47 protein-coding genes (1 of these 47 running past the window's edge) are annotated in these 57671 nt (G+C 64.8%); 26 read left to right on the forward strand and 21 right to left on the reverse strand.

Annotated features, from left to right (window positions below; all coding sequences use genetic code 11):
* Positions 1 to 703: 703 nt before the first annotated feature.
* The 6 genes from KQ307_RS08655 to KQ307_RS08680 all read right to left on the reverse strand — a co-directional run bounded on the left by KQ307_RS08655 (position 704) and on the right by KQ307_RS08680 (position 10995).
* Positions 704 to 5584, reverse strand: a complete 4881-nt coding sequence (locus KQ307_RS08655) for a calcium-binding protein (protein WP_259727701.1) — start codon at positions 5582 to 5584, stop codon at positions 704 to 706.
* Between the two features lie 339 nt (positions 5585 to 5923).
* Positions 5924 to 6673 (reverse strand): sterol desaturase family protein, encoded by a 750-nt coding sequence (locus tag KQ307_RS08660; RefSeq protein ID WP_259727702.1) that lies wholly within the window; start codon positions 6671 to 6673, stop codon positions 5924 to 5926.
* A gap of 154 nt (positions 6674 to 6827) precedes the next feature.
* Positions 6828 to 8057: a glycosyltransferase family 4 protein gene (locus KQ307_RS08665; RefSeq protein WP_259727703.1), complete on the reverse strand. Its 1230-nt coding sequence runs from the start codon at positions 8055 to 8057 to the stop codon at positions 6828 to 6830.
* A gap of 79 nt (positions 8058 to 8136) precedes the next feature.
* The gene (gene dnaB, locus KQ307_RS08670; RefSeq protein WP_259701837.1) at positions 8137 to 9579 is read right to left on the reverse strand and encodes a replicative DNA helicase; all 1443 of its coding nucleotides are present in this window, start codon (positions 9577 to 9579) and stop codon (positions 8137 to 8139) included.
* A 100-nt stretch (positions 9580 to 9679) separates the two neighbouring features.
* Positions 9680 to 10138 (reverse strand): 50S ribosomal protein L9, encoded by a 459-nt coding sequence (rplI, locus tag KQ307_RS08675; protein WP_259701838.1) that lies wholly within the window; start codon positions 10136 to 10138, stop codon positions 9680 to 9682.
* Between the two features lie 65 nt (positions 10139 to 10203).
* Positions 10204 to 10995, reverse strand: a complete 792-nt coding sequence (locus tag KQ307_RS08680) for a fatty acid desaturase (protein ID WP_259727739.1) — start codon at positions 10993 to 10995, stop codon at positions 10204 to 10206.
* A gap of 145 nt (positions 10996 to 11140) precedes the next feature.
* On the opposite strand from KQ307_RS08680, the gene KQ307_RS08685 reads away from it, so the two are divergent.
* Positions 11141 to 11908, forward strand: coding sequence for a hypothetical protein (locus KQ307_RS08685; protein WP_259727704.1), 768 nt, complete (start codon positions 11141 to 11143; stop codon positions 11906 to 11908).
* On the opposite strand, the gene KQ307_RS08690 is transcribed toward KQ307_RS08685, so the two are convergent.
* Positions 11872 to 12870: an acyl-CoA desaturase gene (locus KQ307_RS08690; protein WP_399234705.1), complete on the reverse strand. Its 999-nt coding sequence runs from the start codon at positions 12868 to 12870 to the stop codon at positions 11872 to 11874. The genes KQ307_RS08685 and KQ307_RS08690 overlap by 37 nt on opposite strands.
* A gap of 200 nt (positions 12871 to 13070) precedes the next feature.
* On the opposite strand from KQ307_RS08690, the gene KQ307_RS08695 reads away from it, so the two are divergent.
* The 4 genes from KQ307_RS08695 (at position 13071) to KQ307_RS14900 (ending at position 18475) form a co-directional block, all read left to right on the forward strand.
* On the forward strand, positions 13071 to 14363 hold the full coding sequence (locus tag KQ307_RS08695) for a methionine gamma-lyase family protein (protein WP_259727705.1): 1293 nt from the start codon (positions 13071 to 13073) through the stop codon (positions 14361 to 14363).
* A 66-nt stretch (positions 14364 to 14429) separates the two neighbouring features.
* Complete coding sequence (gene gcvH / locus KQ307_RS08700) at positions 14430 to 14819, forward strand: glycine cleavage system protein GcvH (RefSeq protein ID WP_259727706.1); 390 nt, start codon at positions 14430 to 14432, stop codon at positions 14817 to 14819.
* A gap of 254 nt (positions 14820 to 15073) precedes the next feature.
* Complete coding sequence (gcvP, locus tag KQ307_RS08705; protein WP_399234741.1) at positions 15074 to 17989, forward strand: aminomethyl-transferring glycine dehydrogenase; 2916 nt, start codon at positions 15074 to 15076, stop codon at positions 17987 to 17989.
* A gap of 156 nt (positions 17990 to 18145) precedes the next feature.
* The gene (locus KQ307_RS14900) at positions 18146 to 18475 is read left to right on the forward strand and encodes a hypothetical protein (RefSeq protein WP_399234744.1); all 330 of its coding nucleotides are present in this window, start codon (positions 18146 to 18148) and stop codon (positions 18473 to 18475) included.
* Here KQ307_RS14900 and KQ307_RS08715 read toward each other — a convergent pair.
* The 3 genes from KQ307_RS08715 to KQ307_RS08725 all read right to left on the reverse strand — a co-directional run bounded on the left by KQ307_RS08715 (position 18463) and on the right by KQ307_RS08725 (position 20636).
* On the reverse strand, positions 18463 to 18720 hold the full coding sequence (locus KQ307_RS08715; protein ID WP_259727743.1) for a hypothetical protein: 258 nt from the start codon (positions 18718 to 18720) through the stop codon (positions 18463 to 18465). The two genes, KQ307_RS14900 and KQ307_RS08715, sit on opposite strands and share 13 nt — an antisense overlap.
* Positions 18721 to 18843: 123 nt before the next feature.
* Entirely contained in the window at positions 18844 to 19575 is a 732-nt protein-coding gene (locus tag KQ307_RS08720) for a pirin-like bicupin family protein (protein WP_259727708.1), read from the reverse strand.
* Entirely contained in the window at positions 19572 to 20636 is a 1065-nt protein-coding gene (locus tag KQ307_RS08725) for an alkene reductase (protein WP_259727709.1), read from the reverse strand. The genes KQ307_RS08720 and KQ307_RS08725 overlap by 4 nt, the downstream gene beginning before the upstream one ends.
* Before the next feature lie 92 nt (positions 20637 to 20728).
* Here KQ307_RS08725 and KQ307_RS08730 point away from each other — a divergent pair, with 92 nt between their 5' ends.
* Positions 20729 to 21679 (forward strand): ion channel, encoded by a 951-nt coding sequence (locus KQ307_RS08730; protein ID WP_259701845.1) that lies wholly within the window; start codon positions 20729 to 20731, stop codon positions 21677 to 21679.
* Here KQ307_RS08730 and KQ307_RS14810 read toward each other — a convergent pair.
* Positions 21642 to 22355, reverse strand: coding sequence for a rubrerythrin family protein (locus KQ307_RS14810; protein WP_311133730.1), 714 nt, complete (start codon positions 22353 to 22355; stop codon positions 21642 to 21644). The genes KQ307_RS08730 and KQ307_RS14810 overlap by 38 nt on opposite strands.
* Positions 22356 to 22480: 125 nt before the next feature.
* Between KQ307_RS14810 and KQ307_RS08745 the strand changes: the two genes are divergently transcribed.
* Positions 22481 to 23176, forward strand: coding sequence for a hypothetical protein (locus KQ307_RS08745; RefSeq protein ID WP_259727710.1), 696 nt, complete (start codon positions 22481 to 22483; stop codon positions 23174 to 23176).
* 21 nt (positions 23177 to 23197) lie between these two features.
* Here KQ307_RS08745 and KQ307_RS08750 read toward each other — a convergent pair whose 3' ends face one another.
* The gene (locus KQ307_RS08750) at positions 23198 to 25048 is read right to left on the reverse strand and encodes a diflavin flavoprotein (RefSeq protein WP_259701847.1); all 1851 of its coding nucleotides are present in this window, start codon (positions 25046 to 25048) and stop codon (positions 23198 to 23200) included.
* The gene (locus KQ307_RS08755) at positions 25048 to 26796 is read right to left on the reverse strand and encodes a diflavin flavoprotein (RefSeq protein WP_259727711.1); all 1749 of its coding nucleotides are present in this window, start codon (positions 26794 to 26796) and stop codon (positions 25048 to 25050) included. The genes KQ307_RS08750 and KQ307_RS08755 overlap by 1 nt, the downstream gene beginning before the upstream one ends.
* A gap of 305 nt (positions 26797 to 27101) precedes the next feature.
* Between KQ307_RS08755 and KQ307_RS08760 the strand changes: the two genes are divergently transcribed.
* Together KQ307_RS08760 and KQ307_RS08765 are read left to right on the forward strand one after the other, a co-directional pair.
* Positions 27102 to 28100, forward strand: a complete 999-nt coding sequence (locus KQ307_RS08760) for a sodium-dependent bicarbonate transport family permease (RefSeq protein WP_259727740.1) — start codon at positions 27102 to 27104, stop codon at positions 28098 to 28100.
* Positions 28101 to 28135: 35 nt separating this feature from the next.
* On the forward strand, positions 28136 to 28450 hold the full coding sequence (locus KQ307_RS08765; RefSeq protein WP_259701849.1) for a P-II family nitrogen regulator: 315 nt from the start codon (positions 28136 to 28138) through the stop codon (positions 28448 to 28450).
* A 122-nt stretch (positions 28451 to 28572) separates the two neighbouring features.
* On the opposite strand, the gene KQ307_RS08770 is transcribed toward KQ307_RS08765, so the two are convergent.
* A complete protein-coding gene (locus KQ307_RS08770) occupies positions 28573 to 29460 on the reverse strand; it encodes a DUF6671 family protein (RefSeq protein WP_259727712.1) in 888 nt (295 codons plus the stop codon).
* A 222-nt stretch (positions 29461 to 29682) separates the two neighbouring features.
* On the opposite strand from KQ307_RS08770, the gene KQ307_RS08775 reads away from it, so the two are divergent.
* From KQ307_RS08775 to KQ307_RS08800, 6 genes are all read left to right on the forward strand, one after another.
* Complete coding sequence (locus tag KQ307_RS08775; protein WP_259727713.1) at positions 29683 to 30258, forward strand: Crp/Fnr family transcriptional regulator; 576 nt, start codon at positions 29683 to 29685, stop codon at positions 30256 to 30258.
* A 36-nt stretch (positions 30259 to 30294) separates the two neighbouring features.
* Complete coding sequence (locus KQ307_RS08780; RefSeq protein WP_259701852.1) at positions 30295 to 30807, forward strand: phosphate-starvation-inducible PsiE family protein; 513 nt, start codon at positions 30295 to 30297, stop codon at positions 30805 to 30807.
* A 271-nt stretch (positions 30808 to 31078) separates the two neighbouring features.
* A complete protein-coding gene (locus KQ307_RS08785; protein WP_259727714.1) occupies positions 31079 to 32413 on the forward strand; it encodes a CmpA/NrtA family ABC transporter substrate-binding protein in 1335 nt (444 codons plus the stop codon).
* Positions 32414 to 32571: 158 nt separating this feature from the next.
* Positions 32572 to 33405, forward strand: a complete 834-nt coding sequence (ntrB, locus tag KQ307_RS08790) for a nitrate ABC transporter permease (protein ID WP_259727715.1) — start codon at positions 32572 to 32574, stop codon at positions 33403 to 33405.
* Between the two features lie 67 nt (positions 33406 to 33472).
* Positions 33473 to 35476 carry a nitrate ABC transporter ATP-binding protein gene (locus KQ307_RS08795; protein ID WP_259727716.1) on the forward strand — a complete coding sequence of 668 codons (2004 nt, stop codon included), beginning with the start codon at positions 33473 to 33475 and terminating at the stop codon, positions 35474 to 35476.
* Positions 35477 to 35530: 54 nt separating this feature from the next.
* Complete coding sequence (locus tag KQ307_RS08800; protein ID WP_259727717.1) at positions 35531 to 36370, forward strand: nitrate ABC transporter ATP-binding protein; 840 nt, start codon at positions 35531 to 35533, stop codon at positions 36368 to 36370.
* On the opposite strand, the gene KQ307_RS08805 is transcribed toward KQ307_RS08800, so the two are convergent.
* From KQ307_RS08805 to KQ307_RS08835, 7 genes are all read right to left on the reverse strand, one after another.
* A complete protein-coding gene (locus tag KQ307_RS08805) occupies positions 36337 to 37485 on the reverse strand; it encodes a cation:proton antiporter (RefSeq protein WP_259727718.1) in 1149 nt (382 codons plus the stop codon). The two genes, KQ307_RS08800 and KQ307_RS08805, sit on opposite strands and share 34 nt — an antisense overlap.
* Before the next feature lie 227 nt (positions 37486 to 37712).
* Entirely contained in the window at positions 37713 to 38117 is a 405-nt protein-coding gene (locus KQ307_RS08810) for an Hsp20/alpha crystallin family protein (protein ID WP_259727719.1), read from the reverse strand.
* Positions 38118 to 38326: 209 nt separating this feature from the next.
* Positions 38327 to 38812: an MEKHLA domain-containing protein gene (locus tag KQ307_RS08815; protein ID WP_259727720.1), complete on the reverse strand. Its 486-nt coding sequence runs from the start codon at positions 38810 to 38812 to the stop codon at positions 38327 to 38329.
* A 4-nt stretch (positions 38813 to 38816) separates the two neighbouring features.
* Entirely contained in the window at positions 38817 to 39692 is an 876-nt protein-coding gene (locus KQ307_RS08820; RefSeq protein WP_259701860.1) for an SWIM zinc finger family protein, read from the reverse strand.
* Entirely contained in the window at positions 39689 to 41083 is a 1395-nt protein-coding gene (locus tag KQ307_RS08825) for a (Fe-S)-binding protein (RefSeq protein WP_259701907.1), read from the reverse strand. The genes KQ307_RS08820 and KQ307_RS08825 overlap by 4 nt, the downstream gene beginning before the upstream one ends.
* A 35-nt stretch (positions 41084 to 41118) precedes the next feature.
* A complete protein-coding gene (locus KQ307_RS08830; RefSeq protein ID WP_259727721.1) occupies positions 41119 to 43179 on the reverse strand; it encodes an acyltransferase family protein in 2061 nt (686 codons plus the stop codon).
* A 41-nt stretch (positions 43180 to 43220) separates the two neighbouring features.
* Positions 43221 to 44666, reverse strand: coding sequence for an NADP-dependent isocitrate dehydrogenase (locus KQ307_RS08835; RefSeq protein WP_259727722.1), 1446 nt, complete (start codon positions 44664 to 44666; stop codon positions 43221 to 43223).
* 178 nt (positions 44667 to 44844) lie between these two features.
* On the opposite strand from KQ307_RS08835, the gene KQ307_RS08840 reads away from it, so the two are divergent.
* From KQ307_RS08840 to KQ307_RS08890, 11 genes are all read left to right on the forward strand, one after another.
* Positions 44845 to 45276, forward strand: coding sequence for a hypothetical protein (locus tag KQ307_RS08840; protein ID WP_259701863.1), 432 nt, complete (start codon positions 44845 to 44847; stop codon positions 45274 to 45276).
* A 75-nt stretch (positions 45277 to 45351) separates the two neighbouring features.
* Positions 45352 to 46065: a heme oxygenase (biliverdin-producing) gene (locus tag KQ307_RS08845; RefSeq protein WP_259701864.1), complete on the forward strand. Its 714-nt coding sequence runs from the start codon at positions 45352 to 45354 to the stop codon at positions 46063 to 46065.
* 2 nt (positions 46066 to 46067) lie between these two features.
* Entirely contained in the window at positions 46068 to 47111 is a 1044-nt protein-coding gene (locus tag KQ307_RS08850) for a glycosyltransferase (RefSeq protein WP_259727723.1), read from the forward strand.
* 81 nt (positions 47112 to 47192) lie between these two features.
* Complete coding sequence (locus tag KQ307_RS08855; protein ID WP_259701866.1) at positions 47193 to 49019, forward strand: ABC transporter ATP-binding protein; 1827 nt, start codon at positions 47193 to 47195, stop codon at positions 49017 to 49019.
* A 226-nt stretch (positions 49020 to 49245) separates the two neighbouring features.
* Entirely contained in the window at positions 49246 to 50199 is a 954-nt protein-coding gene (locus tag KQ307_RS08860; protein ID WP_259727724.1) for a glycosyltransferase, read from the forward strand.
* Positions 50196 to 51503 (forward strand): O-antigen ligase, encoded by a 1308-nt coding sequence (locus KQ307_RS08865; RefSeq protein ID WP_259727725.1) that lies wholly within the window; start codon positions 50196 to 50198, stop codon positions 51501 to 51503. The genes KQ307_RS08860 and KQ307_RS08865 overlap by 4 nt, the downstream gene beginning before the upstream one ends.
* Positions 51504 to 51528: 25 nt before the next feature.
* Entirely contained in the window at positions 51529 to 52545 is a 1017-nt protein-coding gene (locus tag KQ307_RS08870; RefSeq protein WP_259727726.1) for a hypothetical protein, read from the forward strand.
* Positions 52542 to 53708 (forward strand): glycosyltransferase, encoded by a 1167-nt coding sequence (locus KQ307_RS08875; RefSeq protein ID WP_259727727.1) that lies wholly within the window; start codon positions 52542 to 52544, stop codon positions 53706 to 53708. The genes KQ307_RS08870 and KQ307_RS08875 overlap by 4 nt, the downstream gene beginning before the upstream one ends.
* Positions 53701 to 54996, forward strand: coding sequence for a glycosyltransferase (locus KQ307_RS08880; protein WP_259727728.1), 1296 nt, complete (start codon positions 53701 to 53703; stop codon positions 54994 to 54996). The genes KQ307_RS08875 and KQ307_RS08880 overlap by 8 nt, the downstream gene beginning before the upstream one ends.
* On the forward strand, positions 54989 to 56179 hold the full coding sequence (locus tag KQ307_RS08885; RefSeq protein ID WP_259727729.1) for a glycosyltransferase: 1191 nt from the start codon (positions 54989 to 54991) through the stop codon (positions 56177 to 56179). Before KQ307_RS08880 ends, KQ307_RS08885 begins: the two co-directional genes overlap by 8 nt.
* A gap of 195 nt (positions 56180 to 56374) precedes the next feature.
* Positions 56375 to 57671: the 5' portion of a UvrD-helicase domain-containing protein gene (locus tag KQ307_RS08890; protein ID WP_259727730.1), read on the forward strand. 1076 nt of this gene lie beyond the right edge of the window; 1297 of the gene's 2373 nt are visible here — the first part of the coding sequence; its start codon is at positions 56375 to 56377; its stop codon lies off the right edge, out of view.

Here is a 57671-nt window from a genome sequence, read left to right on the forward strand (position 1 = left end):
CGCCGGCCTCCTGATCATTCGACAGGGAGATAAACGACTCGACTTAAAGTAATTGATGCCAGTCGTCAGGAGCATCTGCACGTGCAGAGGATTTCCTTGCGGCTTCTCAATATTGCCTCAAAAGTGGCAATATTTCGAGGTTCCCTGAAATGTCCAGCAATGCAGACCGCTCTGGTGCTGATTGATCGGATCAACAACATCGCCAAACCCGCCGTAAAGATCACCACCTCAACATTCCGAGGTGACGCGACGTTGGTAGCTGGAGACCGCCAACAGGGGACTGAGATCGGCCTCCGCCTTCAACGTTTGTGCACAGAGTGGTGAAGCATCGACTGAGCCCTTTCCAAGCCAACGTCCTTGCTGGGGTGCTGCGGGGGGCACCACCACCTAAGCCACCACCTAGGCCACGATCATCGCTACACGATCATTCAGCCTGAGGATGTCTGTGCGGCGGAGCCCCTCCAGAAACGCAGCAGATGAATCGGGCAGCCTTCCCGCCTGGCCACCGGACGACGGGTTGGGATGGGCTGAACTGCATCCTGATGACCTGGAGGCCAAACTTACTTGGTGCTGAAGGAGCTGGTCTCGTTGGAACGAGCTTTAGATGGGATCCAGCATTCCCCTGGGTTTTCGGATGAAAGGGGAGGTGGCGAAATGGTGGAACATGGCAGGCACCAAGCTAGGAGAGACCTGCGGCGAAGGTTCAGGAGGCCATGATCTGGATGTTTGTGGCGGTAAGTGCTGGCAGCCCTGCCAGTTGTGCGAACGACACAGCTCCCCCAAGGCCACTGCCATCAGCATCAAAGCTGAGGATGCCAGTGGCGCCGTCGTAGACAAATACTGCCGAATCGGGCAGTGGCTGGGCAGCAAGGCGGAAGTTTGCCGCGCCTAACGGCAGGGCACCAAAGCCAGCGCTGTCCACCTGGATCTGTTCGGACGCGGCGGTGAAGTCGGTGATCAGATCAAGTCCCTGGTTCGAGGCGAAGTACTTGAACTGATCCACCCCACTGCCGCCGGTCAGGGTGTCGGCGCCACTGCCACCAACCAGAAGATCATTGTTGCCCCCGCCATCAAGTGTGTCAGCGCCGAGACCACCCAGCAGGGTGTCGTTGCCGTTACCCCCCAGAATCGAATCATTGCTGCGTCCGCCATCGAGGGTGTTGGCAGTGGTGGATCCGGTGATCACGTCACGGCCCTGGGATCCCTGTACGGCCTCGATTCCAATCAGCCTGTCCTGGTCACCAACACCGAAATCGGTGAGCCCTGTGGCCAGATTGATTGACCCTCCCACAGCCGAATAGCTGTAGTCCGCCACATCCCCGAGCCCGAGCCCGCCATTGAGCGTGTCCGCTCCGAGACCACCCAGCAAGGTATCGATGCCATCGTCGCCGAAAAGAGAATCGTTACCTGCCAGGCCACTGAGTTGGTTGGCTGTGGCAGTGCCGGAAATCGTGTCGTTACCGGCACCACCCACGGCATTCTCGAAGTTGAGGACGGTGGTGTTTCCGATGCCCGTGATCACCGCCACGGTGGTGAGCAGGTTGATGGCTCCTCCATTGGCACCACCCAGGAAACTGAAGTCAACGGTGTCGATGTCGAGGCCCCCATCGAGGCTGTTGACTTCGTTGCCACCGAGCAAGGTGTCATTGCCGCCAAGACCAAGCAGGGTGTCAGTGCCACCACGTCCATCAAGGAAGTTGGCGTCGGCGGAACCCGTGATCGAGTCGTTGCCGTTGCTTCCGATCACATTCTCAATCGATGTGAACGATTCATTGACTCCGCCGATCGAGCTGGTGCCCGTGGGAAGAGCGATGGCTCCACCGGTGGACGAGAAGCTGTAATCGATCAGATCCGAGCCAACGCCGCCATCAAAGCTGTCAATGCCTTCCCCACCGATGAGGGTGTCGTTGCCATCCCCCCCGATCAGGGTGTCGTTGCCACCGGAGCCCCGCAGATTGTCAGCAACGGCACTGCCGATGATCGAATCATCACCGCCCTGGCCATCGATGAAGTCAAGACCCGTCACCGTGATGCCGGTGAAGTTGAGGTTGTCGTTGGTGGTGGAGCCGAAGCTGGAGCCGCCGTAGATCTCCTGGCCGTTGGCCAGCACTTGTTCGATCCCGTTGCCAGCCAGGCTGAAGCTGCTGCCGATGAACCACCAGGCGCCGCTCACGATCGACACCGTGTCGGTGTTAGCACCGCCATTGAGGTTGTAGGCCTGGTCGTTCCACACCTGGATCAGGTCGTTGCCGACATCGCCGAGGATGGTGTCGGCTCCGAAGGCGAACAGGGTGTCGTTGCCGATGCCGCCATTCAGGAAATCGTTGCCGCTGGCGTTGGAGGTGTCGCTGTCCAGGATGTCGTCACCACTGGCGCCAATCAGCGTGTCGTTACCACTGTCTCCGTAGAGGGAATCGTTGAGCAGGCTGCCCAGAATCGAATCGTTGTCGTTGCCACCGAAGATCCTTGAAGCAGCCGCCAATCCCCGGATCGTGTCGTTGCCGCCTTGGCCTGCGATGAAGTCGAGACCTGTCACCGTGATGCCGGTGAAGTTGAGGTTGTCGTTGGTGGTGGCCCCAGAGGTCGCCCCGCCGTAGATCTCCTGGCCATTGGCGAAGATGGCCTCGATCCCGTTGCTCGCCAAGCTGAAGCTGGTTCCGATCAACCACGAAGTATTTGCGATCGATACCGTGTCGATGTCGGTACCACCCTGAATGTTGTAAGACTGGTCTGACCAGACCCGAATCAGATCATTGCCGGCATCGCCGCGAATCGTGTCGCCTTGGAAGGCAAACAGCGTGTCGTTGCCATTGCCGCCGATCAGGGAATCGTTGCCAGTGCAGCTGGCCTGGGTGTCGAGGATGTCGTCGCCATCTCCACCGATCAGGATGTCGTTGCCATTGTCACCGGTGAGGGTGTCGTTGAGCAGGCCGCCAAGGATCGAATCGTTGTCGTTGCCCCCACGAATCTGTGAGGCCCCCACCAGTCCCCGAATCGTGTCATTGCCGCCCTGGCCGTCGATAAAGTCAAGGCCCGTCACAGTGATGCCAGTGAAGTTGAGGTTGTCGTTGGCGAGGCTGCCATAGATTTCCTGACCATTGGCCTGGATGGCTTCGATCCCATTGCCAGCCAGGCTGAAGCTGCTGCCGATGAACCACCAGGCACCGCTGACGATCGACACCGTGTCGATGTCGGCACCTCCCTGAATGTTGTAGGCCTGATCATTCCAGACCTGGATCAGATCATTGCCCGCGTCACCACGGATCGTGTCGCCACCGAGGGCGAACAGCGTGTCGTTGCCGTTGCCGCCGATCAGGGAATCGTTGCCGCTGGAGTTGGAGCTGTCACTATCCAGGATGTCGTTGCCGTCACCACCGATTAGGATGTCATTGCCAGCATCTCCACGGATGGTGTCGTTGAGCAGGCCGCCAAGGATCGAATCGTTGTCGTTGCCCCCACGAATCTGTGAGGCCCCCACCAGTCCCCGAATCGTGTCATTGCCGCCCTGGCCGTCGATAAAGTCAAGGCCCGTCACCGTGATACCGGTGAAGTTGAGGTTGTCGTTGGTGGTGGCTCCAAATCCCGAGCCGCCGTAGATTTCCTGGCCGTTGGCCAAGATGGTTTCGATTTCGTTGCCCGCCAGACTGAAACTGCTGCCGATGAACCACCAGGCACCGCTCACGATCGACACCGTGTCGGTGTTAGTACCGCCATTGAGGGTATAGGCCTGATCATTCCAAACCTGGATCAGGTCGTTGCCGGCATCGCCAAGGATGGTGTCGGCTCCGAAGGCGAACAGGGTGTCGTTGCCGATGCCGCCATTCAGGAAATCGTTCCCAGTCGCTGCTGAGGTGTTCAGGTCAAGAATGTCGTTGCCCGAGCCTCCGATGATGGTGTCATTGCCTCCATCGCCATTGAGGGTGTCGTTGCCATTGCCACCAACGAGTGAGTCGTTATCGGCGCCACCGCGCAATTGATCGGCAATGGTGGATCCGGTGAGGCTGTCATTACCCCCTTGGCCATCAATGAAGGCCACGTTCTTGAGGGTGATCCCGGAAAGGTTGAGGCTGTCGTTGCTGATGGCACCTGACCCAACTCCACCATAAAGGCCAAAGGTGTTGCCCTCCACGATCTGAATGCGATTGGCTGAAAGACTGAAGCTTGTTCCCAGGAACCAGGCATTCGAGGCCAGCGAAACCGTGTTGGTTCCCGTACCCCCCTGAATTCCATAGAATTGATCACTCCATACCTGGATCAGGTCATTGTCAGCACCACCGTCGATGGTGTCGGCTCCGAAGGCGAACAGCGTGTCATTGCCGTTGCCCCCCATCAGGGAATCGTTGCCGGTGGCATCGGTGGTGTCGAGCCGGTCGTTGCCATCCCCCCCCAGTACCGTGTCATTGCCAGCGTTGCCGCTGATCGAGTCGTTGCCGAAGCCCCCGATCAATAAGTCGTTATCGGCTCCGCCGCGGATGAAATCGTCTCCTACGGATCCGGTGATCGTGTCGTTGCCGCCCTGGCCGTCGGTGAAGGTCACCCCGGTGAGGGTGATTCCCGTGTAGTTGATCTCATCGGCGGTGATGGCACCAAAGCTGCTGCCGGAGTAGATCCCGAAGTTGTTGCCCTGGATGATCTCAATGCCGTTGCTCACCTGGCTGAAGGTCGTTCCTGTCAACCAAAAACTGGATTGGATGGAGAGCGTGTCGATGCCGGTCCCTCCTTGGAGGGAATAGGACTGGTCACTCCAGACTTGGAGAACATCGTTATCGGCACCCCCATCAAGAGTGTCGGCTCCAAAGGCGAACAGCGTGTCATTACCGATGCCGCCGATCAGCGAATCATTGCCCTGACTGGTCGCAGAAACGTCCAGGATGTCGTCACCGTCGCTGCCGATCAGCGTGTCGTCCTCAAAATTTCCATGGAGGGTGTCGTTGCCGAGACCACCCGAGAGTGAATCATTACCGGAACCCCCGCGGATGAAGTCGGATCCGCTGGAGCCTTCCACGGTGTCATTACCGGTCTGGGCATCGATCACGCTGACGTTGCTCAGTGTGATGCCGCTGAAGCTGATGGCGTCGTTGCTGTTGGCGCCAAAGCTGCTCCCCCCATAGATCGCGAGGCCATTGCCCTGAACGATCTCGATGCCATTGTCAGCCAGATTGAAGCTGCTGCCGATCAGCCAGTAACTGCTGGTGATCGAGACCGTGTCGGTGCCGGAGCCGCCTTGCAGGTTGTAGGACTGATCGCTCCAAACCCTGATCAGGTCATCATTGGCACCACCATCGATGGTGTCTGCGCCGATGGCGAAGAGGGTATCATTGCCGGCGCCACCAACCAGATAATCGTTTCCTGCGGCCGTGGAGGTGTTGGTGTCGATCAGGTCGTTGCCATCACCACCCAGCACGGTGTCGTTGTCTCCATCCCCATTGAGGGTGTCGTTGCCACCACCGCCATCAATCAGATCGTTGCCTGCGGCGCCTGAGATCAGGTCAGCCAGGTCGGAGGGGATGCCGCCGACGATGCCATTGGTGATGTCATCGGGAGTGATGACATCGGCATTGACGGTTCCGTTGATGAAGGCCATGGTTGCAATCTCAGGCTGCTGGGAAAAAGAGTAAAATAGGTAAAGTTGCTATCGGTAGACAATCAAACGGAGCGGCTATTTAGCCTGGCAGACGAAGCCAGATCGGATTAAAATGGCTTCATCAACCTTCATGGTAATACAGCTGCATCGGCCACCATACTTTATCTAGCATGGTTTTTTGTGCACCGTCTCATCCGGGGGAATGGATTCAAGGCATGGCTTTCTTGACATTCACTCACGAAATCATTCGAAATCAATTCTTTGACGTGCCTTCCGGCCAAGGAGGGCCAGGCCGCAGGGTTGTTGCACCGTCGCCATCCGCTCCTCAGGCTGGGCCAGTCAGGGAATAACAGACTTGGCATAGGACGGATCCTGGGTGCCGCAGACCAGATCCCAGAAAGTGAAATAGAGCCCGAAATGAATGACGTGGCGGCGGTGATGCAGGGAATGGTGGGCAGGCCCGATGAACCAGCGTGCGAGCCAGTGGTGGGGGAAGCCCATGGGAAGCCTGTCAAGGCCCAGGTGGTTGACCACCGCCCACACGGTCATGGTGCAGAGCACCGCGACCAGGGTGACGGTATGCAGGGGGACCACGAACACCACTGCCACCAGGAAAAGTGCTTGCACCACGGCTTCGATCGGATCAAAAGCGAAGGAGGTCCATGGGGTGGGCTGGCGAGAGCGGTGGTGGCCTTCATGCAGCCAGCGGAACACTGCGGGGTGATGGAAGAGACGGTGGCTGGCGTAGAAGAAGCCGTCCTGAAGAATCAGCACGGCCGCGTAGCTGAGTCCCAGGTACCACCAGCCGTGCTGGTCGGGCCGCTCGTAGAGGCGGGTGAGCCCCAGGCCGCGTAATGAGAGCACGCCGGCAGTGGCCAGAGCGAACACCCCCGCCGAGATTACCGACAGCTGGATGTCGTCCCTGATGGCCCGGTTCGAGATCGGCGCGAGCGCTGGAGTGGCGGCGCAGCCGGCGGGCTGGTGCCTGGCATAGAGCAGCCAGTAAGAAGCTCCGGCCACCAGGAAATAGCGTCCGAGGATGATTCCGAAAAAAACCAGGACCCAGGTCCAGAAGGGAAGCTCGTCCATGGATGTTAGGGCTGATGGGGTGGTCTGTTCTTCGCCGCCCTTTCCCGGACCGCCCTGATCAACACCGCCATCAGCTGAATCCCAATCCTAGGGTCCCAGGCAGGAAAATCTGCAGAGCAGCGACATGGCGCCCTCAGCCTGCCGGCGCAGCTGCTCAGCTCGCGCCTGAGCGCAGCAGTTCCAGGCCCCGGGGCAGGCAGTGACGCTGCAGATCGAAGCGCTCCAGCACCGTGGCGCGGGCCTGGCGGCGCAGGCTCTCCGCCTCGGCGGGCGCCTTGAGAGCGAGGAGCACCTGAGACACCAGCTGGTCGGGATCGAAGAAATCCACCAGCCAGCCGTTCGCTCCGTGCTCCACCACCTCCAGCACCGGTGCCACGGCGGAGGCCACCACCAGGCAGCCGGCGGCCATCGCCTCAAGCAGCGACCACGACAGCACGAACGGGTAGGTGAAATACACGTGCACCGCCGAAACCTGCAGCACCTGCAGATAGGTGGTGTAGGGCACGCGGCCGAGGAAGTGGAGGCGGCTCCAGTCGAGCTGCCCATCGAGTTCGGCGCTCAGGGCCTGCCGATAGGTCTGGCCGTCGGCACGCACCCGGCCATAGCTCACCTCATCGCCTCCCACCACCACGATCTGGGCGTTGGGGCGGCCGGCCTGGATTGCCGGCAGGGCACGCATGAACCGGTGGAAGCCGCGGTAGGGCTCCAGGTTGCGCGACACATAGGTGACCACCGGATCGCCGGGGGCCAGCTCCAGCTCGCCGATGCGCAGGCGGGCCGCAGGATCGGGCCGCACGCGATCAGTGTCAACGCCCTCGTGTAGCACCTCAATCCGGGGCTGCAGGATGGCCGGATAGAGGCTGCGCTGCCAGAGGGTGGGGCTGAGACCCAGATCGGCCGCTTCGATCGCCGAGAGATGGCTGAAGTTGCGCGCGCGGATGCGGCCGATGTCGTCGGCTCGGGCGGGAAACTCGGGATCGAAGCCCACATCCGCGCCCTCCGCCCGGTAGAAAAACTCGCAGTACGACACCAGGCGCGCCGCCGGAAACACGTCACGCAGAAACAGGGTTTCTCCCCAGCCGGGATGGCCCACGATCAGGTCGGGGCAGAAGCCACCCGCCGCCAACTGCCGGGCGATCTTCGATACCACCTGGCCGCGGATCACGGCCGCCTCCACATCCTTGAGCCAGGGGTTGGTGGTGCTCACCCGCTGGCCTTCAAGGCTGTAGCCCAGCCGCCGAATCGCCGGATGGCACGGCCCCTGGCGTTTCAAGTTGGCGGCTTCGCCGATCGCCACCAGCTGATAGGCCGGATCGGCCGCCAGGGCGGCGGCGAGATGGCGGAACTGGCCGGGGAAATTCTGGTGAACGAACAGGACGCGCATCAACCGGAGGGCCCAGACCGCCGGAGGGGCCGGGGATCGCGAAGACCTCTCACTCTGGGCCAGTGTCCGGCGAAGTGGCTCAGCCGCCGGATGGGCTCGCCAGATTGCGGAAGCGGGTGAACTGGGGCTCGAACAGCAGCTTCACCGTGCCCACCGGGCCGTTGCGGTGCTTGGTGACGATCACTTCGGTGATGCCCCGGTCGGCCGTTTCCGGGTTGTAGTACTCGTCGCGGTAGATCATCAGCACCAGGTCGGCGTCCTGCTCGATCGAGCCCGATTCCCGCAGATCGCTGAGCATCGGCCGCTTGTTGGTGCGGCTCTCCACGCCGCGGCTGAGCTGGGAAAGGGCGATTACCGGCACGTTGAGTTCACGGGCCATCCCCTTGAGGCCGCGGGTGATGCGGGAGAGCTCCTGCACCCGGTTGTCGGGGGTGGTGCCCTCCATCAGCTGCAGATAATCAATCACGATCAGGCCCAGCTCCTTGCCCTGCTCGGCCATCAGCCGGCGGCAGAGCGAGCGCATCTCCAGCACGCCGGCATTGGGCTTGTCGTCGATGAACAGGGGCAGCTGGCCGAGGGTGTTGATGCCCTGGCCGAGCAGCGGCCATTCCTCCTGCTGCAGCCGGCCGGTGCGCAGCCGGCCGCTTTCGATCCCAACCTCCATCGACAGCAGCCGGTAGGTGAGCTGCGCCTTGCTCATCTCCAGGGAGAACACGCACACCGGCAACTGGTGGAGCTGGGCCACGTTCTTGGCGATGTTGAGCACGATCGAGGTTTTGCCCATCGCCGGCCGGCCCGCCACGATGATCAGGTCGCTGCGCTGCAGCCCCTGGGTGATCGCGTCGAGGTCGTAGAAGTTCACCGGGATGCCGGCCACCGAGGTGCCTAGAGACCGGCTCTCGATCTCGTTGAAGGTGCTGGTGAGGATCTCGGCGGTGGGGGTGAGCCCCACCGAGGGCTTCTCCTGGCTGATCGCGAAGATCTGCTGCTCCGCCTCATCGAGCACCTGATCCATCGGCTTGGCCTGATCGAAGCCGAGCCGGATCACCTCGTTGCCTGAGCGGATCAGCTGACGCCGCAGGTATTTGTCCATCACCAGGCGGGCCACCTGGTCGATCGAGGCGGTGCTGAGCGTGCGCTCGACCAGCTCCACCAGCCGGTTGCTGCCGCCCACCTTCTCCAGCTGGCCCGTGTCGGCCAGCCAGGCGGCCATGGCGGTGAGATCGGTGGGCTTGCCCTGGCTGTGCAGCATCAGGGCGGTGCGGTAGATCTCCCGGTGGGCGCTCAGGTAGAAGGCTTCCGGCCGCAGCAGATCGGCAATGCGGCCGAGGGCGTCGGGATCGAGCAGGATGCCGCCCAGCACGGCCTCCTCCGCCTCCAGGTTCTGGGGCGGCACCTGATCAGGCAGGGCCTCGAAGTGGGCCTCGGCCTGGTCGCGCCCCCGCCGCCGGTTGACGGGAGCCAGGGCGGGGCCAGGTTCCGAGCCGGCGCCATCTGGGGTTGGCAGGGGGAGGCTCACCATGGCGTCAGGCTAGGTCCACCGATCCAGCGGGCATGTGGTGATCCATGCCAAAGCCGGGATCAGGCGAGGATGGAGCGAACCGATCGGCCAGGCAGCTTCTTCAGTGGCTGGCCACTTCCAGGTTGATCTCGGCCACCACCTCGGGATGAAGCTTCACCTGCACTTTGTACGTGCCGGTGCGATGGATTTCGGGCACCAGGATGTCGCGGCGGTCGAGTTCCTTCTTGGTGGCCGCTTCGATCGCTTCGGCCACATCGCCGTTGGTGACGGTTCCGAACAGCACGTCGTCGCCGCCGGTCTGCTTCTTGACGGTGAAGCGGCCGATCGTGACCAGGGCCGTGCGGAAGGCTTCCGCCTCCGCCTTGAGGGCGGCCTGCTTCTCGGCCTCCTTGGCCTGACGGTGCTCCACCTGCCGCAGCACCGCCGGGGTCACCGGCACGGCCTTGCCCTGGGGCAGCAGGAAGTTGCGGGCATAACCCGGTGCCACCTCCACCAGTTCACCGTTCTTGCCGAGGCTGACAACGTCCTCGCTGAGGACGACGGAGACGCGTTTGGCCATGGGAGATGCGGAACGGTGAGAGGGGAACAGGCTCAAGCGAGCGGAGCCTGTGACGATCGATCAGCCTAGGCCACGGGTTGTTGACTCCCCGGCAAGCGCACGGCGGTGGCCAGGCCCAGGCCCTTCAGCAGCCGGATGTGCTGCCAGGTGAGATCGATCTGGCCGGGCTCAAGCCCATGGCGGGCCGAATGGGGGAAGGCGTGGTGGTTGTTGTGCCAGCCCTCGCCGAAGGTGAGGGCCGCCACCCAGGGGTTGTTGCGGGAGCAGTCGCCGCTGTCATGGCTGACCTGGCCCCAGCGGTGGGTGGCGCTGTTCACCAGCCAGGTGCACTGGTAGACCACCACCAGGCGCAGGGGGATGCCCCACAGCACCAGGGCCCAGCCCCCGGCGCCGGTGACCGTGCCGATCCCGAACAGCAGAACAGCCAGGGGGAGTTGCAGCAGCAGAAAGTTTCTGTTCAACCAGCGGTAATAGGGGTCGCGATACAGATCACCGGTGAGCCGGGGCACCGCCGCCATGGCGGGGATCTCGTGGAGCATCCAGCCCATGTGGCTCCACCAGAAGCCGCGGTGGCTGTTGTGGTGATCAACATCCGTATCGGAGAATTTGTGGTGATGGCGGTGCAGTCCGACCCAGTCGATCGGTCCGTGCTGGCAGCTGAGGGCGCCACAGGTGGCGAAGACACGCTCCAGCCAATGGGGCACCCGGAAGGAGCGATGGCTCAGCAGGCGGTGGTAGCCGATCGTGACGCCCAGGCAGGCGGTGACCCAGTAGAGCACCAGGAAACTGGCGGCGGCTGGAAGGCTCCAGAACTGGGGCAGCAGGGCGATCAGCGCCAGGGCGTGGAGGACCACCATGTAGATCGCCACATCCCGGCCGCTGCCGGACGCCGCAACCAGGGGCAGGGGCGGTGGCGCCAGCCTGGGGCGAAGGGGGGTGAGCGTCATGGGGACAGGTTCCGGAACAGTCATTTAGAATGGTATCAGTAAGAATCCGTATCGCGTGGGATATCAGGAAGAAATCGCATCGGGCCGTGAAGCGTTCGGGCACCTGATCAAGGTCTGGCACGAGCGCAACGGCTGGTCCCACCGCATTCTCCCCGGTCTGGCAACTGTGCTCGATTTTGGCCGCATCCATAACTCACAGGTGTCGATGCTGCGCAACCGCAAGCTCGCCGCTCCCGGCCCGGAGGTGTTCCTCGCCCTTGGGCGCATCAACCAGTGGCTGGCCGATCCCGACCCCACTCGCCTGGCTTCGCTTGCCGCGCAACCGGAGCTGGCGGCCGCCCTGCAGGCGGGTGATCTGCCCCTGCTCGGCAACGACGGCATCCCGCTCGGCCCTGGACCGCTGCTGGAGATCTTCGTGGGGATGCGGCCGCCCCCGGCCGCCTTCGACCTTCGCATCGGTGAGGCGGAAGCGGCTTCCCTGAGTTCTGCCCTGGCGGAGTTGCTCAGCGCTGGACGGACCTGGCGCGGCTGTCGGGAACAGATCCTGGCGGCCTATCCGGTCGAGAAAGCCCAGCGGCGGGAGCGGTTTGCCGCCGTGATGGCGGGCCAGCGTGACTACAGCTCCAGTGAACTCGATGGGGAACTGCTGGATCTGCATCGCACCGTGGTGGCTCTAGGGGTGGCCAGTGAGCCGGAACTCAGTGCTGATCAGTTCCTTGAAGCGCTGCGCAGAAAAGCCCGCCTGCAACAGCAGACGGGCAACCTCGAACTGGCGGCGGCGATCCGTCAGGAACTGGCGGCGGCGGAAACGGCAGGTTCGTAACGGGCCACCCGCACGCGACGGGCCAGGCCGAGCCACTGCAGCAGTCGGATGTGCTGCCAGGTGATGTCGAATTCGAACCAGCGCAGGCCATGGCGGGCGCTGGAGGGGTGGGCGTGGTGGTTGTTGTGCCAGCCCTCGCCGAACGAGAGGATCGCCACCCACCAGCAGTTGCGCGACAGATCGGGGCTGTCGAAGTTGCGGTAGCCGAAGGCGTGGGTGGCGCTGTTCACCAGCCAGGTGACGTGATAGACGACCACCAGGCGAAGGGGGATGGCCCAGAGCACGAGGCCGAGGCCACCACCAGGCACGCCACTGTGTTGCCCGTACCACCAGAGCGCGGCGCCGAGGGGGAGTTGCAGCAGCAGGAACCAGCGATCCAGCCAGCGGTAGAAGGAATCCCGCTGCAGGTCGCCGGTGAAGCGCTCCACCTGCTGCACCGCCGGGATGTCGTGCAGCATCCAATCGCTGTGGCTCCACCAGAGGCCGCGGCCGGCGTCGTGGTGGTCATTGGGCTGGTCGGAATACTTGTGATGGTGGCGGTGCAGACCCACCCACTCGATCGGGCCGCTCTGGCAGGCGAGGCTTCCCATCAGCACCAGGGTGCGCTCCAGCCATTTCGGTGCCACGAAACTGCGGTGGGCCAGCAGGCGGTGCAGACCGAGCGTGACGCCGAGAACGGTCATCCAGTAGAGAACGGCCATCACGACCAGCGCCTGCCAGCTCCAGAAGCGGGGGAGCAGAGCCGCCACGGCGCCCACATGCATCACCAGCATGAATCCGGTGGTGCCGAACTTGTATGGCCGCTGCTTCGGCGGCAGCGGAGCGCGACGGGAGCGGACGGCGGAGCGGATGGCCTCCTCCAGGTGGTCGGAAGCGTGCACACCCTGGCTGTGAAGCCTGGGGAGGGAAGGGGAGTTTCCCGGCTGCAAAGGGGCCTTGGCGGTGTCTGAGGCGGCGACCAAATCAACTCTCGCGATGGTGGGCAGGCTGGAAGTCACCCCCTCGCCACCAGCAGGCCTGGCCCGCCGCATGGAGCCCCATGGGGGCGGAGCTGATCACCGGAACCTGGGGAATCGGCGGGGTGTCGCCGATCGAACGGTTTGAAATCTAGCGGTGAGGGCGGGGGGGCAGGCACGATGGCCAGAAGGGGTTGTGATCGGCCATGTCAGGGCAGGACAGCAATGGGTTGCAGGGCCCTGGCGCCGCCTGGGCGGCTGAGCGGGTGGCCGCCGCCGGCGAACGGATCGGGCCGATGGCGGCCCGCCACACCGCAGCGGTGAGGGGAGGGCTCGCCAGGGTCCTGGAGGCGTTCAGCGCCGAGCGGCTGGGCCCCCATCATTTCGCTTCGGTGAGCGGCTACGGCCACGGCGATCTGGGTCGCGCCGTGCTGGATCGGGTCTACGCCCGGGTGCTCGGGGCCGAGGCCGCAGCTGTGCGGCTGCAGTTCGTCAGTGGAACCCACGCCATCGCCGCCGCCCTGTTCGGGGTGCTGCGTCCCGGTGATCGTTTGCTGGCCCTCACCGGTCGTCCCTACGACACCCTGGAGGAGGTGATCGGCCTGCGCGGCAGTGGCCAGGGCTCCCTGGCCGAGTTCGGCATCCGCTACGCCGAATTGCCCCTCGATCCGGCCGGACGGGTGGACAGCGACGGCCTGGCCGATGCCCTCTCGCCTCCGACCCGGATGGTGCTGATTCAGCGCAGTTGTGGCTACAGCTGGCGCCCCTCGCTGCCGGTGGCGGCGATCGGTGCGTTGATCGAGCGGGTCAAGCGGCTGCAACCTGACTGCGTCTGTTTCGTTGACAACTGCTACGGGGAGTTCGTTGAGGCCTCCGAGCCGCCGGCGGTGGGAGCCGATCTGATCGCCGGTTCCCTGATCAAGAACCCCGGTGGCACGATCGCCCCCACCGGCGGCTATCTGGCCGGCCGCGCTGATCTGGTGGAGCAGGCCTGTTGTCGTCTGACCGCACCGGGGATCGGCAGCGAGGGCGGCACCGGCTTCGATCTGTACCGCCTTTTGTTCCAGGGCCTGTTCCTGGCTCCCCAGATGGTGGCGGAGGCCCTGATCAGCGCCGAGCTGGTGGCAGCGGTGTTCGACGGGCTGGGTTATGGGGTGCTGCCGTTGCCGGGAGGGGAGCGCAGCGACGTGATCCAGGCGGTGCGATTCGGCTCGGCAGCACCGCTGCAGACGGTCTGCCGAGCCTTCCAGGCCTGCTCGCCGGTGGGCGCCTACCTCGATCCTGTCCCCGCTCCGATGCCTGGCTACGGCAGTGCCCTGGTGATGGCCGGCGGCACCTTCATCGACGGCAGCACCAGCGAGTTCTCCGCTGATGGCCCCCTGCGGCCGCCTTACGTGCTGTTCAGCCAGGGCGGCACGCACCATTGCCATGCCGAACTGGCGCTGGAGCAGGCCCTGATCGGCCTGGAGGCGGCCGGACAGTTGCTGGATCAGCCATAAATCTGATCGGCCCATCCAGGACCCTGGGTTCTCAGTCAGAGTGGGGGCTCCACGCTTCAGCCATCGATGGCGCTCAGCTACCCCGACGACTGCCGCTATGCCGACAGCCATGAATACGCCCGCCTGGAAGGCGATCTGGTGCGGGTGGGGATCAGCGCCTTCGCTGTGCAGCAGATGGGAGACATCGTCTTCGTGGAGCTGCCGGAGGTGGGTGCCAGCCTGGAGCGAGGCGCCAGCTTCGGCTCGGTCGAGTCGGTCAAGGCGGTCGAAGATGTGTACGCGCCGATCAGCGGCACGGTGGAGGTGCGCAATGAGGCGGTGCTCTCCAGCCCGGAGGACATCCAGAGCGATCCCTTCGGTGAGGGCTGGCTGCTGCTGATCCGTCCGAACACAGCCGCCGAGCTCGATGACCTGCTGGATGCCGCCAGCTACCGCTCCAAGGTGGAAGGGAGCTGACCGTCTGACTGGTGATTGTGGGTGAATCCCCGTGATGGTCACGATCACGCCCGGCCAGCCGGCTCAATCTCCTTAAAGTCGGCCCCATTCCCATTGGCCGCTCTGCCATGACCTCAGCTCCCGCAGCCATGGCGACCGGCCGTTCCGCCTCCCCGGCAGCTCCGCAGGTCCCGACCGCTGCTGTCGGCGGCGGCGGAGAGGTTTCCCCTTTCCTGCAGCGCCACATCGGCCCGTCGACGGAGGAGCAGGCCCGCATGCTCGAGGAACTCGGCTGCGACGACCTCGAGAGCTTCGTGGCGGAGGTGGTGCCCCCGGACATCCTCCTGCCGGTCTCAGCGGCGTTGGACGATCTGCCAGCGGGTGTCGGCGAAGCCCAGGCCCTTGATGAACTCAGGGCCATCGCTGCCGCCAACCAGGTGCTCCGCAGCCTGATCGGCCTTGGCTACTACGGCACGGCCACCCCGGCGGTGATCCAGCGTCATGTGCTGGAGAATCCCTGCTGGTACACCGCCTATACCCCCTATCAGGCCGAGATCGCCCAGGGACGGCTGGAGGCCCTGCTCAATTTCCAGACCCTGATCAGCGAACTCACCGGTCTGCCGATCGCCAACGCCTCCCTGCTGGATGAGGCCACGGCCGCCGCCGAGGCGATGGCCCTCAGCTTCGGTGCCTGCAAGCGGGCCAACGCCTCCCGCTTCCTTGTTGATGCGGCGGTTTTCCCCCAGACCCTGGCCGTGCTCCAGACCCGGGCCGAACCACTGGGAATCGTGATCGAGTTGATCGATCCTGCCGATCATCCGCTGGAGGGGCGCGCTGCGGCCAGCGCTCCGGATGATGTTTTCGGGGTTCTGCTCCAACTGCCCGGCAGCGGCGGCCGGCTCTGGGATCCCCGCGACCTGATCGCCGCCGCCCATGCCTCCGGGGCCCTGGTCACAGTGGCCATCGACCCCCTCGCCCAGGTGCTGCTGGAGCCGGTCGGCCACCTCGGCGCCGACATCGCTGTGGGCAGCAGCCAGCGTTTCGGCGTACCGCTCGGCTGCGGCGGTCCCCATGCCGCGTTCTTCGCGACCACGGCGGCCCATCAACGCCAGATCCCCGGTCGGCTGGTCGGCCAGTCGGTGGATGCCGAGGGAAACCCTGCCCTGCGGCTCGCCCTGCAGACCCGCGAGCAGCACATCCGCCGTGACAAGGCCACCAGCAACATCTGCACCGCCCAGGTGCTGCTGGCGGTGATGGCCAGTTTTTACGCCGTGCACCATGGTCCCGATGGCCTGGCGGCGATTGCCCGGCAGGTGCTGCTCCAGAGGGCCGCCCTCGCTCTGGGCCTGGAGCGGCTGGGCTATGCCGTCGAGAGCGGCCCTGGTTTTGACACCCTCTGCCTGCGCAGCCCCGGGGCGGCAGCGTTGCTCGCGCGCGCCGAAGCGGCCGGCTTCAACCTGCGGCCGCTGGCCGCCGGTTCCCCATTTCCAGCTGCCGATGCCATCGACGGCCTGGCGATCAGCCTCGACGAGCGCACCGACACCACGGAGCTGGATCGATTGCTGGCCCTGTTCGGTGGCGGCGAAGGCTCCCCGGGCGCCGAAGCGCTGATCGCCGAGGTGGAGGCCGGAGCCGCCCTGGCCGGCGCCGGCCTCGAGTCTCACCTGCTCACGGGCCTCCCGCTCCGTCAGCGGCCCTGGCTGGCCCAGGAGGTGTTCCACCGTCACCGCAGCGAAACCGAACTGCTCCGTTACATCCAGCGACTGGTCTCGAAGGACCTCTCCCTGGTGCACGGCATGATTCCGCTGGGAAGCTGCACGATGAAGCTCAACGCCGCCGCCGAGCTGGCCCCGGTGAGCTGGCCGGAATTTGCCCAGCTGCACCCCTTCGCCCCCGCTTCCCAGACCCGCGGTTACCAGAAACTGGTGGCCGACCTCGAGGGCTGGCTGGCCGCCTGCACCGGGTTTGCCGGGGTGTCGCTCCAGCCCAATGCCGGCTCCCAGGGGGAATACGCCGGCCTGCTGGTGATCCGGGCCTGGCACCACAGCCGCGGCGAAGGCCACCGCGATATCTGCCTGATTCCCACCAGCGCCCACGGCACCAACCCGGCCAGTGCCGTGATGGCCGGCCTCAAGGTGGTGCCGGTGTCCTGTGATGCCGAGGGCAACATCGATCTGGTCGACCTGGAGACCAAGGCCCAGCTCCATGCGGCTGCGCTGGCGGCCGTGATGGTGACCTACCCCTCCACCCATGGGGTGTTTGAAACCGGCATCCGCCGCCTCTGCGACGCGGTGCACCGCCACGGCGGTCAGGTGTATCTCGATGGCGCCAACCTCAACGCCCAGGTGGGACTCGCCAAGCCTGGCCTGTTCGGCGCCGATGTCTGCCATCTCAACCTCCACAAGACCTTCTGCATTCCCCATGGCGGCGGCGGGCCCGGGGTGGGGCCGATCGGCGTGGCGGCCCATCTGGTGCCCTTCCTGCCCGGCCATCCCCACAACCAGCCGGGTGCTGAGGGGTCTGGAGGTCTGGCGATCGGGCCCGTCTCCGCCTCCCCCTGGGGCAGCGCCGGCATCCTGCCGATCAGTTGGATGTATGTGCGGATGATGGGTGGCGCTGGCCTGCGCCAGGCCAGCGCCGTGGCCCTGCTCGCCGCCAACCTGATCGCCAAGCGCCTGGAGCCCCACTACCCGGTGCTGTTTCGCGGTGCCGGTGGGCGGGTGGCCCACGAATGCATCCTGGATCTGCGTCCGCTCAAGCGCAGCGCCGGGCTGGAGGTGGACGACCTGGCCAAACGACTGATGGACTACGGCTTTCACGCTCCGACCGTGAGCTGGCCTGTGGCCGGCACGGTGATGGTGGAACCCACGGAAAGCGAGTCCCTGCAGGAAATCGAGCGATTTTGCTCGGCCATGGTGGCGATCCGTGGCGAGGCGGCCGCGATCGAATCAGGTGTGGCCGACCCGCACGACAACCCCCTGCGTCGGGCGCCGCACACCCTGGCGGCGGTCACCGCCGATGTCTGGGGGCGGCCCTACAGCCGCGCTCAGGCGGCCTTCCCGGCCGGCGATGGCCAGCGGAACAACAAGTTCTGGCCGGCTGTGGCCCGAATCGACAATGCCTATGGCGATCGCAACCTGGTCTGCACCTGCCCTTCGGTCGAAGAGCTGGCGATCCCGACCCCTGCCTAGCCTGCAACGGTCGGTATCCGTGGGTTCCTTTTCCAGCCGGAATGGATACCAGCAGCAGAGGCCTATGCCTGGGCGGCAAAGCGCGTTACATTCGCGGCATCAAGGAATGGGAAAGATATGGCGTTCCCTTTCCGGCTGCATCTCCTCTCCGGGGTCATGAACGACAACGACGGCACGTCCGCAACCCCATCCCCCCAGGATCGCCCTGGGCGGCAGCCCCTCAGCCTGAAGGGCCTCACGATCGGAGAGAACCCCGGGCCTGGAGCCAGTGGTCGGCGCTCACCCGAGTTGCCTCCGGTCAGCGGTTCGCTGGCCCACTCCCATTCCCGTGGTGAAACCCTGCGCATCGATGGAACCAATGTGGTGCGGGTGCCGTTCGGGGTTCGCCGGGCCAGGCGGGCCAGGCCAGAGCGCCCCGACCGCTGGGTCACCTTGGTGTTGCCGTTTCAATCGGCGCCAACCCCCACGCCACCTCAGGCGGCCTGATTGAGTCGCCAGTCCACCAGAGCTTTCACATCATCGAGCGAGCTGGCTGGGGTGCGGAACGGCAGCACGCCCATCGGGCTGCGCTCCGGACGCACCAGCCAGGTGAGATCCGGCTGGGGCAGCAGCACGAAGCCCCGGTAACGCACCATCCAGGGGCGTGCCTGCTGGAGGCCCCCTGGCAGGATCGCGGCAACCCTGGGATCGGGGAACTGTCGGACCTGGGCCATGGTGGGGCTCCTGAACATCTGCTCACAGTTCAGGCGATGGGGCGGCGCCCTGCCGCATCGTTCGATTCCTTTTGGTGGCTTTGACAGCTTCCTTCTGCCATTCACATCCTGTGGACGCCACGAATCGTGCCCGGATCGGGCTCAGGCGAGCTCGAACAGCAGCAGATCAGCGCCGCCGGCCGCGCCCTTCAGCACCCCTCCACCGTTGCAGCTGAAGCCCAGGCCATCACCCCGTTGGAGCCGGTGGGTTTCGCCTGACTCCAGCTCCAGCATCACTTCCCCTTCCACGAGCTGGATCCAGCCGGTTCGGCCGGCCGGCAGGGGAAGGCTCAGGCTGGTGCCGGGCAGGGGGCAGGCCCGCCACAGCCGCATCGGACGGTGGATGGCCATGGCCCCCTCACGACGATCAGGATCGAGCAGAAGGGTCCAGCCGGGGCTGAGCGGGTAGGGCCGTTGTTCATAGGCCGGCGGGATTGCGGAGCTGCTGGGCTCGATCCAGATCTGCAGCAGCCGGCAGGGGGCCGACCCCTGGTTGATCTCGCTGTGCACCACGCCGGTGCCGGCACTCATGCGCTGCACCTCACCGGCCCGCAGCACCTCGCCGTTGCCCATCGAATCGCGGTGGCTGAGCTCCCCTTCCACCATCACCGTGACGATCTCCATGTCGTTGTGGGGATGCATGCCGAAGCCGCGGCCGGCGGCGATCGTGTCGTCGTTGATCACCCGCAGCGGGCCGAAGCCCATCCAGGCGGGGTCGTAGTGGTTGGAGAATGAGAAGCTGTGCCAGCTGTCCAGCCAGTCGAGCTGGCTGTGGAAGCGCTCGGCGGCGGGCCGGAAGACAGGTTGGGTGGCGGTGCCGCTGGAGGTGGTCATGGCAGGAAGGGGTAGTCGGTGTAGCCGGCGGGGCCGGGGCTGTAGAAGGTGGCGGGATCGGCGGCGTTGAGCGGAGCGCCGCGCCGCAGGCGCTCGGGCAGGTCGGGGTTGGCCAGGAAGGCACTGCCGAAGGCCACTGCGTCGATGGCGCCGGCGCTGATGGCGGCATTGGCGCCTGCGGCGTCGTAGCCCATGTTGGCCACCAGAACCCCGTTGAAATGCTCCCGGATCGGGGTGAGCAGATCACCGTGCTGCTGCTGAAAAAAGTCGCCGCGCATCAGGTGCAGGTAGGCCAGCCCCGTGTCGTTCAGGCGCTTGGCCAGCCAGGTGGAGAGACCGATCGGATCGCTGTCGAGCATGGAGTTGTAGCTGTTCAGCGGCGAGATCCGCAGCCCCACCAGCTCCGTTTCAGCGCGTACGGCCTCGATCACCTCCAGCAGCAGCCGCGCCCGGTTCTCGATCGGGCCGCCGTAGGCGCCGCTGCGTCGGTTGCTGCCATCGCGCAGGAAGGAATCGAGCAGGTAGCCGTTGGCGCCATGCACTTCCACGCCATCGAAGCCGGCGGCGATGGCGTTGCGGGCAGCCAGCCGGAACCCTTGCACGATTCCGGGGAGTTCCCCGTCGGCGAGCTCCCGGGGCAGCACATAGGGCTGCTTGCCCTCCGGGGTGTGCACCTCATCGCCGGTGATCGCGATCGCGCTGGGGGCCACCGGTTGGCGGCCGTCGTTGAGCAGGGGGTGGCAGGCGCGGCCCCCGTGCCAGATCTGCAGCACGATCCGGCCGCCGCGCCCATGCACGGCGTCGGTGGTCAGGCGCCAGCCTTCCACCTGGGCCGCCGAATGGATGCCGGGCTCGCGGATGAAGGCAGAATTCCCCTCCATCACCATCGTGGCCTCGGCGATCGAGAGGCCGGCGCTGGCGCGCTGGCCGTAGTACTCCGCCATCAGCGGGCCGGGGATATGGCCCGCTTCGGCGCGGGCACGGGTGAGCGGCGCCAGCCAGACCCGGTTGGGCAGCTCCAGGGAGCCCAGGCTGAGCGGCGTGAACAGGTCGGTGGTCATGGCGGGGCCGTGTGCGTTGGACTGGTGTCGTCCATGATTCCCTGGCAGTCCAGTGGAGCCATTTTCCCCTGTTGATGGCCTGATCCTTGGCGATGCGTCGTTCCCCATCCCAGGCCCCTGTGCCCCGTTCCCTGCGGCTGCGCCGCCAGGACGGCGGTGGCTTCCGGGCTGACAATCTCGACGACTGGCGCCAGCACTGGCGTGAGCCTTATCACCTGATGCTGGCCGTGCCCTGGCCGGGCTTCCTGCTGCTGATCGCCACCAGCTACCTGCTGCTCAATCTGGGCTTCGCCCTGCTCTTCCTGCTCGACGCCCGCGGCATCGGCGGGGTGGCGGCGGGCACGGTGGCGGGGTTCCCGGAGGCCTTCTTTTTCAGCGTTCAGACCCTGGGTTCGATCGGCTACGGAGTGCTCCACCCGGCCAGCCTGGCGATCAATCTGCTGGTGACCCTCGAAGCCCTGGTGGGACTGGTGTTCGTTGCCGTGACCACCGGCCTGGCCTTCGCCCGCTTCTCCCGCAGCCGCGCCCGGATCCTGTTCAGCGAGGTGGCCACGATCCAGCCGTGGAACGGCGTGCCCACGCTCACCTTCCGGATCGCGAATGTGCGTCGCCACAGCATTCTGGAGGGCCGGATCAAGGCGTTTCTGGCCCTCGAGGAGACCAGCAGCGAGGGTTTCATGATGCGGCGGATGCTGCCCCTCGCCCTGCACCGCGACCAGTCGATTCATTTTCAGTTGATGTGGACGGTGATGCATCCGATCGATGCCGCCAGCCCCCTGCACGGCCTGACCCCGGAGTTGATCCTGGCGCGCAACGGCGAGGTGGTCGTGGCCTTTCAGGGCATGGACGAAACGGTGCGGGGCCCCGTCCATGCCCGCTGGACCTACCGACCTGCCGACTTGCGCCTCAACGCTCGCTTCGCGGACATCGTCGTCGACAGCGAGGACAGCCGGGAGCTTGATTTCAGCCGCTTCCACCAGACGGTTTCGTGCGGTGTGCCCGGCGTCAGGCCGTCAGCAGGACCGGTTCCCGGTAGGGAATGAAGTTGGCCTTGCGGGCGCCGCAGAGCGGGCAGACCCAGTCGCCAGGGATGGCTTCGAAGGGGGTTCCGGCGACGATGCCTGAGTCGGGATCACCCAGAGCCGGGTCATAGATCATCGAGCACACCTTGCAGATCCACTTGCCGGCCACGGGCTCGGCGGCCTCGCCGGCCGTGCCTTTGCCCTGGAGTGCTTCGAGGGCGATTGAGTAGCGATCGGCGTGGTGGTGCTCGATCGGCGTGAGCAGGCCGAAGTTGCTGGCTGCCTTGTGGAAGAGGCCGGCGTGCTGCTCGGATTCGGTGATCTGCTCGTTGAATTCGGCCTCGGCGTCGCCATCGCGGTCAGTGTGGGCCTGGGCGGCGAACTCGGGGTACATGGTGGTGTACTCGTAGGTTTCGCCTTCGATCGCCAGCGCCAGGCAGCGCGCCAGAACGCTCTGCTTTTCGGCCTCGGAGAGGGCGCTGGGGTCGGCCACCACCAGCTCGGGGTGCAGCAGTCGGAAATGGGCAAAGGCGTGTTCGGTTTCCTGGGCGGCGGTGTCGCGGAAGAGTTTGGCGAGCTCGGAGTTGCCGAGCTGCTTGGCCACGTCGGCGAAGAAGAGGTATTTCCGGTTGGCCATGCTCTCGCCGCCGAAGGCGGCTTCGAGGTTGGCGAGGGTGCCGGGCTTGGAGAGGTCCATGGGTGGGTGACGGATCGGCCGACGCCACGGGAGCGCCGAAGATCCCGAACCTAGCACTAAAGCGGAGTGAGTATGAGTTAGGAGAGTGGTCGGGCTTGGCGATGCCGCCAGCTCCTGCTGCCAGCATGGAGCCTGCTCTCGCCAGCCGCTGTCCTGCCTGGATCCATCCACCGGCTTCCATGACCCAGAAGGGTTCACCCCATCGGCCCTTGCAGGCCCTCGCTACGACCGCTCTGGTGCTGGTGCTCAAAGCCTCAGTCGCCGCCCCTGCCGAGGCCCTTCCGCGCACGGTGATCCTGCTGCGCCACGGCGACAAGGTGGCCGCCGGGGATGGCAACTACAACCTCTCGGTGGATGGCTTTCTGCGCTCCATCACCCTGGCGCGCCTGATTCCCGCCTGCTTCGGCCCGCCCACGCAGATCCGCACCTTCTTCCTCAACCCGGAATCCAGCAAGAACGCCCGCAGTTACCAGAGCGCCGTTCCCCTCGGGGTGGCCACGGGCGTGAACATCTCGATCGCCCAGTCCTCCCGCGACAACTCCTTTCTGGACGGCCAGGAGATCCTGAGTCAGCCCACCTACGAAGGCGGCACTGTGGTGCTGTTCTGGGAGCACCGCCGCATGCCCGAACTGGCCCGGGGGTTGGGCTGGGCCTCGATGAAACCCATCGGTGCGACGGAGTTCGGCCAGATCTTCGTGCTGCGCTACAGCAAGCCGGGTGTGCCGCCCAAGGTGGAGATCCTCAGCCAGCGTGAGCTGTTCGAGACGCCCTGTTTCCGTGAGGCCCGCTCGCCGCTGCCCGCTGTTCCCCTGCCTCGCTGAGCAGGGGAAGCTGGGCCCGGCTCAGTAATTGGCGCCGCTGCGGCGCTGGTGCACGGCGGTGATGCCGCTGCCATCCAGCAGGCCGCCATGGCTCACCTGGGCATAGACCAGCCAGTGATCGCCACACTCCATGCGCTGGCTCACGCTGGCCTCCAGCCAGGCCAGGGCTTCAGGGAGCACCGGCTGACCCGCCGGGCTGTGTTCCAGCTCCAGGCCCGCCAGCCGGTCGGCGCCAGGGGAATAGGGCTGCAGGAAGCGCTTCATCGGTCCGCTCTCGCGGCCTTCGGCCAGCACGTTGAGCACGAAGCGGTCGCCCACGTGCAGCAGGCTTTCCACGGCACGGTCTTTTGCCACCGCCACCGTGAAGCCGGGCGGCGTGAAGCTGGCCTGGCTCACCCAGCTGGCCACCATGCCACCGTTGAGGGCCGCAGCACCCTCCCCCTTTACGCAGGTGAGCACACAGAGCGAACCCACCACGCGGCCCAGGGCCAGCACCGCCGGGTTGCTGCGGCTCTCGCTGAGGCCGCCTGCCACCACACGCCGCTGACGCTTCTGCTGGTTGAGCAGTTGCCGCCCCAGGGCCGTGCCCGTTTCCTCCATGCGCTTGAGCGTGGGCGGATCGGGGCTGAACTTCACCCGGATCGGCTCGAAGGCGAAGCGGAAGCCGCCATCGCGCAGCTTGGTTTCGAGGAGATCGATGGCTTCGCCGCTCCAGCCGAAGCTGCCGAACACCCCCACCGGCCTGGCCCGGTCGCCTTCGGCCAGCAGGGTGCCGAGCGCCGAGACGATCGGGGTGGGGGCGTGGCCGCCCAGGGTGGGGGAGCCGATCAGCACCGCATCGCAGCTGCGGATCGCTTCGAGCAGCTGGTCGGGGGGGGCGAACTCACAGTTGATGCTCTCCACCCGCACGCCCGTGCGCGCCACACCCTGGGCGATCGCATCGGCGAGGGCGGCGGTGTTGCCGTAGGCGCTGGCGTAGAGCAGCGCCACCGACAGGCGGGTTTTCGCGAGGTTTTCCCCCCAGCGGCCGTAATCGGCCAGCAGGCTGCGCCAGCTCTCGGTGATCGCCGGGCCGTGGCCGGGGGCGATCGTGCGGATCTCCAGTTCCTCGAGCCGTTCGACCACCGTTTCCACCTGGCGGGCCATCGGCGCCATCAGGCAGTCGTAGTAGTGACGGCGATCTTCCTCGGTGCTGCCGCGGTTGGCCTCGGCGTAGGCCTCGCTGCAGAGATGGGCGGCGAAGAACTTGCCGCTCATCAGCAGACCGGTGCGTTCCTCGAAGGCGATCAGGGCACCCGGCCAACGGGGGGTGGGAGCGGGCAGCAGGGTGAGGCGGAAGCCAGCGGCCAGCTCGCGGCTGACCTCCTGCTTCACCACATCGATCGGCGGCAGGGGGGGCAGCGGCGGCTCCACCTCTTCGCTGCCCGGAGCAGGGGGCCGGCGTTGCTGCCACAGCTCCTCCACGAGCCGGGCGCCGGTGTTGGAGGCCACCAGCATCAGGGCGGGCCAGCCAGCCGTCAGCTCGCGCAGCAGCGCCACCCGGTTGGGGTTGACGTGACCCAGCACCACTTTGAGTGGCGCCTCCGCAGGCACCAGGGCAGCAAGCTGGGCCAGGAATGGCGCCGTGAACGAGGCACCGGGGGGATGCACCAGCACCGGCGGGATCTCCCGCTGGGCAGTGTTGCGGCCACCGGCGAACAGGAAGGCATTGGCGCTGGTGCCGCGCTCCAGGCCGTATTCCACCTCGAAGCGCAGCCGTTTGGGGCTGAGGCAGCGGAGGCAGGTCAGGCCCGGTTCGATCGGCAGCGTGATGACGCGCCGTTCGCTTGCTTCAGTGACCGGTGCCGTGGGATCGAGGACGCGTTCAGCCATCAGTAATGGTTCCCCACCTTGCGATGATGAACGGCCGTGGCGGCTTCGGTGTCGGACACCGTGCCCTCCTCCACGGCGGCATAGATGATCCAGTGGTCGGGTGTTTCCATGCGCTGCACCACGCGGCAGCCCAGGAAGGCGAGCGCTTCGCTGAGCACCGGGCCACCGGCGGAGACCCCATCGAGGGTGGGCACCCCGGCGAAGCGGTCGGCGCCGGGGGGGAAACGCTTGAGAAAATGGCGCAGCAGGGGCTGGTAGTTGTCTTCGCGCAGGATGTTGAGCACAAAGCGATCGTCTACCTGCATCAGCGCTTCGATGGCGCGGTCTTTGGCCACGGCGATCGAGAGGCCCGGTGGATCGAAGCTGGCCTGGCTCACCCAGCTGGCCACCATGGCGCTGCTGCGTTCCTGCTGGCGGGCGGTCACGATATAAAGGCCGCCGCTGAGCCGCCCCAGTGCCTTGTCCACATCGGCATCAATGGCCTTCATGGCGGCGATCGTTTTCGCCTTGGTGAGCAACTGGCCCAGGTCGGTGCCGGCCTCCTCGCAACGCTGGTAATCGTTGCCATCAGGGACCTGGCGGATGCGCAGCGGCGCGAAGGCCTCTTTCTGGCCCAGGCCGCGCAGCTGGCTGGCCACGGTGTCGATCGGTTGATCGTTGCCACCGAAGGCGTCGTAGCAGGCCACCCACTGCTTGGGCTTGAGCGCCGCCAGCAGCGTGCCGATCGATTGCTGCAGATCGCCATCGGGATTGGCGGGCCAGGTGGGCACCACCACGGCGCTGGCCTCCCCCACCAGGGCGGCCAGCTCCTGGGGATCGGAGGCGCGCAGATCCACCAGCTGCACCTGGGCCTCCGCCTTGCCGATGCCGCGGGCGATCGCCTGGCTGAGCCGGTCGCAGAAGCCGTACTGGCTCACATAACAGACCGCCGCATAGGTTTCGCCGGCGCTGCGCTGGCTGCTCCAGTCGCGATAGTCGCCGATCCAGAGGCGCAGGTGTTCGCGCAGCAGCGGCCCGTGGCCGGTGGCGATCATGGCGATCTCCGGCAGGCTGTCCATGCGCTTGAGCGCCTGCAGCACGCTGCGGGCGTTGGGGCCCATCAGACAGTCGTAATAGAAGCGGAAATCCGGGGCGATGGCGCCGGGGTCGACATCGAAGACCGCATCGCTGCAGTAATGGAGGCCGAAGGCATCGCAGGTGTAAAGGATGCGGGTGCCGTGATCGAACGAGAAGATCGTGTCGGGCCAGTGCAGGTTGGGGGCACTTAGGAACTCGAAACGGTGCGCCACCCCGCTCTGCGGGTTGGTGCCCAGATCCAGCTCCTCACCGCTTTTCACCGCGCGGCTGCGGAAGGGGCGGTGCACTTGGTCGGCGAGGTAGGCGATCGCCACCTTCGAGGCCACGATCTCGATCTCTGGGTTGCGGTCGAGCAGGTGGCCGATCAGGCCGCTGTGATCCGGCTCGGTGTGGGACACGATCAGGTGATCGATCGCCATCGGATCAATCTGCTGCTCCAGCAGCGGCAGCCAGGTGGCTTCGAATTTGAGGTGGCTGGTGTCGATCAGGGCGGTGCGCTCACCCCGCACCAGGAAGGCGTTGTAGGTGGTGCCGTTGCGCAGGCCGAACTCGATGTCGAAGCGGCTGCGGTCCCAGTCGAGCGAGCGGAGCGTGGTGGTGTCGGGCCCGATCGGCTCGCACTGCAAGGAAAGGCGGGGCAGGGCGGGGGGTGCAGCGGTGGCGACAGTCATCGACGGCGTCTGCGAGGACCCCGACTCTAGAAACGCCGTCGGGATTTCTCTGGCACCAGAGGTGTCCAGGAGGCCGCTGGATCGATTCGGCCATCTGATGGCAGCCATAGGCGCGGCTGTCGTGGCCTCGGGGCTGCAGGGCCGGCGGCGGCGGCCGGGCTGGGCGACCACAGCCGCGTCAGCTCCCGTGGGCGGGCCTGCGCGTGAAGAACCACATCGGCCAGGCAAACGCCTGCCCTAATCACGACCCCCCGACATCTACACTCTCTCCGATTTGGTGCGCCAAAACAACAAGAGGATTTGACTTGTCCGATTTCATCACACTGTTTCTTGAGCAGCTTCAGTCTCCAACGCTTGGCTTTCTGATTGGCGGCATCATTGTTGCCGCCTTAGGCAGCCAGCTGGCCATTCCAGATTCGATCTACAAGTTCATCAGCTTCTTCCTGCTGATGAAGATCGGCCTCACTGGCGGTATCGCCATTCGCAATTCCAACCCCGCCGAGATCTTTCTCCCGGCGCTCGCGGCTGTGGGCATCGGCATCGCGATCGTGTTCATCGGTCGTTACACCCTGGGGAAACTGCCAGGCATCAGTGTGCCTGACGCCGTGGCCACCGGTGGTCTGTTCGGCGCGGTGAGTGGCTCCACGCTTGCGGCCGTTCTTCCCCAGCTGGATTCCGCCAAGATCCCCTATGAGGCCTGGACGGCGGCTCTCTATCCCTTCATGGACATCCCGGCCCTGGTGACGGCGATCGTGGTGGCCAGCGTTTACATCAGCAAGAAGACCGGCAACGCTGCCGAGAAAGTCGAAATCTGGCCGATCATCCAGGAAAGCGTGCAGAGCTCGGCCGTCACGTCGCTGCTTCTGGGCGTGGCCCTTGGCATTCTCACCAAGCCAGAGCCCGTCTACGAGAGCTTCTTCAACCCTCTGTTCCGCGGCTTCCTCGCCATTCTGATGATCATCATGGGGATGGAGGCCGCCCAGCGCATGAATGAGCTGCGCAAGGTTGCCCAGTGGTTTGCCATCTATGCCTTCATTGCGCCCATCGTGCATGGTTTTCTGGCCTTCGGCGTTGGCCTGATCATTCACAAGATCACGGGCTTCAGCATCGGTGGCGCTGTTGTGTTGGCGGTGATCGCCGCGTCGAGCTCGGATATCTCCGGCCCGCCGACGCTTCGCGCTGGCATTCCCTCGGCGAATCCCTCCGCCTACATCGGCGCCTCCACGGCCATCGGCACGCCAGTGGCGATCGCCATCTGCATCCCGCTGTTCATTGGCATTGCCGAGATGATGCTCGGTCGTTAAACGTTTAAAACCACAACCAATCGGAGTCTAAGTTCATGAGTCAACAAGTTTGGAAGCTGGTGATCGTTGCAGAGGAAATTCTCTCCAAAAAACTGATCAAGCTGATCAAGGCGGCAGGTGCCACCGGTTACACCGTGAATTCAGCCGGTGGTGAAGGAAGCCGCAATGTGCGCTCCACGGGAGAACCCAGCGTGTCGCACACCCTCTCCAATGTGAAAATCGAAGTGCTCACCGGCACCCGCGAGCTGGCCGACAAAATCACCCATGACATTGAAGCCAAGTTCTATTCGGACTACTCGATCATCACCTACATCTATCAGGTGGAAGCCCTGCGCGATCACAAGTTCTGATCTGGTCTGGTCTGATCTGATCTAAACCGTTCCCTTCCCCGGCCGTGTCACTCCACATGGCCGGGATTGTTGTGTTTCGGGTCTTCGGTGGTGGGCCCGCCCGGTCAGCGCGGTGGTGATGTTCAGGGATTGCACAGCGGGCAGTGCTGCGGATCGGCCTGGCTCAGTCCGTCGGAGCGCGGCCGTGGCTCGGTGTGAGGGCAGCTGGGGCAACCGAAGATCTCGTGCTGGATCCATTCGGTGGGCGAATCGCACCAGGAACAGGGCAGGCCAGCCACCACATCCACCTTCCCCCAGCCAGGGGCGCCGCAGGCCGGGCAGGGCGTGGCGATCCGGCGCACCAGCCGGAAGGCGAGGCGGCGAATCGCGGCCATCCGGGTGGGATTGCGGTGGGCGCGCATGTCGGTTTCGACCAGCGCCAGGCCGTCGGCGGAGGCGCTGGCCGCGGCGATGATGGCTCTGCGCAGCTCGGGAACGCCGGTGATGCCCTTGCAAAGGTGCGGTTCCGCCCCAGGCCATTGGGGGCGCACAATCACGGCATGGGCCGGGAAGCCGATCCGCTCCAGCCATGGATCCAGATCGGTGCCGGCGTCGGCGGTGCAGTGGTCGAAGTTGGTGCGACAACCCACCAGCCGTTCGGTGATCACCTGGCCTTGCGCCTGATCAACCCAGGTCATCCATTCGATCGTCAGTGGCAGGAAGGGGAGCGCCGGATGGGGCCCGAAGCTGCCTTCGCTGGCCAGGCCCAGATCCAGGCCGGTTTCCGCCATGCCGGCTTCGGCCTTGAGCCGACAGGTGGTTTCGGCATCGTCCTGCCGGGGGCGCTCGCCGCTGAAGGTGCCGAGGCTGTCGGTGTCGAAGCCGGCGGCGAGCACCAGCTCCACCCCCAGACCCAGGCGGAAGGGTCTGGCGATCACCTTCTCTTTGCCGTGGCGGGTGGCCAGGCTCACCGGCCGGCCCCGCACCTGCCAGCCCGGTCCTGAAGGTTTGTCACCCAGCCCAGGGGCCACGCGTCCAGCCACAGCGGTCGAATCAGCAATCTATGCCGCCTGATGCTCTCGAACTGACGGAACAACGAGAGCAGAATCCGATCACCAGCGCTGATTGCCTGGATTGAAAATCCTGTCGTCAGGGCTGACCAGAGTCCAGGCTCAAGTCCTTAGGGTTCGGCATCACCCAGCCAACCAGACATCTCTTCAAACGTTGGAGGTGTTGTTCCCTCGTCATGGGTCATGACCAACAGCCTTTCCGTGAGAAAACTTCAGCTCACCCTGGAACCATCCAGCATCCTTCCCTCCCATCTCTGCTGGAGATTGTCCGATGGCTACATCCGCGCCAACACCTGGACAGCCGACGGTGACGTTGTGACGATCGGGTTGGCTGGTCCCGGTGATCTGATTGCGCCCCTGCATCAGAAGGGAGGCGCCTCAGAAATGGCTTGCCTCACCCGGGTGAGCGTCGAGGAAGTCTGCCCTTCGAATGAGGAGCTGGCCGCTTGCCTCAACAACCAGATGGAACAGGCCATCACCCTGCTCCAGATCGGTCGGCTCCGTCCTGTCGATGCCAGGTTGATTCACCTGCTGCACTGGATCGGCGCCCGATTCGGAATCATCAGCAGCCAGGGCACCGTGCTGTCCCTGCAGGACATGAACCTCACCCACCGGATTCTGGCTGATCTCACCGGCATGACCCGGGTGAGCGTGACCAAAGCCCTGAGCCGTTTCAAGGCCAGCGGGCTGATCGTCGCCAAGAGGGATGTTGATCTGCTCCTCCCCCACCCCATCCATGGTCAGCACTGGACGGTCTGACCAGCCTCCCCCTTCTTCTCCCCTGAGCCCGTTGCCATGAGCCAAGCCATCAGGACGGAAACCCCAGTCACACCAGCCCCAGCGGTTCCCTGGCACCAGCAGTTCAGGCGGGTCCAGATCGTCCAGACCCTGGAGTCGATTCAGGATCTGATCGCCATCTGCCTCTGCGTGGGTCTCTTCTGCGTGATGGTGCTGGAGCTGCGCTCAATCTTCAGGGCACTGCTTAGCGCACCCCAGTTCCATGAGGTCACGGCCGACATCCTCTACATCCTGATTCTGGTGGAGCTGTTTCGGCTGCTGATCATCTATCTGCAGGAGCAGCGGGTGTCGATCGGGGTGTCGGTGGAGATCGCCATCGTTTCGGCCCTGCGGGAGGTGATCGTCAAAGGGGTGCTCGAAACCGACTGGCGCCAGATTCTGGCCGTGTGTGCCTTCCTGATGGCGATGGCCGTGCTGCTGGTGGTCAGGGTCTGGCTGCCGCCCACGTTTGTCGGGGTCGATCCGGAGGGAAAGATGTCGGAGCGGGTACGGCGCCTGAGCGAAGACTGAGCCCCCAGCCCGGTCTGTGGCTGGAACGATTGGCTGCGCTGATTGGTGTCATTGGCAATCCTGCCTGATCAAGGCCCCCAATCACATTGCCCAGCCATTAACTTCTTTCGACCGCCGCAACGGTGACCCATGCTCCATCCCTAGGGCCTCCATTCCGGCCATCAATCGTTCACCAAACCCAGGGCTTCCTTGGTGAATCTGGCCTCATTCAAGCGTTTCACATCCTGGACCAAAATTTCACATCTCAACCTTTTTCTCCCTGTTTTTCAACATGACAAGACGCCGCCGTTTTCTGGCCCTGATGGGCAGCGCCATGCTGGGCACCTCCCTGCTGGCCGGCTGCACGGGCAACCCTCCTGATTCCGGAGGTGGGGGCGCCAGCGCACCGGCGCCGGCCACTGCCGACAAGGGGCTTGAGACCAAAACCATCAACCTGGGCTTCATCCCCATTCTCGAGGCTGCGCCCTTGGTGGTGGCCGTTGAGAAGGGTTACTTCGCCAAGCATGGCCTTGAGGTGAACCTCACCAAGCAGGCCAGCTGGTCCTCCGCCCGCGACAACGTGGTGCTCGGCACCGCCGGCGGCGGCATTGATGGCGGCCAGTGGCAGATGCCCATGCCTCACATGCTCACCGAAGGAGCGATCTCCGGTGGCAAGAAGGTGCCGATGTACGTGCTGGCGATGCTGATGAGCCAGGGCAACGGCATTGCCGCAGCCAATGCTGTCAAGGACGGCAACCTCAGCGTCGATCTCAAGAAGACGTCACCTGGCTTCTTCGATGACTTCGCCAAGAAGACCGGCAACAAGTTCAAGGCCTCCTACACCTTCCCGAAGGCGAACCAGGAGATCTGGATCCGCTACTGGCTGGCCGCCGGCGGCGTCGACCCCGACAAGGACGTGGAGCTGCTGACGGTGCCCGCCACCGAAACCCTCCAGGGGATGAAGAACGGCACAATGCAGGCCTTCTCCACCGGCGATCCCTGGCCGTCGAGGATCGTCAAAGACAAGGTGGGCTATCTGGCGGCGATCACCGCCCAGATCTGGAAGTCTCACCCTGAGGAGTTTCTGGCGGTGCGGGCCGATTGGGTGGATAAGCACCCCAAGGCCGCCGTGGCCCTGATCAAGGGGCTGATCGAAGCCCAGATCTGGATGGACAAGGCCGAGAACCGCGCCGAGGTGGCCACGATCCTCAGCTCCCGCAAGTGGCACAACATCCCTGCCCCGGTGCTGGAGGAGGCGCTCAAGGGCCAATACAAGCTCGGCGCCGACATGAAGCCGGAAACCGATCCGGCGATGGGGCCGCTCTACTGGGCCAGCGATCGCGGTGTGATTTCCTATCCCTATGAGAGCCTCAGCCTCTGGTTCCTGCTCGAATCAATCCGCTGGAAGTTCTATCCCGGCGTGATCGATACGGTAGAGCAGGCCAAGGCGCTCAACGAAAAAGTGGTGCGCGAAGATCTCTGGATCACAGCGGCCAAGGAACTGGGGCTTCCCGCCGCGGACATCCCCACCTCCACCAGCCGTGGCAAGGAAACCTTCTTCGATGGCGTGATCTACGACCCGGAGAATCCTCAGGCCTACCTCGACAGCCTGAAGATCAAGAAGTGAGTTTGAAGTGATCCTTCTCCGGGGGCTTCCAACCCCCGGAGTTTCATCGCACCCACGCTGATTCATCGCGCCCCTCAGTTCCGAAGCTTCCCAGCCGTTCTGAACGGCAGAGGGCTATTTCCTGTTCTCAGTATTCATTTTCTTGGAGTCTCCCTTTCATGGTTCCCACCTCATCACGCCGCCCCGGGGCATCCAGCAGTCCCCTGCGATGGCTTGCCCGCAGCTCCGGCAACTGGCTGCCGCCGCTCCTGGGCATCGGCGGGTTCCTGTTGCTCTGGCAGATTCTTTCTTCGCTGCAGCTGATCGCCCTGCCTGCCCCTTCGAGCTTGTTCACCGAAGAGCGCACCCGAAACCTGATTCTTTATCCTTTCTATGATCGTGGCGGCCTCGACAAGGGCCTGTTCTGGCAGACCATGGCCAGCCTGTCGCGGGTGGCCCAGGGTTACACCCTCGCTGCCCTGGTGGGCATCGCCGTGGGGATCACGATCGGCCTCAAGCCCGCGATCAACCGCGCCTTCGATCCCCTCTTCCAGTTCCTGCGCATGGTGGCACCCCTGGCCTGGGTGCCGATCGCCCTGGTGCTGTTCCAGAACAACCAGCCGGCCGCCATCTTCGTGATCTTCATCACGGCGATCTGGCCGATCCTGATCAACACCGCTGAAGGGGTGCGCCAGATCCCCCAGGACTACCGCAACGTGGCCCTGGTGCTGCAGATGTCGAACCGGCGCTTCTTCACCAAGGTGCTGATCCCCTCCGCTCTCCCCTACATCTTCACGGGCCTGCGCATCTCGATCGGTCTGGCCTGGCTGGCGATCATCGCCGCTGAGATCGTGATGCCCGGCACCCTGGGCATCGGCTTCTTCATCTGGGATGCCTATCAGCAGAACTACGTGGGCGAGATCGTGCTCGGCGTGATCTGGATCGGCGCGATCGGCCTCATCCTCGATCGTCTGATGGCCTGGCTGCAGACCCGCATCTCCCCGGGTCAGTGAGCGCGCTGAGCTTGCTCCCTTCCCTCCTGTCCCCTACCCCCAGGCCCATCAGAGCCAACCCCCAACGATGACGACATCCCTGGTTGACGTCCGTGCGATCGACAAGAGTTTCGATCTGCGCGGCGGCGGCACCTATCTGGCCCTCAAGGGCATCGATCTGGAGATCCACAAAGGGGAGTTCATCTCCCTGATCGGTCACTCCGGTTGCGGCAAGTCCACCCTGCTCAACATGATCGCCGGCCTGGATCTGCCAACCGAAGGCGTGGTGCTGCTGGAGGGGGAGGCGGTGAAGCGCCCCGGCCCCGACAAGATGGTGGTGTTCCAGAACTATTCGCTGCTGCCGTGGCTCACGGTGCGCGAGAACATCGGCCTGGCCATTGACGAGGTGATGGGTGATCTGCCCAGGGCCGAGCGCAATGCCATCGTCCAGGAGCACATCGAGATGGTGGGGCTCGGCCCCGCCGCCGACCGGCTGCCCCTGCAGCTCTCCGGTGGCATGCGCCAGCGGGTGGCGATCGCCCGGGCCCTGGCGATCCGCCCCAAGCTGCTGCTGCTTGATGAACCCTTCGGCGCCCTCGACGCGCTCACCCGGGGCAATCTGCAGGAGAAGCTGATGCAGATCTGCAATGAGCACGAACTCACTGCGGTGATGGTCACCCACGACGTCGACGAGGCGGTGCTGCTCTCCGACCGGATCGTGATGCTCACCAACGGCCCCGGCTCGGGGATCGGCGGAATCCTTGAGGTGGACATCCCCCGGCCCCGGGCCCGGCTGGAGGTGGTGCATCACCCCAGTTACTACAGCCTGCGCTCCGAGATCATCTACTTCCTCAACCGCCAGAAGCGCGTCAAGCAGTGGCGGGCCCGGCCCCACCAGACGGTGGCCCGCCACGGCCTTGAGAAGGTGAACCTGGATCTGGGTTTCCTGCCCCTGGCCGCCAGCGCGCCCCTGGCGGTGGCTGAGGCCCACGGCCTGTTCGCCAAGCACGGCCTCGATGAGGTGCAGCTGATCCGCGAACCCACCTGGCGCGGCATCGTTGACGGGCTGGTGGACGGCACCCTCGACGCCTCGCTGATGCCGGCGGGCATGCCCACCTGGATGACCGCCGGCGGCCATGGCGGTACGCCCTTGCCGATCGTGACCTCCCTCACCCTCAGCCGCAACGGCAACGGCATCACCCTGGGCCGTCGCCTGGCCGAGCAGGGGGTGCGCACGGTGGACGATTACCGCGCCTACCTCAAAAGCCATGAGCGTGAACCCCACACGATGGGGATCGTGCACCAGGCCTCGATGCACAACCTGCTGCTGCGCTACTGGCTGGCGGCCAATGGCATCGACCCCGACAAGGACGTGCACCTGCAGGCCCTGCCGCCGGCCCAGATGCTCGCCGACCTCAAGGACGGCAGCATCGACGGCTACTGCGTGGGCGCTCCCTGGCTGGATCGGGCCACCCGCGATGGCCACGGGATTGCGGTGGCCGGTGATCTGGCGATCTGGCCCGGCCATCCCGGCAAGGTGCTGGGCGTACGCGAAGACTGGGCGATCACCTACCCCAACACCCACATCGCCCTCACCAAGGCCCTGCTGGAGGCCTGCCAGTACTGCGCCGATCCGGCCCACTGGGCAGAGCTCAGCGAGTTGCTCAGTGATCGCCGCTACCTGGGCATCAAGCCGGAGCTGATCCGGTTCAGTGAGGCCAGCGCCGATGTGGAGAGGGGCGGACCGGAGAGCGAGGCGGCGGTGCCGCACCACCTGTTCTTCGGGGATGGACTGAACCGGCCCAGCCGCACCGAGCACCTCTGGATGATGACCCAGATGGCCCGCTGGGGTGACATTCCCCTGCCGCGCAACTGGGTGGAGATCCTGGAGCGGGTCTGCCAGGTGGGGGTGTTCAGCACCGCCGCCCGCGAACTCGGCCTTGAGGCGCTCAGCTACCAGCGCCAGGGCATCGCCCTGTTCGATGGCCAGCCTTTCGATGCCGACGACCCGATCAGCTACCTCAATGCCCAGGTGATCAAGCGGGATTTCAGCATCGCCGAGATCCCCCTGGCGCCACCACGTCGCGGCTGAGACGGCCCGACCGCATCCGCCTGCCCTTCCCCCGCATTCTTCCGCACCCAAGCCATGTCCACCCTGATCCAGCCACCCAGTCCCGGCCTCCGTGCGCCGGCTGCTGAGGCATTCCTGCGCTTCGAGAACGTCAGCAAGGTGTATCCCACCGCCAAGGGCCCCTACCCGGTGCTCGATGGCATCGATCTGAGCATCCATGAAGGGGAGTTCATGTGCGTGATCGGCCACTCCGGTTGCGGCAAGTCCACTCTGCTGAACATGGTGTCGGGCTTCTCCACCCCCAGCGACGGCCGGGTGGTGCTGCACGGCAACACGATCACCAAGCCAGGCCCCGATCGCATGGTGGTGTTCCAGGGCTATGCCCTGCTGCCCTGGTTCACCGCCTACGAAAACGTTTACCTGGCGGTGGATTCGGTGAAGCCGGACCTGCCGGCCCATGAGAAGAAGGAGATCACCCGCGAGCACCTGGCGATGGTGGGGCTCACCGATGCGGCCGACAAGAAGATCCTGCAGCTCTCAGGGGGGATGAAGCAGCGGGTGGCGATCGCCAGGGCCCGGGCGATCCGGCCGGAGGTGCTGATCCTCGATGAACCCTTCGGCGCTCTTGATGCGATCACCAAGGAGGAATTGCAGGAGGAGTTGCTCACGATCTGGAACACGCAGCGCTGCACCGTGCTGATGATCACCCACGACATCGATGAGGCTCTGTTTCTCGCCGATCGACTGGTGATGATGACCAACGGCCCGGCCGCCAAGATCGGCGAAATCATGGACATCCAGTTCCCCCGGCCCCGCAACCGCGAGGAGATCATGGAGGATCCGCTGTACTACAGCCTGCGCAACCAGGCCCTCGATTTCCTCTACAGCCGCTTCGCCCACGATGACGTGGAGTGAGGGCGCAACCGCAGCCCCAGCAGCAACAGGCCGAGCACGGTGGTGCTGGTCACCATGATCACCAGGGCTGAAAACTCCAGGTCGGAGATCAGGCCGATCTTGAGGGCACTGGTGGCGAACACCAGCCCCGGCAGCCCTCGTGGGATCAGGCCGAACACCACCACCCAGGGGTCCACGCCCTCCTGGCGGGCCCGCTGGCCGACGCCGAAGTAACAGAGCAGCTTGCTGATCACGGCGATCGCGATCAGCAAGGCTCCGAGCCGCCAGGCCTCGGGCTGCAGCAGGGTTTCCAGCTTCACCTGCATGCCCACCGTCACGAAGTAGAGCGGCACGAACACATCCGAGAACACCGCCAGATTGCGTTCCACCGCCGCATCGGCCGGGCTGAGGCGAGCCAGCAGCACCCCGCCGACCAGGGCGCCGAGAAAGGCGGTCAGGCCGGCTGCCTCTCCAGCCGCCGCGCAACCGACCATCAGCACCATCAGGCCGAAGGGACCCAGCTCCCGCGGGCCATGACGCCGCACCCAGCGGTGGATCAGCCCATAGCCCAGAGCCGCTGCCGCCAGGGCGACCACGATCCAGATCGGCGCCGCCGGAGGGGTTGCCGAGGCAGCGCCCTGGCTGGCCCCCACGGACGCCGCCAGGGCCAGCAAGCCCACCGCAGGCAGGTCGTCGAGCACCGAGACCCCAACCAGCAGGCGGGCAGAGGGGCTGCCCATCGCCTTGAGGTTGGCGAGCGCCCGCAGGGTGACACCGGTGCCGGTGGCCGCCACCACCGCCAGGAAGAGCAGCACCTTGGCGCTTCCTCCGCCTGTGATGGCCTGGAGCGGCAGGTAGAACAACAGCGGTGCCAGGCTGCTGATCAGCACGGTGCGCAGAATGTCGCCACGCCGTTGACTCAGCAGGTCGCCGCGCGTCTCCAGACCGACCAGGAAGAAGAGGCTGATCACCCCCAGCTCGGCAATGCCCCCGACCCCGCCCAGGCGATCGAATGGCAGCAGCAGATTGCCGATCAGGAAGCCCGTCCCCAGCTCCAGCAGGATCGAAGGCACACCGGCGCCCCCCAGGGCCCGTGCCGACAACCGCGCCAGCAGAACCCCCAGCAGCAGCAGCAACAAGCTGGCGAGCAGGGACGGATTGGCCAGAATCAGGTTGGAAGCAACCAGATCACGCTAACGAGAGCCTCGGCGCTCCCTTGCCTGGGGCGAAATCTTTCCTGGGGCGAAGCTATGCATGGAGCGAAACTTTGCCTGGGGCGAAACCGTGCTGACAGAAAAATGCCCTGACCGGAGGCCAGGGCGGATCTCGTTTCTCGTTTGATCCCAGCTCTGGCCGGATGCGATCAGCTTTCCACTTTCACATTCACGGTGGTGAGTGTCTGGGCCTTGGGTGCGGTGACGGTGAGCAGGCCATCGCGGTAGTGGGCTTCGAGGGCATCACGCTGCAGACCACCGGGGAAGGTGAAGCTGCGGCTCCAGGTGCCATAGCGGAACTCACTGTGCAGGGGGGCCTTGTCCTGGGCTGCGGCGGAGGCCGGGTGCTGGCTGCGGCGCTGGGCGCTGATCAGCAGGGTGCGATCGGTGGCTTTGACCTCGATCGACTCCTTGTCGACACCGGGAAGTTCAAGAGTGATCGTGTAGGCCTGGTCGTTTTCGTGCACTTCGGCGGCAGGCACCCGCTCGGCGTTGAGCACTTGCTGCTCGAGGCGCTCGAAAAGATCGTAAGGGGATTGGCGCAGGGTCAACATGGTTGTGTCCTCCACAGATTGGCGGATGGATTGAATTCAGACCCTCTGATTAGGAGAAGGTCGGAGTTGGTGATCAAGGCTGGCTGGATTCACCAACCCACTCACTATGGATGGATTGTTTGCTGCTCCATCCGGCAAGAACCGTCCCATTCGGTTCGGTGTTCATCACCATGGGCGGCCTCCACGACAGCAGGGCCGGAGAACCGTCCTCAGAGCCAGGCCCAGCTGGAAAAGGCGGCGGCCTGGCCAGGGGCATCGCCCGGGTGCTGACCGGGGCCAGCGGGCAGGTTCCAGAGGCGGGCGTCCTCGATCTGAAAGCGGCGGCCATCGCCGTCGATGCGGATGCCCCGGTAGCCAGAGATGAACTCCTGCTGCAGGACCGTGTTGAGCTGGCGTGCCCGCGCCTGGCGCTCGGCCGGCTCAGCGGTCAGCCGCGACGGCATGCCCACCATCGAGCTCCAGCGATGGCGCCAGAGGCGAAGGGCGGCGGCATTGGCATAGATCAGGCGGGGGTCCGCGCTGCCGTCATGGGCCAGCACCACGGTGGCGGCGACGAAGAGTTCCTGGGCCTGCTGGCGTCCGTCGGTGGCGCGGCAGGCGATCAGGGGCCGGCCGAAGTGGCGGCGGTGCGACTCGAGCAAGCCAACGGCAAGTGCAACCGCAGCGGCACTCAGCCAGGGGGCCTGCGGTGGCAACGGCTCAGCTCCCGGCACCCATCGCCTGGGCCATCGCCATCTGACCCATCGCCATCCCCTGGGCCTTGAGCCGGCTGATGAACAGCCGGTTGGCCTCCGGGAACCGGGGCTCAGCCGCCAGGGGCAATTCGCCGGCTTCATCCAGCCCGGTTTCCCCTTCCATGGCCGGGGTGATCACGACCAGGTCGGGATCGAGGCTGGCTGTGTAGGTCCACCAGCGGCTCGGATCGGTGATCGCGCCGTGAACCGGATGGGGCGCCGGCTCGGCCGCCGCTTCCTCGCCACGGGCGGCGGCGGCGCGGCTGGCCAGCAGCTCGCGGCGCCCCGTCGCCAGGTCGGCCAGCAGCTGGCTGCGGCTGCGACCCCGCAACTGGAAGAGCACGAAGGGATCTTCACTGAAGCGATCCCCCATCAGAAAGTAGACGGCACTGATGTGTTTGCAGGGATTGGCCTTGTCGGGGCAGGAGCACTCACTGCGAACCTCCTGCAGCTTGAACGGGAACAGGCGCTTGCCGCTGGCGGCGAAGGCGCGCTCGATGTCCTGGGGCATCACACCGGCCAGCAGCTGCGCCGACCAACGGGCCTTCTGACCGAGCGCTTCGAGCACGAAACCCCAGTCTTCATCGGTGAGGGTGTCGAGCCACAGCTTCACCTTGTAGGGCTCCGCTTCGGTCCCCTGGACCCGCGCATGAACCCGTCTGCCCTCGAAGCGGATCGAGAGCACGTTGCCGGAGCGGGCATAGTCCCAGGCGCGCTCCAGGCGCTTTTTGTAGCGGTAGGAGTTGATCAGCTCCATCCACTGCTCCACCCACCAGGGCTGTTGGCCGAGGCCCAGCTGGCCGAGCTGGGTGGTGATCGGACTCAGGTTGGAGCTGGTCATCGCGGCGTGAGGACGGTGGTTGGCTGAAGGCCGCCACTGCGCTCCAGCAGTTGCACCGGATGCAGCACCGGGATCGGACGGCTGGTGCCCTCCAGATGCTGGCGGATCTGCAGCGTGCAGCCGATGTTGGCGCTGACCGCCAGGTCGGCACCGGTGTTGCTGAGATCGGCGGCCTTGATCCGGCCCAGTTCGGCCGCTTCGTCGGGTTGCACCAGGTTGTAGATCCCGGCACTGCCGCAGCAGACGCCCGCCTCCACCGCTTCCAGGATCCGCACGTGGGGGATCTGCCGCAGCAGACGGCGGGGTTGATCGCGCAGGCCCTGGCCGTGAATCATGTGGCAGGCATCGTGATAAGCCAGACGCAGGGGGCGTTCGGCGCTGGCCGGTGTGCCATCGGCGTGATCGAGCGGCCTGAGCCTGGCCAGAAAGCGCTCGCTCAGCCCCACCCGATCGAGGAACTCCTGAATGTCGGCGACCCGATCGGTGAAGGCGCTGGCCCTGGCGGCCCAGGCGGGCTGGCCAGCCAGGATCTCGTCGAGTTTCTTGAGGGTGTGGCCGCAGCCCGATGCCGCCACCAGCACCGCATCGAGGGGCTCAGGGCCGGCGGCCCTGCCAACCCCGATCACCGCATCGAAGCTCTCGATCAGGCTGGTGGCGAGGGTTCGGGTCTGCTCCAGTTCGCCCTGGTGGTGGGTCATCGCACCGCAGCAGTTCTGGGCCGGGGGGATCACCACTTCGATGCCGTTGGCGCAGAGCAGCCGCACCGCTGCGGCATTCACCTCCGGGTCGAACAGGCGCTGCACACAGCCCAGCACCAGCCCGACCCGGTGGCGCCGTTCCCCTTCGGCGGGCACCACCACCGGGAAGCGATCCGCGAACGCCTCCGTTGCCAGGGGCGGCAGCAGTCGCTCCATCGCTTCAAGCTCCGGACCGAACAGCCGGGTGAGACCACTGAGCCGGGCCAGGCGTTGCAGGGGGGTTCCGGCGTAGAGCCGCAGGGGTTGCAGCACTGCCCGCAGCCGGCCGGGGTAGGGCAGCAGGCGGAACAGCAGGGCCCGCAGGCTGCGCTGCCAGGGGCTGCGCAACTCCACCGCATTGAGTTTGGGGCGGGTGGCCTCGATCAGTTGGTCGTAGCGCACGCCCGAGGGGCAGGCGGTGACGCAGGCCAGGCACCCCAGACAGGACTCGAAATGGCCTGCCACCGTGGCATCGAGGCTGAGCTCGCCGGCTTCGATCGCCTTGAGCATGTGGATGCGCCCCCGCGGCGAATCCATCTCGGTGCCCAGCACCCGGTAGCTGGCACAGCTCGGCAGGCAGAAGCCGCAGTGGATGCAGGGATCGGTGGCGCTGAACGGAACAGCAGCACCGCCCATGGGTTTGGGGCCGACCATGGCGTTGGGGCCGACGGCTGGAGAAGGCATGGCGCTCAGTCTGCCCGGCCCGGGGCCTGCTCAGGCGTTTTCTTCGTCTGGAGAAGGGCTTCGAGCACCGGCTGCTTCAGGCGCCGCACCGCCGCGGCGGTGAGATGGTCGTCGTCGGCCAGTTGCCACTTCAGACCATCGAGAGAACAGCCCTTCGGGCAGATCCACACCATCGGATCGATGAAGCGCACATCACCTGGGAGATTCCGGCTCAGTTGAGCGTTGATCATCCGGGTGGATCGGTCGTCCTCCCGCAGGCTCTCCAGGCAGAGCTCATTCCAGCGGGCGGGGCGGAACCACTCCGGCAGGCAGGTGTCGCGTCCGATCAGCCTCGGACCGGCTCCGAGCAGGATGACCCGCAGATCAGAGGCCCCAGCCCTGTCCGAAAAAGCCTCCAACGCCTCTTTGTAGAGCGCCAGCTTCGCTTCGCTGCCCTGAACCGGCTGTCCGCTTCGATCCAGGAATCCGTCACGGCTGGCCGGCAGGCCGCTGCCCAGGTGACTCAGCTGATAGCCCGCGATCAGAACGGCATCCCCCCGCCGGCCGGCGAGGAGAATCCTGGCCGCCACCTCCTGCTGGAAGCGCTCGCAGCCTGGATCCAGATGGCCGAAGGCGGTGGCCGGGAACGGGCAGCCGGCTTTGGCGAGCAGTGTGATTCCCGCGCCCTCCCGGTGCAGCTCGGCGGCCAGGGGAATCAGGGCAGCGGCATGGCTGTCACCCACCACGAACAGGGTTCGCCCTTCGGCTGCGCCGAGGGGCCCGGGCCCGATTGAACAGGTCTTCGCCATCGCCTCGATCTGAACGGGATCGAGCACATCGTTTCGATCGATCAGACAGGCCGATGAGGTGATGGTGGTGCCGGCAATGCGCTGTTTCTGGCGTTCCTCGGACAACGTGGCCGGCCGCTGGCCGGCATAGAGATGCTGGGAGAGCCCCCCGCTGATCAGCAGCAGCAGCAGGGCGGCGGTGGCGGCATTGATGCCGATGCCGATCAGGATGCTCTGCCGGTTCCCGGGCGCCCATGGCCTGGAGCCAAACGGGGTTTCGATCGTTCGGTAGGACAGCTCGGCCAGTCCCAGGATCAGCAGAAGCTGAAACGGCACACTCCAGGCGTGGATGCCGATCGTCCAGCGACTGAGGACGATGACGCTCCAGTGCCAGAGGTAGAGCGAATAGGAAATCCGACCGATGCGCAATACCGGCGGGCAGGTGAGCAGCCGGCCGAGCAGGGATCGCTCCCGCAGGGTCTGGATCAGGGCGCAGGTCGCCGCCACGCTGATCAGCAGCGGGATCGCACTGTCGTTCTGGGGTGCCAGGGTGACGCCGGCCAGCACCAGAAAGGCCCCCCAGGCCAGCCTGCCTTGAAGCACCCAGCGGGCTGGATCCAGCTGTGGATCCTCCCGGGTTGTGCCCAGCAGGCACCCGGCCGCCAACTCCCAGACCCTCGGACCCGTCAGGAAGTAGGCGGCGGAAGCATCGACTTGCCGCATCTGCAGGAACAGGATCAGCGACAGTGCGGCCACCAGGGCCATCGCAAGCCTGAACCGCCTGCGACCTGCCCCCCCGGCTCGGCCCAGGCCCAGCTGCCAGGCTGCCAGGGGAAAGATCAGATAAAACTGATAATCAACTCCCAGAAACCAGGTCTGGGTGAAGGAGTTGAGCTGGCCACTGGCGCCGAAGTAATCGGTCGCCTGCTGGTGCAGGAACAGGTTCGAGGCCCCGGCCAGCGCCAGCAGCCCTGTCCAGAGGGAGGCCGTCGGGTCCGGAATCACCAGGCAGCTCAGCAGGCCTGTGACAAGCACACAGGCGGCCAGGGTCGGCACCAGTCGCTGGATGCGCCGGCGGTAAAACGCTGCCAGGAAGGCCCCACGGTTTTCAGCCGGATGCCTTTGTTCAAGCGATCGCGTGATCACATAGCCGGAGATCACGAAAAAAACGTCGACCCCGACATAGCCGCTCGGCAGCAGCGCTGCGTTCAGGTGATTGACGATGACGGCAAGGATGGCGACGGCTCTGAGGCCGTCGATCTCGACTCTGCGAGCGGTCTGGTGGGGAGATCCAGGCATCGCCCGATTCTCCTTGCGGGCGTGGCCCGGGCCAGAGGCCCTCAGCCGCCGAAGTGACGCACCACCGCTTCGGCGAAGCCGGAGCAACTCACCGGCTCCACCCGGGGTTCCATCAGCCTGGCCAGGTCGTAGGTGACCTCGCCGTTGGCGACGGCGGCGCTGAGGCCGGCGGTGATCAGGTCGGCCGCTTCCTGCCAGCCCATGAACTCCAGCATCATCACGCCGCTCAGGATCACCGAGCCCGGGTTGATCCGATCGAGGCCCGCGTGCTTGGGCGCGGTGCCGTGGGTGGCCTCGAAGATGGCGGCGCTGTCGCCGATGTTCGCTCCTGGCGCCATGCCCAGGCCCCCCACCACCGCGGCGGCGGCATCGGAGATGTAGTCGCCGTTGAGGTTGAGGGTGCAGAGCACTGAATATTCCTGGGGCCGGGTCTGGATCTGCTGGAAGATGCTGTCGGCGATGCGGTCGTCGACCAGCACCATTGATTTCCACTTGCCGTAGCCGTGGCTCTCGCCGATGCTGTCGATCACCCCTTTCACTTCCGCATCCACCGCCGCTTTCTTTTCGGGGGTGAGGCTGTCGTAGCCGGGTTCGATAAGGCGGGCGTTGTCTTCGACGCTGAGGCCGTGGTTGCGCTCCAGGTTGCCGAGGATCCAGCTTTCCCGCTCGGTCACGCACTGGTCGCGGAACTCGGTGGTGGCCAGCTCATAGCCCCAGTCACGGAAGGCCCCTTCGGTGAACTTCATGATGTTGCCCTTGTGCACCAGGGTCACGTGGCGCTTGGCGCCCTCCAGCCCCAGGGCGTGCTGGATCGCCTTGCGCACGTGGCGCTGGGTGCCCGCCTTGCTCACCGGCTTGATGCCGATGCCGGATCCCTCGGGGATGCGCCGCTTGCCGAGCTTGCCGTTGGCGGGGATCACCGTGTCGTTGAGGTGGGCGATCAGCTCCACGCAGACCGGGTCGGTGGCCTCCCACTCGATTCCCATGTAGATGTCTTCGGTGTTCTCCCGGTACACCACCACATCGAGGTCCTGGGGCCGTTTGTGGGGGCTGGGGGTGCCGTCGTAGTAGCGGCAGGGCCGCACGCAGCAGTAAAGATCGAAGATCTGGCGCAGGGCCACATTGAGCGAGCGGATGCCGCCACCGATCGGTGTGGTGAGCGGTCCCTTGATCGCCACCCCGAACTGCTCGATCGCCGTGAGCGTGTCCTGGGGCAGGTATTGATAGGTGCCGTAGAGCTCGCAGGCCTCATCACCGGCGAACACCTTGAACCACTCGATGCGGCGCTCACCGCCGTAGGCCTTGGCCACGGCCGCATCCAGCACCCGCTGGGTGGCGGGCCAGATGTCCACGCCGGTGCCATCGCCGCGGATGAAGGGGATGATCGGGTCGGAGGGCACCACCGGCAGGCCGTTCTCGAAGCGGATCGCCGTGCCGTTTTCGGGTGGGGTGAGCTTGTCGTAGGAGGCGGCGTGTGCGATCACCATCGGGGCGTTCAAGCGGGGGTGAAGAGGCTGGAGTTCAGGAGATTCCGGGTGGGGGTTCCTGGCTTTCTGACAACCAGTGCTCGCAGAAGCCGCTGAGACCCTGCAGCATGGTTGATCGGGTGAGCCTAGGTTCAGCCCGATCCGCTGTTCTGCTCAGGGGAAACCGAGGGGAAATGCCATGAATGCGGCAGATCTGGCCCGCAGCCCGGAGATGGCCGGGGCCATCGCCTCGGCGGCGGCCCTGTTCCGCCGTCAGTTTCCTGATGCCAGGGCCAATCTCACCCCCTGGCGCGATGATCCCGACACCCGGCGTTTCGCCGAGGAGGAGTCGGTGGATCTGGCCTTTCACTTTCCCGGCTGGAGCCCCCGGCTGCAGTGCCGCAGTCTGCTGATCCAGCTGCGTCTGGCCGAAGCGCCCGGCCAGGGGGGCAGCCAGGGGCCACCACGCCTGCTGGGGGTTCTGATCAGTGGCATGACCTTTCAAGGTGAGCAGTGGCGGCTTGCCACCGTCGGGGACTGGCAGGCGAGCGGTCCGAACCTTCCCCAGCCCGAGGTGGTGGCGCTGCTCCAGCAGGTCTGCCGCGACCTGTTCGCCCTGCTGGCCGCGTAACCCTTCGCAACCTTCAGACAGCCCTTGCCCAGCGCCAGCCTTAGTTTGAGCGTTCTCTCCCAGGCTCCCAGCGAAATGGCTGTCGCCCTTGCCACGCAGTTGCGAGAAGGCACCAAAAAGGCCCACACGATGGCCGAGAACACCGGTTTCGTCACCTGCTTCCTGAAGGGAGTGGTCGACAAGGCCAGCTACCGCAGGTTGGTGGCCGACCTCTTCTTCGTGTACAGCGCGATGGAAGAGGAAATCGGCAAGCTCAAAGGCCATCCCGTGGTGGGGCCGATCGCCAGCGATGCCCTCAACCGGCGCGCCACGCTGGAAGCCGATCTGGCCTTCTATTTCGGCGCCGACTGGCGCCAACAGATCCAGCCCACCCCCGGCGCCCAGTCCTACGTGGCCCGGCTTCACCAGGTGGCCGAGCAGACGCCCGAACTGCTCGTGGGTCACCACTACACCCGCTACATCGGCGATCTCTCCGGTGGGCAGATTCTCAAGAACATCGCCCAGAAAGCGATGAATCTGGGCGAGCACGATGGGCTGCGGTTCTATGAGTTCGATGCCATCCCCGATGAGAAGGCCTTCAAGGCCAACTACCGCGAAACCCTCGACCGGTTGCCGATCGACCAGGCCACGGCCGATCGGATCGTGGCGGAGGCCAACCACGCTTTCCACCTCAACATGACCATGTTCCAGGAACTGGAAGGCAATCTGGTGGCGGCCATCGGCAAGGTGCTGTTCGGCTTCCTCACCCGTCGCCAGCGCACCGGCAGCACCGAGGTGGTGGCGGCCTGAGCTTGCGTCCGCTCCGCTTTCTGGTTCCCGGCACCACCGGTCGATTCCGTTGTGGTGGCCTGCAGGTGGAACTGCAGACGGCGCTTCTCACCTCTGAGCTGGTCAGCACCGAACTGGTCACCTACCGCCAGCGGGAGGAGGGTCGCCCCTTCCTCGCTGACCTTCTCTGCCATGAGCCGGCGCCGGGCACGGCCCTCTGGATCGTGAGCTGGGGCTTCGACGTGCCGAAGCTGCTGGGCCAGTTGAAGGGTCGGCCGGTGGCCTACCACGCCCACAGCAGCGGCTATGGCTTTGATCTGCCTGCCGGGGTGCCGGTACTGGCCGTGAGCCGCAACACCCTGGGCTACTGGGGGGATCGGGCACCCCGCAATCCCCTGTTTCTGGTGCCCAATGCACTCGAGAGCCAGTGGCTGGAGCGCGGCGCCCGCCACGACCTGGCCCGGCGACGACCGATCGATGTGCTCGTGCAGGCCCGCAAGAGCAGTTCCTATTTGCTTGATCAACTGGTGCCCGCTCTGCGCCAACGGGGGTTGCAGGTGGAGGTGCAGCAGGGCTGGGTCAACGACTTGGTCGATCTGTTCAACAATGCCGCCGTTGTTCTCTACGACTCCGCCGATTACTGGCGTGGCCGGGGCGTGAGCGAGGGCTTCGGGTTGCCGCCGCTCGAGGCGATCGCCTGCGGCTGCGTGGTGTTCAGCAGCCTCAACCATGCCCTGGCCGATTTCATCGAGCCGGGTGTGGTCGGCCACCAGATCGGTGCCGGCACCCTGGCTGGCGACCTGGAGCGGATCGCGGCGGCGGTGGCCAGGCCCCACAGCTGGCAACCCGTTGAGGCCAGACGGGCGGTCTTGCTGGCCCAATCGTCCGAAGCCGAATCGCTCTGTCGCTGGGAGCAGGCCTTGACGGCCATCGACGCGCACTGGGATCGGCTGCTGGCGGGCTCACCGGCGCTTCGGCAGCCGTCGCAGCTGCAGCTGCGCACCAGTCAGGCACTCACACGGTTCTCGATCTGTTTCCAGCGCTGGCGTGGACGATCGGTTCTGTGACTGGCTTGTCTGACGAGCCCAGCTAGAACGTGACCGATAGGGTTGATGGATTCTCAGGCAGAGCCATCCATCTCAGTGAGCTTGAGCCTTCCCGTGGCGTTGCAGAGCCAGACCCTGGCCCAACTGGGCCGATTGTTATCTTATTTGCCAAGAAAACGTTTGCAAGGCTTGATTGCCCTGCTTTCCGTCTCCCTGTTGGTGGGACTGTTTGATCTTGTTTTTGTTGGCCTCCTGGCCAGACTGGTTGGTGCGCTGAGCGGCGTGAAGCTTCAGGACAGGATCCCACAGATCTGGTTCTTTGGAGGGGGGATGGCATCCCAATCCCTCTGGATTGTGGGAATCTTGATCACGTTGATCTGGATATCCACTGGCCTCAAGTTTCTGACAGCTGCCCTGCAAAGCTACCTGAGTGCGCAGATCTGGGCTGATTACGGGAACCGCATCTATGCCAATATCCTGATGCAGGATTTTGAGTATTTTCAAACCCAGAAGTCCGCTCACTTGCTTGCCCGTTTGAATCGCATTCTTGGCAAGATTTCAGACGACATCATTCTCCCCCTGCTCACGGTTGTTTCGAGCTCCCTGTCCGTTGGGGTTTTGACGATCGGTGTGGCGGTTGTATTGGGCCCGATCGCCATCATTCTGTTTGTGGCTCTTCTGGCTGCTTATTCATCCGTATCGGCGCTTTTGATCGCTCCTTTGCGCCTGGCCTCGAAGCAGAAATTACGGTTTGCTCTGAGGATCAATTCCCTTCTGATGGAATCGATCCGCTCGATCAGGGACGTTCAGCTGTATGCGGCTGAACAGCGATTCATTGACAAGTTCTGGTCAATCGGAATCACCGGTAAGCGGTATGACAGAATTGCCAAATTGCTACCAGATATCCCGCGCTATATCATTGAGCCGGCGGGCATCACCATTCTCTTCGCGATTGGTCTTCTCCCTATTCTGCTGGATGAAGATCGCAAACTTCAGCAGGCGCTACCTGCCCTCGCTGCCGTCATGTTCGCGGCACTGAGGATATCGGCCCCGATTCAGTCTATTTTCAGGTCGGTGAATCGGTTTCGCGGCAGCCTTCCTGATATTTCAGATGCCTTGCAATTGCTGGATCTGAAATCATCACGGGCCACCCTGCTGAGTCCTGGTACCCCCTCGCCGGCTGGTGTGATGCCGAAAAATACAATCAAACTGTCGAATGTCTGGTTCCGGTATGCCAGCTCGGAAGATTGGGTGATCAAGGGTGTCAGTCTGACGATTCCGATCGGATCCAGAGTTGCTTTGGTGGGGAAAACCGGTGGAGGCAAGACCACAACGGCCCATCTTCTGCTTGCCCTGTTCAAGCCTCAGAGGGGATCGATCCAGCTCGACGGTATTGAGCTGGCCTATGAGGAGATCCCGGCCTGGCAGGCCTGTTGTGCGATGGTACCCCAGGCCATCGTGCTGCTCGATACCAGCATTCGGGAGAATGTTGCCTTTGGTGTGGATGATGCAGACATCAATGATTATGCGGTTTGGGAAGCACTTGAAGCGGCTCAGCTGAATGAGTTTGTCTCGGAGCTTCCCTACGGGCTCTACACCATGATTGGAGAGAATGGCTTGCGTTTATCCGGCGGACAACGCCAAAGGCTGGCTCTGGCTAGAGCTTTTTACAAGGATGCGAAAGTCCTTGTTCTGGATGAAGCCACCAGTTCTCTTGACAACAAGACAGAGAGCAGTGTGCTGGATTCTCTTGAGCTGATCGGCAGACGCTGCACCACGATTGTGATTGCCCACCGACTCAGCACTGTCAGGCATTGTGATCGCATCTACGAGTTTGCCGATGGTCAGATCAGGGCCCATGGAAACTATGAGCAGCTGCAGTTGAGATCGGAGTCATTTCGTGAGCTTGTATCATTAGACAATGGCTGATATCACCCTTCTGTCAACCGCAGATTGGGATCAACTTCTCTGGACAAATAAGCAGCATGTTGCCTCGGAGTTGGCCAGTCTTGGCCACCGTGTTCTTTATGTCGAGTCCCTGGGCCTTCGTGCTCCAAGGCAGCAAGCTCAGGATTTCAGGAGGATCGGGCGCCGCCTGCTGAGGTCCCTGAGGCCACCTCGGCTGGTCAGGCCCAACCTCTGGGTCTGGTCGCCGTTGGTTCTGCCCGGGGTTCGCGGAGCACTGGCCAGGCAGATCAACCGACTGCTGCTGCTGCTTGGCCTGGCCAGTTCACGCCGCTGCTTGAAGCTGCGGCCTGATTGGTTGTGGACCTACAACCCGAAAACGATTGCCTATGGTCTGCCCCATCCCTATGGGACCTTGATCTACCACTGTGTGGATGAGATCCAGGCCCAGCCGGATATGGATGCAGCTGATCTCTCGTTCTGGGAGGAGCAGCTCTGTCGTGCGGCAGACCTTGTTTTTGTGACGTCTCCAGCCTTGCTGGAAAGCCGAATTCAGTATAATAAGAACACCCATTTCTTCCCGAACGTAGCTGATCACAGCCACTTTGCCAGTGCGCTTGATCCTGGTCTGGCCATACCCGATGATCTCCTGGCCATCCCAATGCCACGCATCGGTTTTGTCGGCGCGATCAGCGGTTACAAGCTTGATCTCGACCTGCTCGCTGAGCTGGCGGATCAAACCCCTGAGTGGTCCTATGTGATGATCGGGCCGGTGGGCGAAGGTGACCCTGGCACGGATCTTTCCAGGCTGCGTTGTTGCAGAAATGTGTATTGGCTCGGCGCCAAGCCTTACCCGATTCTACCGGCTTACATGAAAGGTTTGGATGTTGGCCTGCTGCCACTCCGCTTCAACCGCTACACCCATTCCATGTTTCCAATGAAGTTCTTTGAGTACCTTGGAGCGGGTTTGCCTGTGGTGGCTTCGGCGATTGATTCCCTGCGGGATTATCGAACGTGCGCGTTGCTTTGTGAGCCGACTGTGAGCGCTTTTCGCCAGGCCCTGCAGGGTTGCCTGGATGGGAAAGGCCCCAATCTGCAGCTCCGCCTTGATACCTCAGCCCAGCACACGTATCACGGCCGCACCTTGGCCATGCTCAGCATTCTGGCGACGGGGATGCGGCAGCAAGGATGGATCTTGCCTTGACCAGGATCTCCCTTCTGCCAACTCAGCCCATCTCCAGGCTCCTGCTGTGGCTTGGCTCGATTCAGATCTATGACGGGCTTCTCCCCCTGATCATTGTTCTCCATTCCTACCGCGATCAGAGCAAGACCGCCCTTGGTCTGATGGTGATCTGGATGGCGATCCGGTTGATCATTCCGATGGTTGCGCAGCATCGTCAGCAGCCATCGCAGCCTCCATTTGAGGCGGTTTTCCTGGCTCTGCTGCTGGTCAACACCCGTGTGATTGTTCTGCGTGAGGATCTGCATGGCCCCACCGACTTCCTGGTCATCGCGATCGGCCTGGTGATTGGTGCGCGTCAGAGCTGGCGGCAATGGCGGATGTCCTTCGGCTGGCTCGCCCTCACTGCCGTTCTGTTGGCCATCAACCTGGTTTGGATGCATCCCGCCACGCTCAGTTGGACCTCCACGGTGGTTCGGGATATCTATGAGTTCAGTTTGAATGGCCATGGTGGAATCAATCGCTTTGCGACGATCTTGCTGTTCGTCACCCTCAGCGCCACATCTTTTTTCTTGCTGAGCTCAACGCGTCTGGCCCGTCTTTATGGCCTCGGCATGGCTCTGATCGGTTACGCGATGTGCTTAAGCACTGACTCGCGGCTGGCCCAGTTGGCACCGCCAGTGGCACTCCTGCTTGGCTGGTTGACGCCCCGCATCTGGCAGGGCTCGACGAAAGCCCTGAGGCTGGCCATTGCCAGTCTGACGACGGCAGGATTGATCGTCGGACTCTGGTGGTTCTATCTGGCCCCTGATGCCCAGGTGAATCAGATCTCCGATTTAGGTCGGTTCGAGGCTGGGGCCTGCTGGTTGTCTCTGATGTTCATGGGAAGGAACCGCTTTCTCTATGGAGTCGGCTTCGGCCCCAAGGCGGATCAGATGTGTGGCCATCTCAAGGGTGGAGAAGGATTCGGCCATGCCCACAACACGATCGCCCAGATGGGTGGCCAGCTTGGAGTGCTCGGCATCATGGCGTTTTTCATCCTGGTTCTGATCGTGCTGTTCGGCCTGTCGCGGCAACGCCTGCAGTGGATGTCCGGGGCTGGTGGGGCCATCGGCACGATCGCCACCAGCCGCTGGATTCAGGTGGTGGTTGGTCTGAATGCTCTGCTGCTGATGAATGCTCTGGCCACCACGATCTACCGCGGGAATCAGGTGAACCAGTGTCTGATTGGTTTTCTGGCTTCCACCTCACTGTGCTGGCTGCTCGCCCCGCCCAGTCCTCCGCTGGCTGAAGGCCTGCCGGGGCCAACCCCGCTCAGGCACGGCTGATGATCGCGAGGAGCAGGGAGAGGCCGTGAACGCACCAGCGAGAAGGCGAATCCGCACCTACCTGCCTGAATGGCTCCTGGCCTGGGTGACCGTGGCTGCTGCGGGCCTGTTGCGAGGTTGCGGCCAGGCTGGAGCTGGCTTTCAGCTGCTGAAGCGGTTTCAGCAGCGCTGGCCTCGCAATCCCGTCGTGCTGGCAGCGATCATTCCTGGGGCGATGGCACGGCAGGAGTATCCCTTCGGGGTGCGGATGATCGAGGATCTCTGGCTGAATTCCGGCCACACCCACTACCTGCATCGCCTGTTGTTCCGGCGTTCGACGCGACCTGCCGACATCGATCAGCGCCTCTGCCTGTTTCCGTTGATCGCCGCCAGTGAAAAGCTTCCGTCCCACTACCGCGCCTATGCCCTGATCGTGATCGCTTACCAGGCCATCAGCCTGGACGATGCGGCCCGGATCGGATCCGTTTCCAGGGATCTTGAGCGTCTGGTTGACGCACTGACGGCGGATCAAGCGACGTTCAGCTGTCAGCGCTCCAATCGGGAGAACCGTATCAAGTTGCTTGTCTCTGTGTACACGGCCCTGTCCAGGCTGTACCTGGCCAGCTCAGAGTTCTCCTCCTTCGCCAGCGTCGGCTCGCGGGTGACGGCCTTGCTGGATCATCTCGATTTCCATGCCATTGATCGTGACAGTTCCTACCGCCTGACCCGGAACTTGATGCGTTGCCTAGCCATCGATGCTCTGCAGGCCTGGTACCTCCAGGACGCCGAGAACTGGCAGCGGGCCTTGCTTCGTCTGCGTCGTGCCCATGATCATTGCCAGGAGCCGATCTTTGATCAGAGCAACGCCCAGGAAGATCATCGGGGTTTTGCCAGGGAGATGCTGCAGGCGGTTGCCATTGTCGAAGCCTCAGACTGGCCGACTGAGAAGCGGGATGAGCAGATTCATCATCTGATCACGTTGATCATCAAGACCACCTACGAGCCGCGCTTTCTGGTCAAGATCAGATCCCTGTTCGCTCCCTACCTCACGGCTCCACCATGACCAGGCGGGTGGCCTTTTACATTGATTCTCTCAAGACAGGTGGCGCAGAGCGTGTCACTTTGCGAATGGCCGTCTGGTGCCTTGAGGCCGGTCTTGATCCGCTGCTGCTCACCCACCGTTCGCCGACGGCAGATTTCTATCCCGTTCCGGCGGGCATCGAACGGCATGTGGAGTCGCCCGACGCCGCCTGGCTGGCCCGCCTGGGCTGGCTTGGATTTCCCTGGCGTGTCCTGGCACTGCGCCGTTGGCTGATTCGGAACAGGATTGACACGGCGATCGGGATGACCACTCTTCCCGGCATCAAGCTTCTGCTGGCAGCCAGGAACCTTCCCCTGGCCTGCTGGGTTTCAGAACGCAACTATCCCCCCGCCAAGCGTCCCTCGCTTCCCTGGCGCCTGTTGCGCTGGCTCACCTATCGATGGGCGGACCTTCATCTCGTCCAGACAGCCCAGACCGGTGACTGGCTCAGGCGTCGGCTCAGGGCGACCCCTCAATTGCTGCTGCCGAATTCGATCGTCTGGCCCTTGCCGTCGTTCGCGCCGCTGGTGGAGCCGGCCGCACTGCTGAAGCGCTCCGCCGCTGGTGGCCAGGCGGACTTCGCTGACCGGCCTGAATTCCTGCTGGCTGTCGGAACCAAGGCTTTTCAGAAGGGCTTCGACCGATTGGTGCGCGCTTTTGCCCTCCTGGCCCCCGCCCTGCCCCAGCTGCACCTGGTGATCGCCGGGCTGGGGGAGGGCGATTATCACGGCCTGGATCAGCGGGCCGCTCTCAAGGGCTTGCTGAATCCGACCAGCTCAGCTCTGGCGCGCCTCCATTTCCCAGGAGTGGTGGGCAATATCGGCGATTGGTATGCCGCCTGTCAGATGTTCATCCTCCCTTCCCGGTACGAGGGGTTCCCCAACGTTCTGCTGGAGGCGATGGCTTCCGGCTGTGCCTGCGTGGCCTTCGATTGCTGCACCGGCCCGGCTGATCTGATCCGGGATGGGGAGAACGGGCTGCTCCTGCCGGCCACGGCCACGGATCAGGCTCTGGCAGACGCCATCCTGGCCCTGCATCGCAACGCCGATCGGCGCCGGCGCCTCGCTCAGCAGGCCAGGGCGGTTCGCGACCAGTTCAGTGACGCGCGCCTCAGCCGGCGGTTCATCGAGGCCCTTGATGGCTGATGACCTCTGGATCGTGGTGCCCCATCTCGGTGCGGGAGGTGCGCAGAAGGTGGCGATGCTCGCCGCCGCCCATTTCGCTGCGCTGGGATATCGGATCACCGTCGTCAGCCTGCTGCCCGACAAGACCCAGGTCCACAGCGTGCCTGCCGGGGTGCGCCTGCTTGATCTGGGCGAAGCCGTCAAGGCAGCCCAGCGCGGCGACTGGTGGGACCGCTCCCTGCTGGCCCGCAGTCGCCGCTTCCTCAGGCTGTGGCTGCCGCGCCTGGCCTCCTGGTTTCTGCTGATCACCCTCTGGCCCTGGCTGCGGCAGCTGCGTCCCCCCCGGGGCGCCGCACTGATCCGTTGGCTGCTGCGCGGCGTGGGTGGTCCCCAGGCCTCCCTGCTGCGGCAGCTGCTGGTGGCGGAGCAACCGCCCCGGCTGCTGGCCCTGCTCACCAAGACCAACATGCTGGCCGCCCAGGCCAGCTGGGACCTGCCCCTCCACCTGGCAGTGTCCGAGCGCAACGACCCCCGCCTCCAGACCCTCGGTTTTCCCTGGCAGCGGCTGCGGCTTCTGCTCTACAGGCGGGCCGATGCCCTCACCGCGAACACCCGGGGAGTGCTGAGAACCCTTGCCGACGACCTGGCCATGCCCCAGGCCCGCCTGCTGCCCAACCCCCTGCCGCCGGGGATCGGTCTGGCTGCTGAATCCCCCGCCAACGCCAACGCCAACACCAACGGCAACGGTCAGCGCTCTGCGGACTGCCTGGCCGTGGCCCGGTTGGTTCATCAGAAGGGCCTGGATGTGTTGCTGGAGGCCGTGGCCCTGATGGCAGCCAGGCCGATCGGCTGGCGGCTGGTGATCGTGGGGGATGGTCCCCAGCGGCCGGCCCTGGAAAGCCAGGCTCGCCAGCTGGGGATCGAGGCCTGGATCCGCTTCGAAGGATTTCAGGCTGATGTGATGCCCTACTGCCGGCGGGCCCGGATCTTCGTGCTGCCCTCCCGTTTCGAAGGAATGCCCAACGCCCTGCTGGAGGCGATGGCGAGTGGGTTGACAGCGATCGTGACCGATGCGTCGCCAGGGCCGCTTGAGCTGGTGGAGCACGGCCACACCGGACTGGTGGTGCCGGTGGAGAACCCCAGGGCCCTGGCCGCAGCGATGGAAGCCCTGCTGGCCGATCCCGGGCACTGCGAGCGCCTGGGTCGGGCGGGCCGTGAGCGGCTGGCAGCGCAGGACTGGCAGATGATCGAACCCCTCTGGCGATCGGCACTGAACCTGCCGGCCGTTTCGCCGGAACGGGATGGCTGAGCGGCTCCTGCTGCTGGTGCCGAGCCTGAAGGCACCGTCGGAAACGTTCATCCGTGCCAATGCCGCCGGCCTGCCCTTCGACACGGTCGTGGTCTGCGCGGATGAGATCCCCTGGCGGGGTCCACCGCTGCGCAGCGCCTATGGGTTGTCGATCCTGTTCAGCAAGCTCTGTTTCAGGCTGGCGCCCAGCCTGCCGCAAGCGCTGGGGCTGGCTGTGCAGCGGCTCGGCAGCTGGCTGCCGTCGCAGCTGATGATCCGGATCTGCCGGGTCGAGCGGCCCGACCTGGTGCTCGTCGAATTCGGCTTCCATGCGGTGCAGGTGATGGAGCTGGTGCCGGCCACCGGTCTTCCCCTGATCGTCCATTTCCGCGGAGCCGATGCCTCCGCGCACCGCTACCTGGTTCAGTTGCGGGTTCCGTACCGGCGGCTGCTGGCGCTCGCCAGCGCGGTTGTGGTCAAGTCGGGGCTGATGCGCGAAACAGTGCTCGGTCTGGCCGCAGCCCGCGAACCTTCCCTGCGGGTGCTGGTGAGCCCCTCAGGGGCCAATCCAGACCTCTTCCACGGCGCCGCCCCGGCGGCGGCGCCACCGCGCTTTCTCTGTGTCGGCCGCTTTGTGGCCAAAAAGGGGCCCCTGCTCACCCTTCAGGCCTTTGCCCAGGCGGCCAGGAGCTGCCCTGAGCTGGAGCTGGTGATGGTGGGGGAGGGCCCCCTGCTCGCCGAGGCACGTCAACGGGCCAGCCAGCTCGGTCTGGCCGGGCGGGTGCGTTTTGCAGGGCTGCTGCCCCCTGCCGAGATCGCCCAGCTGATGCGTGGCAGCCGAGGCTTTCTGCAGCATTCGCTCACGGCTCCCGATGGTGATCAGGAAGGCTCCCCGGTGGCGGTGATGGAAGCCCAGCTCAGCGGCCTGCCGGTGGTGGCCACCTGGCATGCCGGCATTCCGGACGTGGTGGTTGATGGGGAGACCGGGCTGCTGGTGGTGGAGGGGGACTGGCAGGCGATGGCGGCGGCGATCAGCAGGCTGGCCGCAGATCCCACCCTGGCGGCAAGCCTGGGCCAGGCCGGCCGGAAGAGGGTCCTGAAGGGCTTCACCCAGGCGCATCACTGGAGAGCGTTGCAGGACTTGGTGACTGCGGTTGTGATCGAGCGGAGGGCAGATCAGGGCCTTGCAGATGGAGAGCCCTGACCAGTATTGGCCGGAATGTGCTGGAGTGAGGCAGGTCAGAAGGGCGGTTTCAAGTATTCTTTTCGGGCCTATTTATTGATTGGTTGAAACATTTTCGGGGCCCGCATTCCAGCCGCTCAGCAACGACGTCTCTGCCCGTTCTGACAGTGATCCAGGGTCAGGTTGCGCTGCTCGATGGGATAGATTCACGGGCTGATGAGTTTCCTTGCCGGCCTCAATGACGCCCAGCGCCGGGCGGTGGATCACCACAACGGCCCGATGCTGGTGGTGGCGGGAGCGGGGAGTGGCAAGACCCGCGCCCTCACCCACCGGATCGCCCACCTGATCGGCCACCACGGCGTTGACCCCGCTCAGCTGCTGGCCGTCACCTTCACCAACAAGGCGGCTCGGGAGATGAAGGAGCGGCTGGAGCTGCTGCTGGCCCAGAAGCTCGCCCAGAGTCAGTTCGGCCAGCCGCTGGGCACCCTGAGCGCCCAGCAGCAGCGGCAGCTGCGCAGCCGCATCTACCAGGAGGTGATCAAGGAGCTGTGGATCGGCACCTTCCACGCCCTGTTCGCCAGGTTGCTGCGCTTCGACATCGACAAGTACAGGGACCCGGATGGGCTCACCTGGACCCGCCAGTTCTCGATCTACGACGAATCCGACGCCCAGACCCTGGTCAAGGAGATCGTCACCCAGGAGCTGGGGCTTGATCCCAAGCGTTTCGAGCCCAAGAAGGTGCGCTGGGCGATCAGCAACGCCAAGAACCAGGGCTGGCTGCCCGAGCAGCTGGAGCAGGAGCAGCCCGGGCAGCGGGGCAAGCAGGTGGCCGACGCCTACCGCCGCTACCGCCGCGCCCTGGCGGCCAACAACGCCCTCGACTTCGACGACCTGCTGCTGCTGCCCGTGCAGCTGCTGCAGAGCAACGAGCAGGTGCGCCGCTACTGGCACGGCCGCTTCCGCCATGTGCTGGTGGATGAATACCAGGACACCAACCGCACCCAGTACGACCTGATCAAGCTGCTGGTGACCGGCGGCGCCGAGCCGGAGCAGTTCGACGACTGGGGCGATCGCTCCGTGTTCGTGGTTGGGGATGCCGACCAGAGCATCTACAGCTTCCGCGCCGCTGATTTCACGATCCTGATGGGCTTCCAGGACGATTTCGGCGATCGGGCCAGCGATGAGGCCACCCGCACGATGGTGAAGCTGGAGGAGAACTACCGCTCCACCGCCACGATCCTGGGGGCCGCCAACGCCCTGATCGCCCACAACACCGAGCGGATCGACAAGGTGCTGCGGGCCACCCGCGGCGAGGGGGAGCCGATCACGGTGACCCGCTGCGACGACGAGATCGCCGAAGCCGAGGCGGTGGTGCATTGCCTGCGGATGCTGGAAGCGGCCAACCCGGAGCTGCGCTGGGGCGGCATGGCCGTGCTCTATCGCACCAATGCCCAGAGCCGGGCGATGGAGGAATCGCTGGTGCGTTGGGGCATCCCCTACATCGTGGTGGGAG

It is taken from the genome of Synechococcus sp. CS-1326, from assembly GCF_025128115.1.
In the GTDB taxonomy this organism is placed as follows: Bacteria; Cyanobacteriota; Cyanobacteriia; order PCC-6307; family Cyanobiaceae; genus Regnicoccus.

Bases quoted from the DNA above. Each gene is read 5' to 3' on its own strand.
- KQ307_RS08785 (WP_259727714.1), top strand. From the start codon at position 31,079: ATGACAAGACGCCGCCGTTTTCTGGCCCTGATGGGCAGCGCCATGCTG.
- KQ307_RS08775 (WP_259727713.1), top strand. From the start codon at position 29,683: ATGACCAACAGCCTTTCCGTGAGAAAACTTCAGCTCACCCTGGAACCA.
- ntrB (WP_259727715.1), top strand. From the start codon at position 32,572: ATGGTTCCCACCTCATCACGCCGCCCCGGGGCATCCAGCAGTCCCCTG.
- KQ307_RS08780 (WP_259701852.1), top strand. From the start codon at position 30,295: ATGAGCCAAGCCATCAGGACGGAAACCCCAGTCACACCAGCCCCAGCG.
- KQ307_RS08885 (WP_259727729.1), top strand. From the start codon at position 54,989: ATGGCTGAGCGGCTCCTGCTGCTGGTGCCGAGCCTGAAGGCACCGTCG.
- gcvP (WP_399234741.1), top strand. From the start codon at position 15,074: ATGCTCGAGGAACTCGGCTGCGACGACCTCGAGAGCTTCGTGGCGGAG.
- KQ307_RS08730 (WP_259701845.1), top strand. From the start codon at position 20,729: ATGCGTCGTTCCCCATCCCAGGCCCCTGTGCCCCGTTCCCTGCGGCTG.
- KQ307_RS08660 (WP_259727702.1), bottom strand. From the start codon at position 6,673: ATGGACGAGCTTCCCTTCTGGACCTGGGTCCTGGTTTTTTTCGGAATC.
- KQ307_RS08875 (WP_259727727.1), top strand. From the start codon at position 52,542: ATGACCAGGCGGGTGGCCTTTTACATTGATTCTCTCAAGACAGGTGGC.
- KQ307_RS08840 (WP_259701863.1), top strand. From the start codon at position 44,845: ATGAATGCGGCAGATCTGGCCCGCAGCCCGGAGATGGCCGGGGCCATC.
- KQ307_RS08795 (WP_259727716.1), top strand. From the start codon at position 33,473: ATGACGACATCCCTGGTTGACGTCCGTGCGATCGACAAGAGTTTCGAT.
- KQ307_RS08820 (WP_259701860.1), bottom strand. From the start codon at position 39,692: ATGACCAGCTCCAACCTGAGTCCGATCACCACCCAGCTCGGCCAGCTG.
- rplI (WP_259701838.1), bottom strand. From the start codon at position 10,138: ATGGCCAAACGCGTCTCCGTCGTCCTCAGCGAGGACGTTGTCAGCCTC.
- KQ307_RS08755 (WP_259727711.1), bottom strand. From the start codon at position 26,796: ATGACTGTCGCCACCGCTGCACCCCCCGCCCTGCCCCGCCTTTCCTTG.
- KQ307_RS14810 (WP_311133730.1), bottom strand. From the start codon at position 22,355: ATGGACCTCTCCAAGCCCGGCACCCTCGCCAACCTCGAAGCCGCCTTC.
- KQ307_RS08715 (WP_259727743.1), bottom strand. From the start codon at position 18,720: ATGTTCAGGAGCCCCACCATGGCCCAGGTCCGACAGTTCCCCGATCCC.
- KQ307_RS08655 (WP_259727701.1), bottom strand. From the start codon at position 5,584: ATGGCCTTCATCAACGGAACCGTCAATGCCGATGTCATCACTCCCGAT.
- KQ307_RS08835 (WP_259727722.1), bottom strand. From the start codon at position 44,666: ATGGTGATCGCACACGCCGCCTCCTACGACAAGCTCACCCCACCCGAA.
- KQ307_RS08765 (WP_259701849.1), top strand. From the start codon at position 28,136: ATGAGTCAACAAGTTTGGAAGCTGGTGATCGTTGCAGAGGAAATTCTC.
- KQ307_RS08880 (WP_259727728.1), top strand. From the start codon at position 53,701: ATGGCTGATGACCTCTGGATCGTGGTGCCCCATCTCGGTGCGGGAGGT.
- KQ307_RS08810 (WP_259727719.1), bottom strand. From the start codon at position 38,117: ATGTTGACCCTGCGCCAATCCCCTTACGATCTTTTCGAGCGCCTCGAG.
- KQ307_RS08745 (WP_259727710.1), top strand. From the start codon at position 22,481: ATGGAGCCTGCTCTCGCCAGCCGCTGTCCTGCCTGGATCCATCCACCG.
- KQ307_RS08725 (WP_259727709.1), bottom strand. From the start codon at position 20,636: ATGACCACCGACCTGTTCACGCCGCTCAGCCTGGGCTCCCTGGAGCTG.
- KQ307_RS08720 (WP_259727708.1), bottom strand. From the start codon at position 19,575: ATGACCACCTCCAGCGGCACCGCCACCCAACCTGTCTTCCGGCCCGCC.
- KQ307_RS14900 (WP_399234744.1), top strand. From the start codon at position 18,146: ATGAACGACAACGACGGCACGTCCGCAACCCCATCCCCCCAGGATCGC.
- KQ307_RS08800 (WP_259727717.1), top strand. From the start codon at position 35,531: ATGTCCACCCTGATCCAGCCACCCAGTCCCGGCCTCCGTGCGCCGGCT.
- KQ307_RS08695 (WP_259727705.1), top strand. From the start codon at position 13,071: ATGTCAGGGCAGGACAGCAATGGGTTGCAGGGCCCTGGCGCCGCCTGG.
- KQ307_RS08680 (WP_259727739.1), bottom strand. From the start codon at position 10,995: ATGGTGGTCCTCCACGCCCTGGCGCTGATCGCCCTGCTGCCCCAGTTC.
- gcvH (WP_259727706.1), top strand. From the start codon at position 14,430: ATGGCGCTCAGCTACCCCGACGACTGCCGCTATGCCGACAGCCATGAA.
- KQ307_RS08825 (WP_259701907.1), bottom strand. From the start codon at position 41,083: ATGGTCGGCCCCAAACCCATGGGCGGTGCTGCTGTTCCGTTCAGCGCC.
- dnaB (WP_259701837.1), bottom strand. From the start codon at position 9,579: ATGGTGAGCCTCCCCCTGCCAACCCCAGATGGCGCCGGCTCGGAACCT.
- KQ307_RS08830 (WP_259727721.1), bottom strand. From the start codon at position 43,179: ATGCCTGGATCTCCCCACCAGACCGCTCGCAGAGTCGAGATCGACGGC.
- KQ307_RS08665 (WP_259727703.1), bottom strand. From the start codon at position 8,057: ATGCGCGTCCTGTTCGTTCACCAGAATTTCCCCGGCCAGTTCCGCCAT.
- KQ307_RS08845 (WP_259701864.1), top strand. From the start codon at position 45,352: ATGGCTGTCGCCCTTGCCACGCAGTTGCGAGAAGGCACCAAAAAGGCC.
- KQ307_RS08750 (WP_259701847.1), bottom strand. From the start codon at position 25,048: ATGGCTGAACGCGTCCTCGATCCCACGGCACCGGTCACTGAAGCAAGC.